This is a genomic window from Patescibacteria group bacterium (assembly GCA_018817715.1).
Taxonomy (GTDB): Bacteria; Patescibacteriota; Patescibacteriia; order Veblenbacterales; family UBA10138; genus JAHITT01.
Window position 1 is genome coordinate 1 of record JAHITT010000002.1, and the last position, 46,330, is coordinate 46,330.

Genomic DNA, 46,330 nt, shown 5'->3' on the forward strand with positions numbered 1-46,330 from the left:
CTGGCCAGTGTCAGAACGTTAAAGCGAGAGGTCATTTTAGTCGCAAGACTAAAGGCAGCCTTGAACTGAAGCGCTGATGAACGCCGGCGGTAACTATAACCGTCCTAAGGTAGCGAAATTCCTTGTCGGGTAAGTTCCGACCTGCACGAATGGCATAACGAGTTGACGACTGTCTCAACGAGGGACTCAGTGAAATTGCAAGACCTGTGAAGATGCGGGTTACCCACGGCTAGACGAAAAGACCCCGTGAAGCTTTACTACAGCTTGGTATTGAATATTAGGCCCGTTTGCTCAGTATAGGTGGGAGGCTTTGAAGCTGCGACTCTGGTTGCGGTGAAGCCGGCAAGTGAGATACCACCCTGATGTTTCTAATGTTCTAACTTTATGCCGTTATCCGGCTAAAGGACAGTATCTGGCAGGTAGTTTGACTGGGGCGGTCGCCTCCTAAAATGTAACGGAGGCGTTTACTAAGGTTGGCTAGCTCCCGATGGAAACGGGAGTGATAGGGCAAACCCATAAGCCAGCTTTACTGCAAGGGCTACAACCCGAGCAGTTGCGAAAGCAGAAGTTAGTGATCCGACGATCCAATATAGGATGGTCGAAGCTCAACGGATAAAAGTTACTCCGGGGATAACAGGCTGATCGGGTCCAAGAGTCCACATCGACGACCCGGTTTGGCACCTTAACATATCGGGGTGCACAAACAGTGATGTTTTTCCCAATCTTTTCGTTTAAATTACAATAAAATTAGATAGGACAAGAAATGACCAAATATTCGGCTTATAACGGTGAACCCGTCAGCTCGTCTAACGAGCCCGGCAATACCGTGGGAAGTCGCTCTACTTTAGAGTGGAGTTGACCCCGTAACGACTGACCCGAAAGGGGAGATTTTCAGTCCCTTCGCCAGCTGGCGAAAGGTGACTGGAGATAACACGCCGACTCTTGTTACAAAAAACTGAAGATTATGCGGATCACGTTCCATCAAAAATGGAATCCGCTACGATCCAGTACAAGATGAAGATATAGTCTGCGCCATATGAAAGTATGGAATTAAGTACGATGTCGGCTCATCGCATCCTGGGGCTGAAGAAGGTCCCAATGGTTAGGCTGTTCGCCTATTAAAGCGGTACGCGAGCTGGGTTCAGAACGTCGTGAGACAGTTCGGTCTCCTGTCTGTCGTGGGCGTGCGAAACTTGAGAAGGCTCTTCCCTAGTACGAGAGGACCGGGAAGGACGAACCTCTAGTGTGCCAGTTGGTTCACCAGAACCATCGCTGGGTAGCTACGTTCGGCACGGATAAGCGCTGAAAGCATCTAAGCGCGAAGCCGTCTTCAAGATTAGGTTTCGATATTAAGCACCAGGGAGAATACCTGGTTGATAGGTGGTAGGTGTAAGATCCGCAAGGATTTTAGCCGAGCCATACTAATCGGCTGAGTGGTTTAACCGCAAGAACGAGTAGATAAATTACTCTAAAAAATGCTTAACAAAATACCAGAAGGCGCGCGTTTAATAATCGCCGTTTTCGTTATCACAGTTTTTATCGGTTTAATATTTTATTTTACGCCACCCGTTTTATCGGTTGGCTATTAAATAAAAATTTCGATAGAAAATTTTGTGGGGTATAGAATTCTCGTGCTTCAAGCCGAGGGGCCACACCTCTTCCCATCCCGAACAGAGCCGTTAAGCCCTTGAGCGCCGATGATACTGGGACATTAGTCCTTGGGAAAGTAGGCCAGCGCGAGAGTCCTGTATCCCACTTTTTGTTTAATCAGATATTTATAAAACAAACCTTCCTAATTTTAATTATTGGGAAGGTTTGTTGGTTTGGTGGTTTATTGTTATTATTTATAACGTGTTATTGAAATTTTTATGAAAGTAATCGTTGTAAAAAATTATCAAGAAATGTCTAAAAAAGCCTTAGGTTTGGTTATGGCCCAATTATGGGAAAAACCAGATTCAGTTTTAGGTTTGGCAACAGGTAGTACGCCATTGGGGCTTTATAAAAAATTAGTTCAAGCTTATCGGCTGGGTAATGCTGATTTTTCTAAAGTAGTCACTTTTAATCTAGATGAATATTATGGCTTAGGCCCCAATGATAAGCAGAGTTATCATTATTATATGTGGGCTAATTTTTTTAGCCAGATTAATATTAGACCGGAAAATATTCATATTCCAGATGGTTTAGCAAGCAATAAAGAAGTTAAAAAGTATGTTCGCAATTATGAAAAAGCTATTTTTGAAGCTGGTGGAATTGATTTACAAATTTTAGGCTTGGGACGTAACGGACATTTAGGTTTTAATGAGCCGGGTAGTAATTTTTCCAGTCCAACTCGTTTAGTTAAATTGTCTGCTTCAACCCTTAAGGCTAATGCCAGATTTTTTTCTTCTATAAAACAGGTGCCTAAACAAGCCTTAACCATGGGTCTTGGTACTATAGCTAAGGCTAATAAGATTATATTGTTAGCTGTCGGTGCTGATAAGGCCGTGGCCGTAGCAGCAACTGTGGAGGGTAGAGTTAGTAAAAAAGTTCCAGCCACAATTTTACAAAAATTAAACAATGTTACTTTTATAATAGATGAAGCGGCCGCCAGTAAATTAAAAAAGAATTATAAGTCGTCTTTGTCTTTAGTAGATAAGCGTTTTAATGTTTTAACCGAAGATAATTTACCAAAAGATAAAAAAATTATTGTTATTTCCCCACATCCGGACGATGCTTCTATTAGTTTAGGTGGTACGATTAGTGCTTTAGCTAAGTATAATAAAGTTTATACTTTTATAATGACAACTGGATATCGCTCTTTCATGAATGGTAAAGATAAATTAGAGAGAATTAAAATACGAGAGAAAGAAGTTAGGCGGGAAGGTAAAATATTAGGCGCCGAGCCGATTTTTCTTCATTTGAGTTGTTATGACGCCAAAGATATTAAACAGGCTATTAAGAACGATGTTAATAAAGTAAAACATTTATTTAATCAGATTAAGCCGGATATTATTTTTTTACCACACAAGAAGGATGGTCACCCTACACATATTGCCAGCCGTAAAGTTACTTTATTGTCTTTACCAAAGGTTAGGCAACCCTATGGCCAAGAATTAGAATTATGGCAGTTTGAAGGTCCGTGGGCTATTTTTAGCGAAGGGGATTTTGATACTATTTTTGCTTTTTCTAAAAAGGCTATGTTTAAAAAAATGCAGGCTATTAGAGCTCAAACTTCGCAGATTAGTCGAACCCGTTTTGATGTAGCTGCTGAATCTTTAGCCAGATTAAGAGCTGCTTTAATACCAGAACAAGCTTTGTTTGGTTTTGGCCAAAAGAAAAGTAAAAAATTGGGCGACTATTTTGAGCTTTTTAAAGTAACCAGGAAATAGTTTTTAAAAAAGATTAAAAGTTTCTATGTCAAAAAAAATTTGACATTTTTTTTATTTAAGGTAGGCTTATATTGGTTAATTTTGATAAGAATTGTAGAAAAAAATCGGACAAGATTTTATGTCAAAAATAAGGGAAATATTAATAAAATTTGGTCTAGCAGATAAGGAAATAGCTGTTTACTTATCTTTGCTTAAATTAGGGCCTTCACCTGTTAGAAAGGTGGCCTTGGAGGCTGGGGTTAACAGGGGTACGACTTATGATATTTTAAAAAGCCTGCAAGAACAGGGTTTAGTTAGTTATTTTCACGAAGAAAAACGGCAGTACTTTATTGCTGAAGACCCTAAGGCGTTAGTTGATTGTTTAGACAACAAAAAAATAAAAATGGATAATTTGCGAACGGATTTAGTGGCTTTGTTACCCGAGCTTAAATCTATTCAGTATGTTATGGAGGAAAGGCCAGTGGTTAAATTTTACGAAGGCAGTCAAGGAGTTAGAACTATTTTACAGGATGTTTTGGATGTTATGTCTACTAGCCAAATAGCAGAGTATTATGTTTTTTCTTCGGCTGATGTTAAAAAGTATATTTATCAAGCTTACCCCACTTTTACCGAAGAAAGAATTCATTTAGGTATTAAAGTGCAGGCAATTTCTTTAGGTTCAGGGGGTGAAGAAACAGAATTATCTAAACGTAAATGGTTGCCTACTAACAATAGCGCGCCGACTTACACTTTAATTTATGCCGGCAAGGTAGCGATGATTTCCATTAATAACGAAAAAAAACAGCCGCACGGCGTTATTATAGAAGACAAAAGTTTGTATCAAACACAGCAAATGATTTTTGATAGTTTGTGGAATAAAATTTAAGAACAGTTGTTTTGTTAGGTTAGAATTTTAAAGAATTTTGTCCTAACAAAATAAATCATAAAAAGGTTCTTTAAAAAACGAGGTAAGTATGGATTCGCAAAAAGAAAGGGTAATTTTAACCCCAGGTTTTCATGTTCTTGAACCACTTTTGACGACTGATGAATTTGGTCGTCAGATAGTTGTGAAGACTATTGGTCAAGCAGATAAGGACATTCTTAACAAAGAAATGGCCGAACAATTAGTTAAGGATATTAAGTATTATCACAGTATTTTAAAAAATAATGGAGTAGCTGTTCCAGAGCAAATATCTGTTGAAATGATTAATCATGACAATGGACGTTGGGGAATAGTTGAAAAATCGTTGTTTAGTGGTATAGATTTAGAGAAATTATTACTTAAAGGTACTGAGAATGATTGTGTTAGATTGGTTAAGGGAATATTAATGAATTTGAATAAAATATTTCTATTGAGAAATTTAGATAGTTATGATATTGAAGTAACAGTTGATCCTAAACCCGCTAATTGGGTCTGTGATTTTTCTGGAGTAGTTTATTATGTCGATTTAATTCCTCCAAGATTTAGAAATGGACGAGGTGAAATTTTATTAGAATTTCCCAGAGCAACTCCATTGGCAGAGGATGATTGGAAGTTCTTATATCGCCGGTATTTTGACAGGAGAGGAATAATTCACATACTATTTGTTCAACTTTGTCGATTAAGGCCGGAGCTAAGACCTATTTTCAGTAATTTAATAATCGATTTTTTGACAGATCTAGAAGATGTTTTAGTTTTAGAATTTTTTAATTCCTTACCAGCCCAAAGATTGGCCGTCATTATAGAGAGTGGTATTTCACCAGGTGAAGCGATTAACGAAATAATTGATACCATTGGTTTGGAATCAGCTGATAATATTCGCGACATCGCTTTGCAATTGCTTCAAAAAAAATCAACTTTTTTGGCTGAAATATTTAATTTATCACATGTTGATATGTCCGGCAGGCTTCATTCGGAAAATGTTGAAAAATTAAAAAAACTGTTGGTCAAATTGGCTAACGGGAATCATTAAAATAAAAACGGGTGATTATATAATTAATTGCCCGTTCTTTTTATTAGCTCTTTTTTGAATAAGACCCATTCTTTGTTAGTTAAACCTTTCATACCAAGATATCTTTCTGGATGATGGAACGGCCCATGCCAGTCAGAGCTGCCAATACCTAATAAATTATTCTTAATTATTATTTTTTTATATAAACGTTCTTGTTCTGTAGTATGGTTAGGGTGCCGGAATTCTATGCCGTCTATACCTGCTTTAATTAGTTCCTTAGTCAATTTATTAATTATTTTTATAGTTTCTTTCTTACTTAATTTTGATCTGTTAATTAATTCTCCGGGATGAGCAAATATAGCAACAGCATTACTGTCTTTAATCCTTTTAATTAATCCTATTGGATTTTTTGCCCAACTGCCGTAGGGTACATGATATTTACCCTTAGTGTTCAGAAGTTTTCCTATTTCCCCAGGTTGGATCCCACTTATTTGAGCAGTTTTTTTTTGTATATGATATTTAGTAACGCAGGTACCCGCTGGTCTTTCTTTTAGAAGTTCTTGAAAATTTAATTTTAGACCTAATTTTTTTTCTAGTATTTTGGTTATTTTCTTTGATCTTTCATTATAACCTGTAATTATAGGTTTAAGTATCTTATTAATTTTTTTTATATCAAAGGCTATTGAATAGGCTAATATATGTACTTCAATACCTTTATATTTAGTGGATATTTCTACACCTTGTATTGTTTCTATAGAGTTGTTATCTGCTGCTTGTTTAAATTCTGAATAACCGGACAAGGTATTATGATCGGTTAATATTAAACCTTTTAATTTATTTTTTTGGGCCTTAATTATTATTTCTGACGGAGAGCAGTCTCCATCAGAGAGGGTTGAATGACATTGAAAATCATAGTTGTAGTCGGCCATGGATTTTATGTTACACTGTTAATAAGTACTAGGCAATATTATGAAAATTTACGCTGATTTACATATTCATTCCAAATACTCTCGGGCTTGTTCTAAAGAGCTTACACCCGAGAACATAGATTTATGGTGTCGGATTAAAGGTTTGGGGCTCGTGGCTACTGGCGATTTTACTCATCCTAAATGGTTTAGCGAACTTAAGGAAAAGTTGGAACCAGCTGAGGAGGGTTTGTATAAACTTAAATCTAGTTATCAAAAAACCGAGCCATTATTTAAAGAAAAACAAATTCAACCAGTCAGATTTATGGTGGGTACGGAATTGTCTTGTATTTATAAACATAATGACAAGGTGCGCCGGGTACATCATTGTGTATTTACACCAAGTTTAGAAATTGCCAGTCAAATAAGCCAAGCTTTGGTAGACAGGGGTTGTAATATAAAGTCTGACGGCCGGCCGATTTTGGGTTTAGCCAGTAAAGAGCTGTTAAAAATTATTTTAGATATAGATAAACGTAATGTTTTAGTGCCGGCACATATTTGGACACCTTGGTTTGCTGTGTTTGGTTCTAAATCTGGTTATGATAGTTTAGAAGAATGTTTTGAAGAATTAGCTGACAAGATATTTGCCGTGGAAACCGGGTTATCATCCGATCCTAAAATGAATTGGCGGGTGCCTAAATTAGACAAAGTAGCACTTATTTCCAATTCGGATGCGCATTCTTTGCCAAACTTAGGTCGGGAGGCCAATGTTTTTTCTGGAAATAGTTTATCCTACGATAATATTTGGCAAGCAGTTAAAGAAGTGGCTGTCAAAAATAAAACAGCCAGTTTAGTTTTGGAAAAAACCATAGAATTTTTTCCGGATGAAGGTCGGTATCATTTTGATGGGCATAAAGACTGTCAAATATGTTTATCACCCCAGGAAACAAAAAAACAGCAAGGTCTTTGCCCTAAATGTTTAAGACCTTTGACCATTGGCGTGCTAAATAGAGTAGAGGAGCTGGCTAGTCGTCCAGAGGGTTATCAAACTAATCAACGCTTACCTTATATAAGTTTAGTGGAGTTGGATAAATTAATAGCTGAAGTTTTGGGGGTTAAGGGTCGACAAAGCAAGAAAGTTGGGGAAATTTATTGGCCTTTAGTGTCGGCTTTTGGCAGTGAGTTAGCTGTTTTATTAAGCAGTTCTGTAGGCGATTTAAAAAAGATAGCGGGGCCTAATTTAGCTAAGGGGATACAAAATTTACGACAAGGTCGAGTTAGTTTAAGCCCGGGCTATGATGGTGAATATGGTCAGGTAAGGGTGTTAAGCCAAGCAAAAAAACTTATTAATCAAACCAGTTTGTTTTGAGTTTTTTTGTTTAAATTTTTTAAAAGCAAAAACCCTGCCCTTTATAAAAAAGTTGGCAGGATTTTTGTTGTGTTAGAAAACTTTAGAGAAAGAATTACTTCTTACCCTTTTTAGCCTTCTTGGTGGTCTTCTTGGCCTTCTTAGCTACCTTCTTGGTCTTTTTTACAACCTTCTTAGCCACCTTCTTTGTTTTCTTGACAGCCTTCTTGGCTTTTTTCTTCATAGCCATTTGTATCACCTCCTCCCTTTATTAGAGGTAAGTTAGTCTACTTCTAGTATATATTATTTTTGTTTTTGATAATAGTCTAACTTTTTAATTACTAGAAGAAAAGTTTTTCAACTGATTATATTATAAGAATTATTTTCTAAAGCCGCAAGGGGTAGTTGGTTTTTAAGTTTTTAATTTCTATTTTTATAAAAATAAAACCCCATCGGTTAAGAATGGAGAATTTTATAAATGGTGGAGATGAGAGGATTCGAACCCCTGACCCCCGCCTGCCATAGCCTTTGGACCTAGGGAGAATCGAACTCCCACCTGTCGGATGCAAACCGACTGCACTACCATTATGCTATAGGCCCATAGGTCATGGCGGGCAGGTCTAGCCTCAGCCAGAGGCTGATCTCGGCCAAAGGCTGACCAGCCTCTGGCTGGCGGAAACTTAAGCTACATCCCCTAAGGTTTTTGATTTATTATTTTAAGCTACCGAATAAAGGAGAGAGTAAGCCTAATAGTAAAGGTTCAAATAATCCGGTGATAGTGGCAAAACCTATAATAATCAAGATAAAGCCGATTAATTTGTAAAATAATCTAGAGCCACCATCGCTACCTAAATGCTGTTCAGCCCAGGCTACTCCACCGAAGTTTCTAATAAGCCATTCGGTTCCCCAAATTAAACCAGCGCCAAGGGCAGTTATTATAGAACCAATAATAATAGGCATAGAATATTTGAGAAAATGGTGCGCGCTTAGGGATTCGAACCCCAGACCTCTTCGGTGTAAACGAAGCGCTCTAACCAACTGAGCTAAGCGCGCTGAATTATTAAACAAGAACCTTTGGTGCCCAGGAGAGGATTCGAACCTCCATGGGATTGCTCCCGCTACCACCTCAAGGTAGTGCGTATACCAGTTCCGCCACCTGGGCTAAATAAGACTATCTTTTAGGATACTATATTATTTTAAAACACCAAAACGAAAATGAGTTGGTGCTTTAAGAGACTTCTTATTAGATAATCAAAAGACTTTTAGGAAACTTCTTTTAGCTTTTTTTTGTAATCTCTTAAGTAAAATAATTTCGCCCGGTTGGTTTTAAAAGTTTTTAGAACTTCAATATCAGCGATAGTTGGTAGATGTAGGGGAAAAATTCTTTCCACACCAACACCGTGGGAAACTTTTCGAACAGTGATAGTAGAATTAGTGCCCAAACCCCCGCGACGACTAAGAACCAAACCTTCAAATACCTGAATACGTTCTTTTTCTTCGCCTTTGGTGTTAGTTTCCTTTATTTTTTGGTGCACTTTAACCAATTGGCCGGACTTAATATGGGAGAAATCTTTTTTCTCTGTCGGGGCAACAGCCTCAGCTGGGACGGTTTTTTGTTCAGACATAGCAAAATTAATTAAAATATATTGAGTTTAAGCTTAATAAAAATAGCAATTTTTACGGCTACTGTCAAGGCCTAGGAGGTATGGTTTAAGATGATGTTTTTAACTTGCCTGACTGTTTTATTCAAATAGCCCAAGCGGTTGATGATTGTATATTGGTACATAGGTTTTTTCTTTAATTCTTGCTGGGCTTCCAACCAGCGTGAGTTTTTTTGTTCAGCAGTCATTTTAGTAGAAGCGAAGATTCGACGTTTTATTTCTTGTTTAGATTCAGCTGTAATAAATATTAGAATTGTTTCGGGTAATTTATTTTTTATTTGAGCGGCCCCCTGAACATCGATTTGCAAAATAACGTTTTTACCTTTTTTAAGAGCCTGCTCTACGGGTTGTTTAGGTGTACCAAAATAAGCTTGTCTAACCGTAGCCCATTCTAAAAATTTTTCTTGGGTAATCATTTTTTCAAAAATACTTGGTGGCACGAAATTATAAGCCTGGCCGTTTTTTTCACCTGGCCGCTTGTTTCGGGTGGTGTAAGTTATAATATGAACCAAATTTAAAGAACTGTTTTTCCATAAGGAACGAACCACTGAATCTTTGCCGACCTGAGAAGGGCCGGAAATAATAAAAAGTTTACCTGGCTTCATGAAAGTTGTTTAAGGAAGTCTTGTAGTTCTAAAGGTAGCGGACTAACAAACTCTTGCCAATTATTTAAGAGGTCAAAAAAGCCTAGTTTGGTAGCGTGTAAAAAAAGCCTACCAGGATTGTTTTTAAAACTCAAGTTTTTGGGGCGATAAATTGGATCGCCAACTAAAGGATGGCCATAAGAATTAAGATGGGTTCTTATTTGGTGGGTTCGACCAGTGGCAATGGTAACACTTATTAAGCAGACTGCTTGGTATTGTTTAACAACAGTAAAGTGGGTAACTGCTTCTTTACCACCAGTTTGGTTAGCGGCTTGAGCAGCCATTTTTGTGCGATTGTTTTTGGAACGGCTGATAGAAAAATTTATAGTGCCCGATGGTTGGTGCATTTGACCAATAACCAGAGCTGAATATTCTTTAGCTACTTTTCTTTCTTGAAAAGCATTTTTTAGATGTTCAAACATAGCTTGGTTTTTAGCCACAACCATTAGCCCCGAAGCTTCTTTGTCTAGCCTATGCACAATACCTGGTCGTAAAGCATCTTCGCCTACGGTTTTGAGGTCTGGATATTTAGCCACCACCCCTTCAATCAAAGTAGGTTCGGTAACGCCTGATGCTGGATGGGTTGTTAAGCCGGACGGTTTATTGATAATTAAATAATCTACCGTGTCCTTTATTAGTTCCCATTTAACATTAGGGTTAGGTTGTAGGGTAGTTTTAGGTTTATTAACAAGCAGAGGATAGTTTATGACATCATCTTTTTTTAACCAATGGTGAGGAGTAGCTTTTTTGTTATTAACGGTTATGAGCCCCTGTTTAATATTTTGTTGTAGCAAGTGTCGGGAAAGTGTTGGTAATTGGCTAACTAGAAATTTATCCAGACGGGTTGGTTGGGTAAGTGGGGGCACAGTTATGGTTTGAGACATAAAAATTAACAAACAAGATGATTAATAATCAAAAACAAAATATCATGTTTTTACAATTTATTGTTTTTGCTTTGGTGATTTTTTAGATAACTAAGCGCTTCTTTTTTATTTTTAATAAGGCCGTTTACCTGGGCTTCTTCTAGTATTTTTAGTAGTTGGCCGACCTGGCGACCAGGTTTAATTTTAAACTTAGTCATAATATCTTGGCCGTTTAGTAGTAGTTTAAGTTGTCCAGAGGGTAAGGATAATCTAACTTGTTTAATTTTTTTCAAAAGTTCATCAAAACCATCTAGTAATCGTAAGTTATTGGTCGGTCGGGTGGCCCAAGTATCGGCAAAGATTAACTGGAGTAATAATTGGCCTTGGTCAGGGTTTTTTAGAAAATATTTATAAAGGGTAGTTGGTTTAAAGTCCTGAGGGCGACCGTGTGCCAGTAGTAGATGATTAGCTGTTAGCCAAGTTACAACAGTAGTTTCTATTTGACCAGCTAAGGGATCTTGGTAGCTGGTTAATTTTAGGCGTTCAATTAGGCCGGGTATCATTTTGGCTCCAACTATGTCGTGATTGTGGTTGCGTATGCGGTCAGTGCCGTGGCTTTGTGGGGTTTGTAAGGTTAATGGTTTACCAAGATCATGCAGTAAAATAGCTAAGAGAAGATTAAGACTAGGAGATTGTTTGGGCCAATATTTGGTCCAAGCGGGACTGGTTAAAGAAGCAAAAGCTAATAAAGTGTGGGTTAGTACGTCGCCTTCGCTGTGAAATTGTGGCGGTTGGGGGCAGGCGCGCAAATTTTGGACTTCGGGTAATAGTAGTTTTAAATAGCCATTTTTTTCATAAAGATTAATTGTCTCGATTGGGTTGGCCAAAAGGGATTTTAAAAATTCTTTGGCTATGGTTTCTCGTGGCACCAAGTAAGTTTTGTTAATTTGTTTATTAGCCACGGAGCGGGCTATTTTTTTTATGGCCTGTAAAGTGGTTTGTTCAATAGTAAAATTTAATTGGCAAGCCAACCGCAATCCTCGCAATCCTCGCGATAAATCTTCTTGTAAGCGGTCATTGGCTCGGCCGACTGTTTTAATTATTTTGTTGTTTAAATCACTTTGGCCGTTGTAAGGGTCGATAATTTTTCCGGTTGATAAATTTAAAGCTAGGGCATTTAGGGTAAAATCGCGTCTGGCCAAATCTTGTTCAACTGTTAAGTTGGCATCGCTTTGTACGCTAAAATCGCGGTAGTGGCCGCTGAAATTTAAACTGTGTTCGGTGCGTGGTAAGGCTACATCAATTAATTCGCCAGACCAATTTTTAGGCAGCCACTTAAAAACACCAAAATTTTTACCCACTAAATTGGTGGTCCCAAGTTTTTTTAAGTTCTTTTCCAGTGGATCGGCTGGTATATTTTTAACTAGCAGGTCGTAATCTTTGGTTGGCCTTTTTAACAATAAGTTACGAACCGCTCCGCCCACTAGATAAATTTCCGCTGTGGGGAGCAGTTTTTTTAATTGCTTAATTACTTTTATTAGCTCTTGTGGAAGTTTGGGTGGTAAGGAGGACATAATTTATTATTCTTAAACCAGATTTTTATTCTGGTTAAACTTTAACAAAAAAACCCCTTTTTAGACAGGGTTTTTTATTCCCATTCAATTGTGCCCGGGGGCTTATTGGTTAAATCGTAGAAGATGTAATCAACCAGTTTTAATTTTTTTATTTGCTTAACTATTTGGCTTAATGTTTTAGCTGGTAGGCGATAAGCCTGGCCAGTCATAGCTTCTTTGGAAGCAAAAGGCCTTAAAACTAGGCTGTCTTTATATTGCTGGCCAAAGGGTATAAGGATAACTGGACATTGCCAGATTTTATAATAAACATTAGCTTGTTTTAAAATTTTGCTGATTAGATGGTCGAGAATTTGTAGTTTTTTGATACGGTTGGCTGAGAGATAAGCTTCGTAAGGTTGGCCTAAGTTTATAGTGGGGCCAAAAATTTTTAAAATAACCCGATTTATTTCCGGATGTTGGTTAGCTAGTTTGGTAGCTTGTTTAGTGTAGTTAATAAAATTTTTATAAGTTCCTTCTAGGGCCAAAGGGTGAGCATAACTTCTTTCGTCGCCTTGTACGCCGACGCTTTTAATGGGTAGTAAGCGGTGCTTAAGTTTAAGTTTTGTTAATTGGAAATTATTAACAGCGGAATTTTTAAGTTCTTTTTTATTTAAGCAAAGAATTCTGACAGCTAGTCCCGGACCAGGAAAAGGGTGAGTCCAAATTAGCTCGGGTGGCAGTTTTAAATCATTACCCAGCTGCCTAACCTCATCTTTATATAGTTTACGTAAAGGTTCCACCAGCAAACCTTTAGCTGCTAAGTCGGCTAATAAACCAATTCTGTTGTGGTGGGTTTTTATTTTATCAGCGTGTTTGGTGCCGCCAGATTCAATAGTATCGGGATAAATAGTGCCCTGACCTAAGAGCCAGTCTTTTTTATTAAGTTTTAAGTTTTTAATACCCAAATTAACGCATTGTAAAAAGGTTTGGCCGATAATCTGCCGTTTGGTTTCCGGTTCAGATATTTTTTTAAGTTTGTTTAGAAATAAATTTTTAGCTTGAATAATATGTAAATTATTAAAGCCAATTTTATTTAGAGCCCGTTTAACTAAAAGGCTTTCGTTTTGCCTCATAAAGCCAGTGTCCACATGCAAGGCTTGGACCCGGTTATTACCCAAAGCTTTACTCATGATAGCTAAAGCTACAGTAGAATCAATTCCGCCGGAAGCTAGCAGGAAAACTTTTTTATTTTTAGCTTGTTTAATAGTTTCTTGTAGAATTTCTTGTACTAAAGAGGTTTGTTGATTAGTTTTAGTTTTACAAATATCAAAAACAAAGCGGGTTAAAATATCTAAGCCGTAGGCGGTATGGTGAACCTCGGGATGAAATTGCAAGCCGAAAATAGGTTTAGTTTTATGAACAATGGCCGCTTGTTTTAGAGAGGTGGTGCTGGCTAAGGTAGTAAAGTCTTTAGGAAGTTTAGTGACGCTGTCGCCGTGGCTCATCCAAACTACGCTGACTTTTGGTAGGTCTTTTAGTAGGAGATTGTTTTTTTTAATCACCAATTTGGCTAAGCCATATTCTCGAATTTTGCTAGGAGTTATTTGTCCGCCAAAAATTTGAGAGATTAGTTGGTGACCATAACATAAACCTAAAATTGGTAGATTTAGTTTAAAAATTTGGTCATTATATTTAATTGGATTGGTTATAACGCTGTTAGGTCCGCCAGATAGAATTAGTCCTTGGGCCTTAGTTAGTTGATTACTTGAAACAGTTGGTGGAAATATTTTATAGGCCACGCTTAAATCTTTTAAACGTCGGCTAATAAGATGCGTATATTGGGAGCCAAAATCGATAATAGCTATAAATTTATTAGTAGTCATGAATTGATTGTAGCTTGTAAAGCTGATAGTATCAAAGCATACTTTTAGAGTTAGGAATTATGAATTAAGGGTAAGCATCTTAATGCTTAAGTTATTATTTTAATTTTATTTTATGTCTCTACCTTTATATTTAACTTATGACGATGTTTTATTAGAACCGGGTTATTCGGATTTACGGCGTTCGGCTATAGATTTATCCACAATTTTAGGAAAAATTAAGCTAACAGCGCCAATATTATCAGCGCCAATGGATACGGTAACAGAAAGCGCTTTAGCTATAGCTTTAGCTAGATTGGGTGGGCTGGGCGTAATTCATATGAATATGCCAATTACTGCTCAGGTTAAGGAAGTTAGTAAAGTTAAAAAAGAAAAATTATTAGTAGGAGCCGCTATAGCTTATGGCGACGGAGCTTTTGAACGGGCCGAGGCTTTGCTTAAGTCGGATGTGGACTTGTTAGTAATAGATACGGCTCATGGTCATTCTAAAGGTGTTATAGAGATGACTAAGCAGATTAAAAAGGATAAAAGATTTAATAAAGTAACTTTGGTAGCTGGTAATGTGGCTACGGTCGAAGGGGTTAGGGTTTTAGTAAAAGCTGGCGCGGACGTGGTAAAGGTGGGGATTGGGCCAGGTTCCATTTGTACCACCAGAGTAGTGGCTGGTATAGGCGTGCCTCAACTATCTGCTGTGATGCTGGCGGTTAAAGAAGCTAATAAGTTTAAAAAACCGATTATTGCCGACGGTGGTATAAATTATTCAGGGGATATGGTAAAGGCTTTGGCTGGTGGAGCTGGGGCTATTATGTTGGGTAGATTGTTGGCTGGTACTAAAGAATCGCCAGGAAAATTAGTTAAGGCTAAGCAAGGTTGGTTTAAGGCTTATCGGGGCATGGGATCGTTTGAAGCTATGCAAAAAGGCAGTAAGAATAGATACGGTCAAGCTGATTTTAAAACTAAATATTTGGTGCCGGAAGGGGTTTCGGCTAGGGTACCTTATGTTGGTAGTTTATCTGATTATTTACAGCAAATGGTTGGTGGTATAAAATCCGGTTTTGTTTATATAGGTGCTAAAAATTTAAAAGAAGTTAAAAAGAAAGCTAAATTTATTAGGATAACCGAAGCTTCTCTTAAAGAAAGTCACCCGCATGATTTGTGGGCTATGCAAGTAACGTCTAATTATAATAAGTAAACTAAAACATCCCCCGCCTTAGCGGGGGATGTTTTTAAGAGTTAGGTAGTAGTCTTTTCGCGGCTGTTAGTAAAACTACTAGCCCCAAGAAGATAGAGGATTTATTTTGCGAGCAATCCTCTAAACTCTTAATTTGGCATTAAGCAGGTTTATCGTAATTATTTGTTGGATACCTGTTCCCCGGCGATCTTGTAGAAGAATTGACTTGAGTTTCAAGGCGCCTATATGCCTAACTTGTTATCGCTAAATTTCCGCCCAGAAAAGTAGCTACACACAAGTTTATTAATAATAGCAAAAAATGGCGGTTTAATCAAGGGTTTTTGTTAAATAAGGGCTAATATTAGGTAATTTTTAGCTGCTAGTGATTGGTTGATAATTACCAACTTTTAAATCAAAAATTCCCCGGGGTTTAGGCTGGGGAATTTTAAGTAAGGGGCAATTAAAGGCTTAATTAAGATATGGTGGGCGGGACCCCGCCGTGGCGTGGTGTGATGTTTATTTACACACTGGTGGGCACGCCCAGACTCGAACTGGGGACCTCGTCGATGTCAACGACGCACTCTAACCAACTGAGCTACGTGCCCAATAGTGTGTAAATAATTTATTAATGTTCTGCTCTAACCTCAGCCAGAGGCTGATTAATCTTTGACGGAAGCTGAGCTAGCCGCTTGTAAAGTTTTTAAAATAGGATCCAAGTATATATCATGCCGAAGTTCAGAAATTTTTTCAAGTGAGCACCAAACAAAGTCAGTGTGTTCTTGAGGATTAAGTTTTATTTCTCCAACAGTTTGTACTAGATAGGTTAAACGGACAACATGTTTGTCAGAATTTCTTAGAATATCTTGAGCCTGAATTATTCGTGGTTCATTAGTTATGGTTAAACCGGTTTCTTCAGTTATTTCTCTTTGTAAAGCTTGTTCAATAGGTTCGCCAATATTTATTCGTCCGCCTGGTATGTCCCACCTGGGTTCGCTTTCTTCGGGGTATGGTTCAGTCCTTTTGAGCAGTAGATAATTACCAGATTCGTTTTTTATTAAAGCTTTGACGCCGACTTGTAATTCCATAGCTTACTTAATAGAGGATAAAACTTTTTAGCCCTCCTTAACCAAGGCTTTTTAAGGGCAACTTTTTTTATTAATTAAGGTGTAATAATTATAACAATTGAAACCTTGATGAAAATGGTGGGTGTGGATGGACTCGAACCATCGACCTGGCGCTTATAAGACGCCTGCTCTAACCAGCTGAGCTACACACCCATAATATTTATTAAAATTTAAATCCTTTGGTTTTTATATTTATTATAATGTCTAACCTCAGCCAGAGGCTGATCCGTCTTTGGCGGAAGCTTAAGCTACACACCCATAAAATTGGTTAATAGCTAGTAGTTAATAGTAACAATAGCCTTAGCTATAAGCTTACATCATTAACTAGTAGCTATTTATTAATAGCATTGGCTATTTTAGCATTAGTTAAACTAGCTCTCAAGGGGTTTAAGAACAGATTTAATATGTTCAATGATTTTTTTTTCCGCAGTCACTACGGTTTCATTAATAAAAGCGGTAGCCCGATGCCGGTCACCTTGGGGATTAAAAGGTTTGAGTAAATCTAAAGCATAATGACCACTGCCACCGTAGAGGAATATTTCTGTTTTGTTAGGTGTCATTTCATAAAGCAAAATAACAGTGCCAGCTTCTGGTGAATTAATTAATAGTTCTTCTATAACACTGGGTAAGTCTTGGCTTCCGGCACCGGCTTTAACAAAATCATCCGGTTGCAAAAGCGACCAAACGAGCTTGCGTTGAGGGTCATTTTTTAATCTAGCCAAAACCCGTCCCCAGAGTTTAAGAGTATTAAGTTGTTTGGTGCGGTAAAGGTGAGTAACCACTTCTTCTCGCCTGGCACCCAGATTGATTAATTGCGCGGCGGCACCTAGGGAAGTCGGTGTTACTTTGGGTGAGGAGAAACTTTTGGTCGCGGCTGTTAAACCGGTAAACAAGCAGGTGGCTATATCATTGTCCAACAATGTGGAATCTATTTTTTGTATTATTTCAAAAATTATCTCGGCCGTGGAAGAAGCATTGAAATTAACCAGATTTATTTGGCCGTATTGTTCGTTAGCTGGATTGTGATCAAAATTTATTATATTAGTATTAAAAAAGAAATCGGTATTTTGTAAATAAAGTTCACCCAAACTATTTAAGTCTGGGGTATTTAAAGTAATAATTAAATCATACAAAAAATCAGATGAGCGGGTGGTAACTTGGCGAATATTAAAACTGCCTTGTTTGGGTGTTAAATAAATATTAAGTTTATCCTTATCCACACTGTAACTGACATTGTTTAGTTGATTTTGGCTAATATCTACAGAAACAATAAATTTTCTTAAGCTGTTTATTTGATTGTTTATTACTTTAGCTTGAGGTAAAAAACGGAAAGTTCCTGGTAAAGTAAAATCGGTTGATACTATATCAACGCGTTTATTCTTTTTTTGTAGCATTAAATATAAAGCCAAGGCGGTCGCTATAGCATCGCCGTCTTGTCGATTAGGGAAGGTTATTAAAATGTGGTTGCTACGGTTAAGAATGTCCCGTATTTGTTCGTATTCAGTTAAGGCCATATATTAAAAATAATCGTCTTACCTTACCTAGAAAGGCATTTTTTGTCAAGATTCTTTAATAACTGATTGACAAAAGCCTTAAAAATCGGTAAATTTAATAAAGTCTTGTTGTTGTTTAATTATATAAAATACTGCTAAACATGAATATTACTGAGCTGGCTAGAAGGTTAAAAGTGCCGACCCAACAGTTAAAAGACGAGTTGCCTCGTTTAGGTTTTGATATTGGACAACGGGCTATAAAAATAGATGACGCGGTAGCTGGGAAGGTAATTAAGTTATGGCAAAATCGACGGCAGGCTGTTCAAGAGGATAAATATGTAGTAATAGAAAAGCGATTAAATAAAACTGAAGATGATTCTAAAAAAAGAGAAGTACTAATTCCCTCTAGAATAAGCCCGCGGGATTTTGCCGCTCTTTTAAAACTGCCGGTCACTTCGGTGATGGCGGAACTTTTTAAGAATGGTGTAATGGCTTCTATTAATGAAGTTATAGATTTTGAGACAGCTTCAATTATTGCTCAGGACTTGGGCTATGTTACTACGCAGGCTACAGAACAAGAAACCACAGGACAAGAAGAAACAGAATCAGCCAATTTAAAAGAGCTTATTAAAGATGACAAGGAGACTGATTTAGAGCCTCGGCCACCAGTAGTGGTAGTAATGGGGCATGTTGATCATGGTAAGACTACTTTATTAGATGCTATTCGTTCGGCCAATGTGGCGGCCTACGAAAGCGGTGCGATTACTCAACATATTGGTGCTTATCAAGTAGAGGCTAAAGGAAGGAAGATTACTTTTCTGGATACACCAGGTCATGAAGCTTTTTCTTCTATGCGCGCCCGCGGTGGTCGTTTAGCGGATGTGGCTATTATTGTAGTGGCGGCTGATGATGGTTTACAGCCACAAACTTTGGAGGCCATTGAAATAGCTCAGAAGGAGAAGCTGCCTTTTTTGGTAGCCATAAATAAAATTGATCGAGAAACAGCTGATATAGAAAGAGTTAAAAAATCTTTGTCGGAAGTTAATTTATTGCCTGAAGATTGGGGTGGTAAAACTATTTGTGTGCCAATTTCCGCTAAAAAGAATGAGGGTATTACCGAAGTATTGGATATGGTTTTGCTTTTGGCTGATTTAGAAAAACTACAAGCTAATCCCAATCGTTTGGCTGTTGGTACGGTTATTGAGGCTAAATTAGATAAAGGTGAAGGACCAGTGGCGACTGTTTTAGTTAGGACCGGTACTTTAAAAATTGGCGATTTATTGATAGTCGGAGCTATTGGGGGCAAGGTGAAAGGCATGAGAGATTTTACCGGACAGGTGGTAAAAATAGCTACTCCAGCTATGCCAGTACGTATTTTGGGTTTAAAACAAACACCTCAGGCTGGTGATATATTTAAGGTAGTGGATAATGAGGAGGAAGTACGAGCAGTTCTTCGTAAAGCACCTCGTTTTCAGCGAAGTCCCCAGGTCAATGATAAACAGGCAGTGGTTGTGACGGAAGAGGAAAAAGAAGCGGACCAAAGTATTAGTGTGAATATTATACTAAAAACCGATGTTTTAGGTTCACGGGAAGCTTTACTTGGTTCCTTGTCAGAGTTATCTAATGATGAAGTTAAGGTTAAGGTAATAAAGACAGCTTTAGGTAGTATTAGTGAAGCCGATATTATACAAGCGGAAGGTAGTCGGGCTATTGTGATGGGTTTTAATGTGCCCTTACAGCCAGCTGCTCAAAATTTAGCCCGGACAAAAAAAGTTTTTGTTCAGACCTATAAGGTTATTTATGATTTATTGGATGAGGTTAAAAAACAATTGAATGCTTTATTAAAACCAGAATTGGTTAGGCATCAATTGGGAGTGGTTGAAGTAATTAAAATTTTTAGGCAAACTAAATCGGAACAAATTATTGGCGTGCGGGTAGTGGAAGGTACGGTTAGGGCTAAAACTAAAATTCATCTTTTACGTAATAGTCAGCCAGTTGTTGGTACTTGGGATTTGCAAGAAGTTAGATTAGGTAAAGAAATGGTTGGTGAAGTTGGCCAGGGAGGGGAATGTGGTTTAAGTTTGAAAGGCAGAGTACCTTTGTTGGTTAATGATCGTTTGGAAATATATCATGAAGAAATTAGACAGCGCGTTATTGGGCGCCAAACAAGTTAAAACACCTAACCGGCGTTTGTTGCGTTTAGCTAGTGTTATTAGACAGCATTTAGCTAACATTATCAGTCGGGAATTGGAAATTCCCCGGCGAACTTTGTTAACCATTTCTACAGTAGAAGTTTTAGCCGATTATAGCGCGGTAAAAATTGGTTTAGTTGTTTGGCCAACGGATCAGCAGGAAGTTGTTATGGTTATTTTAAATAATAATCTTAAACGACTGCAGATGTTATTGGCGCAAAAACTGACGATGTATCGGGTGCCTCGTTTACAGGTTAGTTTGGATGAGTCGGCTAACAAAGCCGCTCGCTTAGAGGGCTTGCTTGACAGTTTGGAGTAATAAGTAATAGTATGCCAAGTCCTTCTTAAGTTTAAGGGCTTGATTTATGATAGATGAAAATTTATTAAACCGTTTAACTGCTTTGGTAACTAGCGCCGATCGGATACTGGTAGCTGGCCATAAAAATTGTGGTGATGCTTCTGGTGCTGTGACAGCCTGCCAAACAATTTTAGAAGAGCAAGGTAAAAAAGTTACAACCTTTTTGCCGGCTGTTGTGCCGAAAGTTTTTGCTTATTTAAAAAATAGTGAACGAGTTATGACGGATCCCAATAAAATTAATTGGCAGGACTATGATTTATTTTTATGTTTGGATTCGGCTGAGCCTAATTTAACTGGTTTGGGTGACCGCTGGGCGGATAAACCGGAAGAATTATTGGTGGTAAATTTTGACCACCATTTAACTAATCCAGAATATGGTGATGTGAATATAGTAGATAAATCGGCGGCCGCCACCTGTTCCATGTTGGTGGAATGGTTTTTATTAGCTGGTTATCGAATAAGTCCGGCGGTAGCCACGTCTTTATTAAATGGTATTTTGACTGATACGGGTTCTTTTTGTAATCCAGCTACCAATCAATCATCTTTAAGCCAAGCTGGTGAGTTATTGAGACTGGGAGCTAATGTTAACAGATTTTTTTCTGAAGTTATTAGAAGTAAAACTTTATCAGAATTAAAAATTTGGGGTAAAGCCTTGGAAAGGCTGCAGACCAATGATCAGTTAGGTTTGGTAACTACCATAATTACTCAGCAGGATTTAATTGAAACCGGTTTGACTGGTGAGGCAGTTGAGGGTTTGGCTAATTTTTTAAATGATTTATCGGGTGTTAAGATAGTTTTAGTCTTAAAAGAACAGTCTGAGGGTACGATTAAGGGGAGTTTTAGAACAACTCGTGATGACATAGACGTTTCTTTATTAGCTAGAGCTTTGGGTGGAGGTGGGCATAAAAAAGCTGCTGGTTTTACAGTGGCAGGTCAATTAATTCAGGGTTTAGGTAATTGGCAGATTAAATAATTTGTAGTTTTGTTTTTGAAAGATTTTTAAAAAATGTTATAATCTTAATATATGTCCAATAAAAATATGAATTTAATACCTATGGTTGTGGAAAAATCGCAGTTTGGCGAACGGGCTTATGATATTTACTCTAGGCTCCTTAAGGAGAGAATAATTTTTATTGGTGATCCGATTACTGACGATTTAGCCAATGCTATTATTGCTCAGCTGCTTTTTTTAGATAGCCAAGACCAGAAAGCTGATATTAAGCTTTACATTAATACACCAGGCGGTTTGGTGACCAGCGGTTTGGCCATTTACGACACTATGCAACATGTTAAATGTGAAGTAACGACTATTTGTGTTGGTATGGCTGCTTCCATGGGCGCAGTGTTATTATCGGCCGGTAACAAAGGTAAGAGATTTATTCTACCCAATGCTGAAGTGATGATTCACCAAATTATGGGTGGGGCGGAAGGTCAGGCTACTGATATTAAAATTAGGGCAGAGCATATTTTACGCTTAAAGGATCGTTTAAACAAAATTTTAGCCAAACATACAGGTCAAGATTTGGGAAAAATAGAAAAAGATTCTGATCGTGATTATTTTATGACCGCCGAAGAGGCTTTGAAGTACGGTATCGTGGATAAGGTTATTAAACCAGCTCGTTAATTGTAAGTAGTTATTTTTTAAAACCCCAAATTAAGGGGTTTTTTTGGACTTGATTTTGACTTTAATTTAGGGTATAGTGAAAAAGCTGATATTTAACTTACAAGTCTTTTCAGAATTGATTAGCAAGGAGTTTTGGTGGCCTTATTGTGGAATGTTATAAGAATGAAGTTATAGCTATCGGTTTTAGTAGTACATTTATTAAACCAATGGTAATTAAACCAGTAGTTATTAAGAGTGATCTAATAAAGTAAACCGGTCTATAAAATATAGACGGGTGCTGGTTTAAGGTAACTTCAATTTAATATTAGTAAGGCCGGATTATCCTTGGTAGTCGCCAATCGGAAGCGATTTGTGATATAAGGATTTTTTATGTCTAGTTTAGTTTATTTATTTATTTTGCTGGCTTTAGCCGCCGGTTTGTTTTTGGGTTATTTGTTAAGGCGTTTATTGTCGGTCCGTTCTAAAGATGCGGCCGAGGTAGAGGTTAACAATATTATTAGTAGTGCCAAGAATCAAGAAAAAGATATATTACTGCAAGCTAAAGAGAAGGCTATTAAAGTTATTGAGGATGCCAAACAGGAAGAGTCGGCCCGTCGGCGGGAGATTCAGCATTTGCAGGACAGATTGGAAAAAAGAGAGGCAACTTTTGATAGCAAGTTTTTGGAATTAGAGAATCAAAAACAAAAAACCGAAGAAGAGAGGTTAAAATTCGAGGCAGCTCGTGAGGAAATAAAAAAAGTTAGAGAAGAACAGTTTCAAAAATTAGAAAAAATAGCTACCTTAACCAGGGAAGAGGCGCAAAAAGTTTTATTTGATAATGTCGAGGAAAGAATAAAGGATGAATTAGCGGTTCGGATCCGTAAGTTAGAGGATGTTTCTAATCACGAAGTAGAAAAAAAGGCTAAGTCGATTATTGCCACAGCCATGGAAAGAGTAGCTTCTTCTCATGTGGTAGAAACAACTACCACGGTGGTGGATTTACCTAATGATGATATGAAGGGGCGAATTATTGGTAAGGAAGGTCGCAATATTAAAGCTATTGAACAGTTAACCGGTGTGGAAATAATAGTTGATGAAACGCCGGGTACTATTGTTTTGTCTGGTTTTAATCCGATTAGACGGCACGTGGCTTGTAAGGCTTTGCAGGCTTTAATTGCTGATGGTCGTATTCATCCAGGAAGAATAGAGGAATCAATTGATAAGGCTAAGAGGGAAATTAGCGAAGATATAAGACGGGCCGGTGAAGAGGCGGCTTATGAGGTTGGCGTGGCTGGTTTGGATCCCAAATTAATTCAATTGCTTGGTCGCTTGAAATTTAGAACTAGTTATGGACAAAATGTTTTACAGCATTCCAAAGAGGTAGCTCTTTTATCTAAATTATTGGCTGAAGAATTAGGGGCTAACGTAACGGTGGCCACTAAAGGTGGTTTACTGCACGACATTGGTAAAGCAGTTGATCATGAAATTCAAGGTTCTCATCCAGAAATTGGTTATGACATAATGAAGAAATTTGGTTTGCCGGAGGAGGTTTCTTATTTAGCTATTGCTCATCATGAAGATTCGCCACACACTTTGGAAGGTATTATTACTAAGGTGGCGGACGCCATTTCGGGAGCTAGGCCGGGAGCCAGAAAAGATACTTATGAAAATTATTTACAACGTTTACAGGAATTAGAAAACGTGGCTACTGGGTTTTCCGGTGTCGATAAGGCTTATGCCATTCAGGCTGGTCGAGAAGTCAGGGTATTTGTTCAGCCAGAAGCTTTGGATGATTATGCCGCTATTAAGTTAGCTCGAGATATTGCTGATAAAATAGAACAGGAACTTAAATATCCAGGGGAAATAAAAGTCAATGTTATTAGGGAAACTCGAGTAGTGGAATACGCTAGATAAGTTTTTGGATCTTGGTTTTATGAAATTACTTTTTATTGGTGATATTGTTGGTCGAGCTGGTCGGCAAGCTTTAGCCAAAGTTTTACCTGATTGGCGCAGGGAATATCAACCGGATTTAATAATAGCTAATGTTGATAATTTGGCTCATGGTCGAGGGGTAACTAAGAAGACTTTGGCTGAGTTAGCTTCTTTATCGATAGATGTTTTTACGGGAGGTGATCATGTTTTTGATACACCCGAGGCTATTGAGTTACTGCAAAATAGTAACAATTTTTTATTACGTCCTTTAAATTACCATCCAGATCAACCAGGCCGGGGAGCTATGAGAGTCAAAGTAGGTAGTCGAGAAATTTTAATTGTTCATTTGTTAGGGCAGGTTTTTATGGACGATCAAGTGGCTTCGCCCTTTAAAACAATTGATGAGTTTTTAAAAAAAGAATTATTACAAGCTCCAGTTAATGGTATCGTGATTGATTTTCATGCGGAAGCCACTAGCGAGAAAGTAGCTTTAGGGTGGTATTTGGCTGGACAAGTTACAGCCGTGTTAGGTAGTCATACTCATGTTATGACAGCTGATGAAAGAATTTTACCAGGCGGTACGGCTTATTTAACTGATATTGGTATGACTGGCGCTATAGATGGGGTAATTGGAGTTAAGAAAGAAGGTAGTTTACAAAGATTTTTAACTGCTTTGCCCCACCGATTGGAGCCTTTAGAAAATGGCCAGACTCAAGTAGCAGCTGTTTTGGTTACTTTTTCCCCACTTAACGGTCAGGCTGAGGCTATTAGTCGTTTGAGTAAAATAGTGGCTATTGATTAGCTTTTGTGGTAAAATTACTATAGTTAGCGGTTTTAAGCTAAATCTACGCTAAAGTTTTAAAGGAAAGGGGGTGACACCATGAATAAAGCGGAACTAGCCGAGAAAATAGCAGCTAAGGTTCAGCTTAGTAAAAAGCAAGCTGAAGAAACTTTGGAGGCTATGGTGGAGATTATTATCAATACCTTAAAATCCGGCAGCGAAGTGACGATTACGGGTTTTGGCAGTTTTTCTGCTCGGCAGCGTGCCGCCCGCATGGGCGTCAATCCTCAGAATCCGGGAGAAAAGATGCATATTCCAGCTGTTATTGTGCCTAAGTTTAAGGCCGGTAAAAGCCTGAAGGATGCGCTAAAATCGTAAATCATTTTGTTCTAAAAATACCCTACTTTTTGGTAGGGTATTTTTATTTATTGACTTTAAGTTTGATTGGATTAAGATAAAGGTACAAGTTAATAAAAACCTTAGGGTGAATTAATGTCCTCACTCAATCTAGGTTAAGAGAAGAAAACTTTGTTTAACTAAAGTTAGTAGAACTCTTCGGGGTACGCCCGTTATAGTGTGAGAATTAAGAGATTTTGAGAATAGCTAGGGTATAAATTCTGTAGCTAGGCTCGGAATAAATAAGGTGGTACCATCCCGTTTATTCGCTATCTGCCAATTGGCCGAAGCCTAAACAGGGTCCTTATCCCAAGTCAGTTAGGCTGTGGGATTTTTTATTTGATTTATTTATATCCAGTTAATTTTATGGCCAATCAAGAACTACCTAAAGCATATGAACCGCAAAAATATGAAAGCGATATTTATAAAAAATGGGAAGACAATGATTTTTTTAATCCGGATATTTTAAGAAAGTCTGCCGAGTCTTTTACTATTAGTTTGCCGCCACCTAATGCCACTGGAACTTTGCATTTGGGGCACGCTACTATGTTGGCCATTCAAGATTTAATAATTCGTTTTCATCGTCTAGCTGGCAAAAAGACTTTATGGTTGCCTGGTACTGATCACGCCGCCATTGCCACGCAAAACGTTGTAGAGAAGAAATTATATAAAGAGGAAGGTAAAACTAGGTTTGATTATGGACGTCCAGAATTACTTAAGAAAATTGATGAGTTTGTTGCCAGTTCTAAAAGTACTATTCGTCAGCAAATGAGGGCTATGGGGGCTTCTTGTGATTGGTCCAGAGAAAGGTACACTTTGGATGAGGGATTATCGCGAGCGGTTAAAGAGGTGTTCGTTAGAATGTATAAGGATGGTTTAATTTATCGTGGCAAAAGAATTGTTAATTGGTGTACGCGCTGTGGTACTACTTTATCTGATGATGAGGTTGAATATAAAAACAGTCGGAATAAATTTTATTATTTAAAATATGGCCCGATTGTTATAGGAACGGCTCGACCAGAAACTAAAGTTTTGGATAAGGTAATTATTGTTCATCCTGATGACGAACGTTACCAAAAGTATCTAGGTAAAGAGTTTGATGTGCCTTGGATAGATGGTACGGTGCGGGCCAAAGTAGTGGCTGACCAAACAGCGGAAAAAGATCTTGGTACCGGCGCCATGACTATTACGCCGGCCCATAGTTTTGTGGATTTTGAGTTAGCGCAAAAATATGGTTTTGACATAGTGGATATAATTGGTCCCGATGGCAAGATGACCAAAGCGGCTGGTAAGTTTGCTGGTTTGCCGGTTAAAGAAGCTCGGAAAGCTATAGTAGAGGAATTACAGTCTAAAGGTTTAGTGGAAAAGATTGATGAAGATTATGAACATAATTTATCCATTTGTTATCGTTGTGGTTGGGCTATTGAGCCTATGCCCCAAGAGCAATGGTTTGTGGCTGTGGATAAAGAATTTACTGCTTTAGACGGACAGCCAACGACTTTAAAGAAATTAGCTTTACAAGCCGTGGCTAGTGGACAAATTGAGATTATCCCCGAACGATTCGGTAAGATTTATTCTCAGTGGTTGAATAATTTAAAAGACTGGTGTATTAGTAGGCAAATTTGGTTTGGCCATCGGGTTCCGGTTTGGTACTGCGGTGTCCAGACAGGCGCCAATAAAAGAATGGGTTGGGCAGATGATGTGGTGCCTCAAGTTAAGGATGGAAAAACTTGTACCTATAGATTACGTGATCATGGTTTTTTAGTAGGCGATAGAGTAATTTTTGAGGATAGCTTTAAGCATCAGGTTTTTGGTTATGGTCGTATAACAGAGATTAATAGAGCTAGAGTTAAGGATTTAAATTTACAGGATAAGAGACACTATACATTATATGATAGTACTGAACAGTTAATAGGAGTTTTTAAAAAAAGAAATTCAAATAAATTAGTTGATGAGGAAACAGCGGTTTGGTCCTATGTTTATGAATTTGATAGTCAGCTACCTGACAAAGATTGTGGTTGTAGAATTATTTCCTCGGTAGAGCCTTTAGTTTGCCCTACTTGTGGTGGCCAAGAATTACACCAGGATCCTGATACTTTGGATACTTGGTTTTCTTCTGGACTTTGGACTTTTTCTACTTTGTTGGCTAAAGACCATGATAAATATAAAACTTGGCAGGAGTGGCTTGATAACAGTCCAGATTTAAAAAATTATCATCCCACCAATTTAATGGAAACCGGTTATGATATTTTGTTTTTTTGGGTGGTCAGAATGGTTATAATGACTAAGTATTCTTTAAACCAAATACCTTTTAAAAAGGTTTATTTGCATGGTTTGGTTAGGGATAAGCAAGGTAAAAAAATGTCCAAATCTTTGGGCAATGGTATTGATCCTTTGGCTATGATAGATAAATATGGCGCCGATGCTTTGCGTTTATCGATGATAGTTGGTACTACGCCGGGTAATGATTTTAGATTATACGAAGAAAAAATTGCCGGTTATCGGAATTTTATTAACAAGTTATGGAATATCAGTCGGTATATTCTAATGAATTTGTCTAAGCCGCAAAGGGTGGAAGATGTTCCCGCAGCAAAAACCTTGGCTGATAAATGGATATTATCTCGTTTATCCCGAATAATAACTTTGGTTACGGAAAAATTGGAAAATTATGAATTATCCCAGGCAGCTGAATCTTTGTATGATTTTACTTGGCACGAGCTGGCTGATTGGTATTTGGAAGTAGCTAAAGCGGAAGAAGATAAGGAGGAAATATTTAATTATTTATTGACCCAGCTTTTAAAATTGTGGCATCCTTTAGCGCCGTTTATTACTGAAGTGTTGTGGCAAGAAGCTTTTGGTGACAAAACTGATAAAATGTTAATAGTGCAAAGTTGGCCCCAGCAGTTAAAAAAGATTGACGAAGAAGCAGAAGCGGCCTTTAAGAAAATTCAAGATATTGTGACGGTTATTAGAAATTATCGGGCGGTTAATAAAATGGTTTCTAGTCAGCAGTTAAAAATTTTTGTTAAACAAGGGGAATTAACTAAAGAAGCTAAGCTATCAATAAAAAATTTAAGAACAAAAATTGATTGGTTTGATAACTTAGATAGTTATCAAGAAGAAATCGTCGTGGCGGATATAGTGTTAGGTGTTGACATAACCGGGAATAAGGATTAAATTTAATAATTAATATTTGTTGTGTTTAATATGTTTGAGAATATAAATTACAAAGAAATATTTGCTCATAATGAAAAAGTTAATCAGGACAATATAGAAATTGCTCATAAGTTAATTGAAGAAGTTTCAGTTAATCATATAGAGTTGGGGCAAGGTGACGAAGCTCGGGTTTATTTTTCTCATGATGTAAACAAGCAGGATTTTTGCGTCAAGGAGTTACATCTGCCGCCTAGAATTTTCGTGGTTAATACCATTCAACAGGAAATGTCTTTGCAAGAACAAGCTATTCAGTCTGGTGTTAGGTCGCCCAAGCCAGTATTATGTTTAGAAACAGATAAAGGTGAATCATTTTTGGTTATGGAAACAATTAAAGGCCATAATCTTCTGGAGATTATAGAAAAAGGTTTGGCTTTGCCAGAAAATTTTAAACAAGAATTTTTTTGGGATGAACTAAAAAATATGTTAGATAAATTGCACGCCGAGCAAATTTATCATCGAGATATTAAGTTGGCTAACATTATGATGGATTACACAGACGGTTCGCCGATAATAATTGATTATGGTCGGGCGGCTCGGGTCGTGGGAGAAGACAATCCTTATATTGATATTGACTATGGTAAAAACGAGCAGATTAATTATAAAGATGATTTAAAAGCTTTAAATTCTGTTAAGTCTCAATTCACCTCTTACTTGACAAATAGATTAAAATAGATTATTATATGATATTAAAAAATATAGGAGAACAAATGGAAAAAATAAAAATCTCTGAAGAGATTTTGTCTAAAGCTAAAGCAGTTCTTGAAGAAATGATTGCTGGGGATTTAGAAAAAAAATCTTTAGGGGATGATAGTTTCCCCAATTTTTATATTGTTCGTGGTGAACCGCAAGAAGGTATAAAAATTGCTCGTCTGGAATCTTCAGACGAAAAAAAGGCTTACATAATCAGCCTTTAAAAAAATTGTAAGAGCTACCCTTAAGGTAAGCTCTTATTTTTATTCAGCTACTAAAAAGACTTCTTGAACAGTGGTAATTCCTTCGGCAGCTTTAAGTAGACCGTCTTGAATCATAAGTACCATACCGTTTTTTATAGCGACTTCCTGAATGGCGTATTCAGAAATTTGGCCAGATAAGAGTATTTTTTCTATATCTTCGTTAAGGATTAGTATTTCATAGATGCCAATTCGTCCTTGATAACCTAAATGATTGCATTTATCACAGCCCTGACCACGGAAGAATTTGGTTTCAGCTAGATTAATTTGCCGGCCACTGTTTTTAGGTAGAGCGGTTAGTTGTTTTTTAATTCGGTCTAGTATTTCTTGGTCCAAAGGGTCTTCTTCTCGACAATGGGCACAAATTTTTCTAACTAATCTTTGTCCGATAATACAATTTAAGGCGGGTGCTAAGAGGAAGGGTTTAACTCCCATAGCCAAAAAGCGCGGAATGGCTCCAGCAGCGCTGTTAGTGTGGATAGTGGATAAAACCAAATGCCCGGTTAAGGCGGCATTAACGGCGATATCAGCTGTTTCAAAATCTCTAATTTCACCAATCATTACCACGTCTGGGTCTTGTCGTAGAATAGCTTTTAGGCCGCCAGCAAAATTATAGCCGGCTTTATGGTCAATTTGGCTTTGATTAATACCTTTTAGTTTGTATTCAATTGGATCTTCTAAGGTGATTATTTTGGTGGCTGGATCGTTAAGTTGGTTGAGGATAGCATAAAGAGTGGTTGTTTTACCGCTACCAGTAGGACCGGTAGTAATGACCATACCATTAGGACGAACGATTTCTTTTTTTAAATCATTATAGGAGTTGCCTTTGAGACCCAATTGATCAAAATTAAGCCCAGTAGCCGAAGAACGTAATAATCTCATAACAACTGATTCGCCGTAAGCAGTGGGGATAGTGGAGACACGAACATCAACTTGATCTTGTTTTAGATTAATAGTAAAACGACCGTCTTGTGGTTGGTTGATAATATTTATTTTGAGCTTGGCTAATAATTTAAGGCGGGAAATTATTTTAGACCAAACCTCGGCTTTTAACTCAGCTACTGTATAGAGTGTGCCATCAATACGATAGCGGATGATTATTTCATGTTCATTAGTTTCTAAGTGAATGTCTGAAGCTTTCATAGCTAAAGCACCGGCTACAGTAACTGTAACGAGTTCAGTGGCGTTAGCTTGGTTAAGTAGATTATTGAGTTCTTTTAAGTTACTGCTGGTGGCCAAATATTTATTAATATCTGCTTCATTAACCGTTAAACCGCTGGTTACTAGACGTTTTTTGGGCAGATTAGCATATTGTTTAAGTCCAATAGTTAAACTATGTTCAGAAATTAGATAGATCAGAACTGTTTTTTTAAGTTGGTTAGTTAAGTCGGTTAAGAAATTTTTAAAAGCTGAACCTACCGGCTTTAAACAAGCTAAGTGGATTTCTTTATCAGACAGCAATATAGGTACTACTTGTAAGGCGAGAGCTTGCTGTTCTGGTACAGCTGATAGGGCCTCCGGAGTAATGGGGAAATTCTGGAGGTTAACATATTTTAAATTTGATTGACTAGCTCGTTGTTTAACTTCTTGTTCCAACTCTTTTAATTTGAGGTCGGTTATTTTGGTTGTTAACTTTTGATTCGCTTGGTTGAAAGTTGAAGGAGATTGTTGGGTAATTCGTGGCATAGTTTGTAGGGGGTAATATGGTAACTTTAGCAAGTGGTTAATTTAAAAACAACCCCCGCTACTGGCGGAGGTTGTAGGAAGATGATTTAATTTTTTTTAAACCACTTAGGTAGTTTGATTGGTAAATCCTGTCGCCAACGGGTAAGCTTAGCTGTAACACTGCCAGCTCTAAGCCGGCGGAAGAGTAGGGTCCAAGTAACATATTGGAAAACAGCGAACCACATGCCAGCTACTATAAAGAGTAGGAAAATCGGTAGGAGTCTGAATAAAGTTAAGAAGTTAAAATTAGTTAACAGGACATAAACTTCTAAAGCAATAGTATTGGGGGTTACTAAGAATAGACTAAAGCCCAGTGCCAAATTAATAAAGAAAAGTATGGCGGCTGTTTCTAGGGAGATAAGCCAATTTTTAAAGAATAAGTTCAAACCTTTTTCCAGAGCCGACCACCAAGATTCGTTTTCTAATACAATATATATGGCGGCGTAACGTAGAATGAAAGACAGAATGATTGTTAAGGGTATGGAAATGAGGTAGGAAATTACTAAGAGAGCATTAAAATTCCAGTTGTTATTGGGGTTGGCTAAGAAAGAAATTAAGAAGGGTAAATAGGCTACTATTAATAATAGGGCGGTTATAAAACGGGTTAAGGCATTTAACCAAAAGATCGGCCAAAACTTTTTTATACCTGTTTCGCTGGCTGTAACTAAACTGATTGGTTGTTCGGCATCGATATTACCAGCCGCTTTAATAAGAGCGGCTTGGGAAACGGTAATTATCCAAATAGCTAATAAAAGTACAGCTAAAATAACAACAATTAACCAAACGCTGGCAATCGGTGAAGCAGAAAAGTTGGCCATTAAGTTTTGGCTAATTTCTTTTAGTTGGTCGGCACGTAAGGTTTGTTTTAAAGCAGTTAAAGCACTAGCTTGATTATTTATTTGTTCTCGGCTTAAAGACAGTATGTTATATTCACCGCCATTACCAGCTAAAGCTGTTAACAATCCCAAAGGCCACAGCCAGTAAAAACGCCAGAGAATTTGCCAAGAACGTTTAAGTATATCGCGGTATATTTTCATAAAATGACTGTTAATTAATAGTTATAACTAAACACCTTCTTTACATAAAGAAGTATACAACATTTTGACAAATAAGTTCTAGCGCTTAGAAAATCCAAATTTTAATCATTTTGAGACATTAGTTGCTCAAAGGCTTCTTTTTCTAGGACTTCCTGGCTTATTAGGGTATTGGCTAATTTATCTAGTTTGGCCTTATTTTTTTTGATTAAGGAGTGGGCGGTTTGGTAAGCGGTTTTTAAAAATCGGCCGACTTCGTCGTCGATGGCTTCAGCAACTTTTTCACTATAATCGCGTTGTTCTGATATTTCACGACCTAAAAAGATCATTTCTTCTTTTAGGCCAAATGTTCTGGGGCCGAGTTTATCTGACATACCATACTCGGTTACTAATTTTCTGGCTAGTTTAGTGGCTTGCTGAAGATCATTTTGAGCACCAGTAGTTACTTCGCCGAAGATTTCTTTTTCTGTGGCATGGCCAGCTAACATAACTGCTAAATCAGCTTCAAATTCTGAACGTTGGTGCATGTATTTATCTTCACTCGGCAATTTTAAGGTATAACCAGCTGCTTGTCCTCGAGCAATAATAGACACCTTGTGAACTGGATCAGCCTTGGGTAGCAGGTGGGCAATTAAGGCATGACCAGCCTCATGATAAGCGGTTATTTTCTTTTCTTTGGTGGATAAGATATGGCTTTTTCTTTCCGGTCCGAGCATAACTTTTTCAATAGCCTCTAAACAATCACTTAAGCTGATTTGTTTTTTATTGTGGCGGGCCGCTGAAATAGCCGCTTCATTTAATAAATTACTAAGATCGGCACCAGAAAAACCAGGTGTTCTTTCAGCTATTAATCTTAAATTCACCTCCGTAGCTAAAGGTTTAGTTTGGACATGAACTTTTAGTATGGCTTCGCGGTCATTAATATCTGGTGGGTCTAAGGCTACTCGGCGGTCAAATCGCCCCGGTCTTAATAAAGCCGGATCTAAAACGTCTGGACGGTTAGTAGCAGCCATGACAATGACATTAGCTGTTGGTTCAAAACCGTCCATTTCTACTAATATTTGGTTAAGGGTTTGTTCTCGTTCATCATGACTACCACCTAAACCAGTGCCACGTTGTCGGCCGACGGCATCAATTTCATCTACAAAAACAATGCAAGGTGAATTTTTTTTGGCTCGGGTAAATAAGTCTCGGACCCTGGAAGCACCGACACCGACAAACATTTCTACAAATTCTGAGCCGGAAATATGAAAAAAGGCAACATTAGCTTCGCCAGCTACCGCCCGGGCCAATAGAGTTTTACCAGTGCCTGGTCGGCCGACTAGCAAGACACCTTTAGGTATGCGTGCCCCTAAATCCAGGAATTTCTTGGGACTTTTTAAAAATTCCACCACTTCTAAAAGCTCTTGCTTGGCTTCTTTAACGCCAGCGACGTCTTTGAAAGTTACCTTGCTTTTATTGTTTTTAAAGTTACTTTCTCGGGCTTTGGATTGTCCAAAAGATAAAGCGCGATTATTAGCCCCTTGAATTTGGCGGGACATAAAAATTATGAAACCAACCAATAAAAGCAAAGGCAATAAGAAAGGTAATAAGGTGGCTAACCAATAACCCAGGCCAGTTGGTTGTTCAACTGTAATAGTTAATTTTTTTAGTTTTTCCGGAGCTATTTGATAGTTGCTGATAAGGGTGGATAAAGAATCACTGGATTCCTTTTCTGTTTTTATAATTTTACCGTCTTGCAGAGTTAAGGACAGTTCATTACCAGCGATGTTTATACTTTGAGCTGTTTCATTATCTATGGCGGTGATTATTTGGTCCAGACTTACACTGGTGGCTGGTTGTTGGCTATTTTCATACCAAGAAAAAATTGCTGCCAGTAAAAGAAATGCTAAAAAGAAAATCCCGAAATTTTTTATCATGTTGGACATAAGGTTAACTTAGTTTATTTATGGGTAATTTATAAAATTTAGTAACTTGAGTATACCTTGATTAGGCTAAGGTCAGCAAGTGATTTTATTAATAAAAATACTCCATTTACCGACGGATAAATAGAGTATTTGATTAGCTAGTAGAGCTTTATAGTTAGTCAGTTTTTTTGTCAGTTTCTTCTGGTTTACCAGGCTCGTTAACGGACTCTTTTTCTACTTTGTCGTCGGTATTAGATTTATCTAAAGCTTTAATAGATAAACCTAAGCGGTGTTCTTTAGGGTCCATGGAAATTATTTTGAATTCCCTAGTTTCGCCAATAGTAACTATTTCGCTAGGGTCTTTGATATTTTTGGCTGAGACTTCGGAAACGTGACAGAGCCCGTGTATTTCTGGATCAAGTTCCACAAAAACACCAAAAGGATTTAATTTAATAACTTTACCCTGAACAATATTTTCTACTTTGTATTTTTCGGCTACTGATTTCCAAGGATCATCCATTAAGCGCCTAAAGGATAGAGATATTTTAGAGCCGTCAATATTTATTATTTTGGCTTTGACTTCCTGGCTTACTTTTACAACTTCTCTGGGGTCATCGATTCTTTGCCAGGCTAATTCGGAAATATGAACCAAACCTTCTAAGCCTTGGCCGAATTCCACAAAGCAACCAAAATCAACCACGCCAGAAATTTTTCCTTCTATAATATCGCCGACTTGGTATTTATCCAGCTTGTCCTTTTGTTTTTCCTCCCAAGCTGCTCTTTCAGAAACGATGAGTTTATCATTTTCTTCATTAACTGTAATTACTTTGGCTTCTAGCATCTCGCCAATGAATTTTTTTAACAATTCTAAAATTCGAGATTTGTCGCCACCTTCTACTCTAGGATAGTGTTCAACAGCTAGTTGAGAAACTGGTAAAAAACCATCAATCTGTCCCAATTTGACCATTAGGCCACCTTTATTAGCGTCGATTACCTTAACTTCTATAACTTCACCGGATTTTTTTAAGTCTTCCAGGTTACCCCAGGCTTTTTGGTGACCAGCCTGTCTAAAAGAAAGTTCCATTTCACCAGTTTCGTTTTCTAATTCTAAAACTGTGGCTGTAACTTGATCATGTATTTTTAAATCGGAGTAATCGCCAGATTCGTCAAATAGTTCCCGGCCACGTATTACACCAGTGGTAAAACCTGGTAAGTCCAGTTTAACTTCTCTTTTTCCTAAAGTGATAATTTGACCTTGAACTAAGTCGCCGACTTTTGGTACAGTGGCACCTTCTGGACTGTTTAGGAGCGCTTGCATGGCTGAATTCGGCGCTTCATTTAATTTAGTTTCTTTCATAAGTAACAAAAAAATAACCTAACCCATCCCGCAATAATTTTACGCGACAGGCCCTTTAAAGCAGTTTAAGCCACCAATAAATTTTGGTTGGCCGTTGCTTAAGGACAAATAAATAAATAAAATTTTAAGCTTAGGCTATTTAAAATAACTTAAGCTTCAATACTATAGGTTAAAATATCTATTTTGGCAAGACTGACCCTTGTCCTAGGGGTAAAATTATGCTATGATTAGGCTGTTATATGGTTATACAGTGGTTTGGACAATCTTGTTTTAAAATTCAAGCCAAACCGGGACCAGGGCAAGAGGTCACGGTTATTTTTGATCCTTTTGATCCCAAAAGGGTTGGTTTAAAATTACCTAAATTAGTCGGAGATATTGTTGTGGTAACACACGATCATTTTGATCACAATTATACGGAGGGGGTTACGGGGCAACCTTTTTTGATAAACGGTCCTGGGGAATATGAATTTAAGGGAGCCTTTTTGTATGGTTTACCCGCTTGGCATGATGATCAAGAAGGTAGGGAACGAGGAGCTATTACCATGTGTTTTTTGGAAGTAGAAGGTTTATCCGTGGCCCATTTAGGTGATTTAGGGCAATCGGAACTAACTAGTCAGCAAATGGAACTTTTGGAAGGGGTGGATATTTTACTTTTGCCGGTGGGTGGAAATTATACAATTGATGGAAAGAAAGCGGCTAGTATAGTTAATCAAATTGAACCAAGGATTATTATCCCGATGCATTATAAATTACCTGGTTTAAAAGTAGAGATTGAGGGAGTAGATAAATTTGTTAAGGAAGTTGGTTTTAAGCCGTCAACAATGGATAAGCTTAAAATAGTCAAAAAAGATTTACCGCAAGAAGATTCCCAATTGATTTTATTAACGGTTTAGGTTTAATGTTTTATGCCTTTGAAAATAGGCAGAGCTCAAAATCGGTTTTCTGATAAGAAGAAAGTAGTTTTGTTTTTTTTGTTATTATTTTTAATAAGTTGTTTGGCTTTTTTTTCCATTAGTTATAGTTGGCGTTTAGCCGACAAGAAGCCTAGTGTAGATTTATTTCAATCTATTAAAGAACGTTTAACTAATATATCACCGTCTTCAGTTCGTTAGTTTAATTTTATGACTAGTAAAAAAGATAATTTAGCTCTAATAGAAAATCCACCGGAGGTTAATAGAGTAATCAACCAATCAATCGAAGAAGAGATGAAACAATCCTATTTGGATTATGCTATGTCGGTTATTGTGGCGCGAGCTTTGCCAGATGTTCGGGATGGTTTGAAGCCGGTTCACCGTCGGATACTTTATGCCATGTGGGATATTGGTTTAAAACCTAACGCCAAATTTAGAAAAAGCGCGACAGTGGTTGGTGAAGTTTTGGGTAAATATCATCCGCACGGTGATGCGGCGGTTTATGATTCTTTAGTTCGTTTGGCTCAACCTTTTGCCATGCGCCAGGTATTGGTAAAAGGTCAGGGCAATTTTGGTTCGATTGATGGTGATTCCGCTGCCGCTATGCGTTATACCGAAACTAAACTAGCCCAAATATCTGAAGAATTACTAACAGATATAGAAAAGGATACGGTTAATTTTTTACCTAATTATGATGGTTCGCATCAGGAGCCTCAGGTCTTACCAGCTCGCCTACCTAATTTGTTGCTTAATGGCACCATGGGTATTGCTGTTGGTATGGCTACCTCTATTCCACCTCATAACTTGGGGGAGTTAATTGAAGCTATTCAGTATTTAATAAGTGATCCAGAAGCCACAGTGGATGATTTAATGAAATTTGTTCAAGGCCCAGATTTTCCCACGGCCGGTGCTATTTTTAATAAAGAAGATATTAAGCAGGCTTACGCTACAGGCAAAGGTTCAGTGGTTATGCGCGCTAAAGCTGAAATAGAAGAATTTAAAGGTGGTTTTGCCATAATTGTTACGGAATTGCCTTATCAGGTTAATAAGGCTGAGTTAGTAATGAAAATAGCTGAGTTAGTTAAAGAAAAAAAGATTGAGGGTATAAAAGATTTGCGAGACGAATCGGATAAGGATGGTATTCGGGTAGTTATTGAACTTAAAAAAGATGCTTATCCTAAGAAGGTTCTAAATCAGCTTTATAAGCACACGGCTTTGCAAACTAGTTTTCATTTTAATATGTTGGCTTTGGTGGATGGTTTGCAACCTCGAGTTTTGACTTTAAAGAGTATTTTGGAAGAATATCTAAAGCATCGTCAGGAAGTAGTTAAACGTCGAGCAGAGTTTGATTTAAAAAAAGCTGAGGATCGAGCCCATATTTTGGAAGGTTTGGTAATGGCCTTGGAAGATATTGATAAAATAATTACCACTATTAAAAAATCTAAAGATAAAGAAGATGCTAAAAAGAATTTAATAGCCAGATTTAAATTATCCGATCGTCAGGCCGAAGCTATTTTGGAAATGAAGTTACAGCAGTTGGCCAATTTGGAAAAATTAAGATTAGAGGAAGAGTTGAAAGATAAACGGAAATTAATTAAGGAGTTGAAAGAGTTATTAGCTAACCAAAAAAAGATTTTAGGTGTTATTAAAGAGGAGTTAATTCATATAAAGGATAAGTATGCTACCAATCGATTAACTAAGGTTTATGCCGGGGCGGTTGATAAGTTTACTCAGGAAGACTTAATTCCTAATGAGGCGACGGTGGTTATAATCACCAAAGACGGTTATTTAAAACGTTTAGCGCCGGATACTTTTAAGGCTCAGGGTCGGGGCGGTAAGGGTGTGATAGGTTTAACTGCTAAAGAAGAAGATTCAGTGGAGCAATTGTTTTCCACCACTACGCACGCTGATTTATTATTCTTTACTAGTCGTGGCAGGGTGTTTGAGCTTAAGGCTTATGATGTGCCTCAAGGTTCTAGAACTTCTAAAGGCCAGGCAGTAGTGAATTTTTTGCAGTTATCACCTGAAGAAAAAGTGTCGGAGGTTCTGTCTTTGACAGAGTGGGAAGGTTATAAGTATTTGATTATGGTAACCAAGCAGGGTGTTATTAAAAAAGTAACTATCGATGCTTTTAGTAATGTTCGGCGGTCTGGTTTAATTGCTATTAATTTAAAAAATGGAGACTCTTTGTTATGGGTAAAACCATCAACCAGTGAAGATGATGTAATAATGGTAACAGCTAAGGGGCAGTCTATCCGTTTTAAAGAAAAAGGTGTTCGACCCATGGGTCGAACGGCCGCGGGGGTTCGAGCCATACGTTTAAAGAGTGGCGATGAGGTAACTGGCGTGGATTTAATAAATGAAGGTCGACCAGGTCCAGATGAACAATTATTGGTAGTTATGGCTCATGGTTATGGTAAACGAACTAAACTTCGGGAGTATAAGGTGCAGGGTCGCGGCGGTAGTGGTATTAAAACAGCTAATATTACAACTAAAACCGGTCAGATAGTTTATGCTTTGGTGGTTAATGCCAAACGAGAACAGGAAGATTTAATTGTCATGTCTGATAACGGTCAAGTTATTCGTTTGGCTCTTAAAGCTGTGTCGGTTTTAGGTCGCGCTACTCAAGGTGTTAGAATAATGAGATTTAAAGCAGAAAAGGATCAAGTGGCTAGTGTGACTTTTGTTTAGGGTTATTGGGGATTTCATTTTGGTGGCCGGGTATAAACTAATACTTAAATAAAACTACCGTTTATATTGACGGTAGTTTTTAGGGTAGAAATATTTATTATTTTCAGTTTATTTATTTGACTTATAAGTAAAAACCAGTATAATCAGTAGAGCATTAACTAAATGTTTTAATTGTTTTAACATTATATATTATGGGTTTACCTGGTCATAGACGGACATCTTCTCACAAGCGTAGGCGGGCTTCTCATTTTGCACTTAAACCGGCTCATCTTACCAAGTGTACTAATTGCCAACAACCGGTGGTTACCCATCAGGCTTGTGCCAATTGTGGTTATTATAAGGGGCGTCAGGTTTTGGAAGTTAAATTGAAGAGTAAGGCTCTGAAAGCCAAGGTCGCTGAGGTGAAACAAGATAAAAAAGATAAAAAAGAAGCCAAATAATTTTTAATAATGTCTTCTCGCCATCTTATTAGGACTGCTGTTTTACAAACCATGTTTCAATGGGATTTTTTGGATAAGGCGGGGAATTTGTCAGCTATGGTGGAAACTAATCTAGAGGAATTAGCACCGGGTGCGCTAGATGATGGATTTGCCCAGAGGTTAAGTCAGGGTATAGTCAATAACTTAAAAGATATCGATAGTACTTTAAAGCGTTTGGCTCCAGAATGGCCTCTTGATCAAATTACTGGTGTTGATCGTAATATATTACGTTTGGGAGTTTACGAACTTAAGTATGGTAAGGAGATTCCACCTAAAGTAGCCATAAATGAATCTATTGAGTTGGCTAAAGCTTTTGGTTCGGATGCTTCTAGTAAGTTTATTAATGGTGTCTTAGGTAGTTTATATAAAGAAATGGCTGGTGCGGGTGAAGTACCGATTGAGGATTTTAAACAGGTTTTTGAGCAAACTCTGGCGGCCGAACCTGGTTTACCAAAAAGTAAGGATAATGTAGATGTGGTGAGCGAGGGTTAGTTTGTGATAGAATTAAATAATCATTATTAATAAATCTTAAATTTTAAATTTAAACTCTAAATAATTACCAATACCTAAAACATAATAAGTTGTGATTTGGTTATTGTGATTTATTTTTTTTGACCAGTGAGTAATAACGCTTTTAAAAAAAGAGAATAAATTAAGATTTAGATTAAGAGGGAAACCTATTGTTATGCGGGATTTTAGTGAGTTAGAGAAAATAATTGGTTATAAATTTAAAGAGATTGATTTGTTGCGTCAGTCTTTGGTTCATCGGTCTTATCTTAATGAAAATCCGGGTTTTAATTTGCCACATAATGAGCGTTTGGAATTTTTGGGGGACGCTGTTTTGGAATTAGTGGTTACGGAATATCTTTATAAAAATTATCCTAATCCCGAGGGGGAGTTAACTAATTGGCGAGCGGCCTTGGTTAATGCTAATTTTTTGGGAGAAATTGCCGGTTTTTTAAATTTAGGTGATTATTTGTATTTATCACGCGGTGAAGCCAAAGATAGTAATAGTAAAGCTCGGCTTTATATTTTAGCTAATGCTATTGAGGCGGTTATCGGGGCTATTTATTTGGATGCTGGTTGGGAGCAGGCTAGTCAGTTTATTAATAAAAGTATTTTAAGTCATTTGCCGGAAGTTTTGGCTAAGGCTTTATATTTGGATCCCAAGAGTCGCTTTCAGGAAATTGCTCAAGACAAGGTTGGAATTACTCCTCGTTATGATGTTTTGTCTGAAGTGGGTCCTGATCATGCTAAAATTTTTCGAGTTGGTTTATATTTAGATTCGGAGTTAATAGCTGAAGGGCAAGGCAGTTCTAAACAGGAGGCTCAAGTATCGGCTGCCCAAGCTGGTTTAGTAGCCAAGGGTTGGGAATAATTTAAATTTTGTTTTTTTATATAATGTTTTTACAAAAAGTTGAAATTCAAGGTTTTAAATCATTTGCTCGTAAAACGGTCTTAGAATTCAATCGGCAGTTCACAGCAATTGTTGGTCCTAATGGTTCTGGTAAATCAAATGTGGCTGATGCTATTAGGTGGGTTTTAGGTGAGCAATCTCTTAAGACATTACGCGGCAAAAAAGCTGAGGATGTTATATTCGCCGGCAGCGATAAAAAAAGTCGTTTGGGTATGGCTGAAGTGTCTTTGTACTTGAATAATGAAAATGGTTTGGTGCCTATTGAATTTGGCGAGTTGGTTATTACTAGGCGTATTTTTCGCGATGGTCAAAGTGAATATTTGTTGAACAATTCTCAAGTTCGTTTGCAGGACATTCAGTTATTATTGGCTCGAGCTAATATTGGTCAAAGAACTTATAGTGTGATTGGTCAGGGTATGATTGATTCTATTTTGTCTTCTTCGCCAGCTGAGCGGAAGGAGTTTTTTGAGGATGCTACTGGCGTGAAACAGTATCAGCTTAAGAGGGATCAGGCTATAAATAAACTAACAGCTACTTATGTAAATTTAGAGCAGGCCAGTTTATTATTGCAGGAAATAGAGCCTAGACTTAGGGTTTTAACTAGGCAAGTAAAAAGATTGGAGCATCGAGAGGAGTTAACGGTAAGTTTAAGGCAACAGCAAAAAGATTATTATCGTTATCGTTATTGGTATTTAGAAAGGAGCCGTTTAGTTATCGGTAAAACTTGTTCGGAAATGGAAGTAGCTTTACTTAGTCAGCAAAATTTAATAAAAGATTTGAGAGCTAAATTAAACGCTAAAGAAAAATCAGTTACTGTGTCTTCGGCTTGGCAAAAATTGCAAAGCCAGCAGGCTGAACTACGCGTTAAAATTGGCCAATTAACTAAAGATTTAGCCGTTGCCCAGGCTGCTGAGGAAATAGGACATTTTAAAAAAGGTGAAGGAGAAATTGCTTGGCTTAAGCAAAGATTGGCCGAAGTAGAAAGGGAATTAAATGAAGCCGAAGCTAAAGAGACTGATTTACAAAATGACCTGTTGAGTAAACGGCGACTATTGGCTTTAAAAACTAAAGAACGGACTCAAGTAGCTGTTTTGTTTGATGCTTTAGATAAAGAAGAAAAACCTGATTGGCTTAATAAAGATTTAGAAATCTGGCTAGCGCAAGCAACTAATTTATCCAGTCGTTTTGATCAGGCAGTTGATTTATCTGCAGTGGCTGTTTTAGCTGAAGAGCTAAAAAAGGTTATAAAAAAGATAGCCATTATTTTAGAACGTTTAAAAAAGCCAGCTGGTTCTTCTAAGGCCGATTTTACTAAAACCTTGGAACATCATGAAGGTTTAATTAATGAATTAGCTTCTTTAACAGCTGAAATAGCTAGTTTGGAAAAGTCGGTGGTTAGTTTAAAGGAAATAGCTAATCGATTACGAGATACTAAGATTAAAGTAGAAAAATCTTTGCAAGTTAAACCAACCAAGGTTAGTGATGTTAATCAAACAAATGAAATTAAAAAGTCTTTAATTAATTTGGAAAACCAAATAAATCAGATTGAAGTTAATTTGGCTCAGTTTCATACTAGGCAAGAGGCTAAGGAGGCAGAGTTATTTAACCTGCAAAGGGAATTAGAAACAGCTACTAGCCAGGAATTAATTTTGGAAAGAAAATATCATGAGAGTAAAGTAGAACAAGCTAGGATAGAAACCCGCTTAGAAGATTTAGAGCATGAATTAGCCCAAGAAACTACTGTGGAGTTGGTTAGAGAAATAAAAGAAGTTGGAGAGGTTAAATTAATTGATGAGGGAATAGTTGCTTTAGAATTACAAAAGTTAAAAAGGCAATTGGAATTAACTGGTGGTATTGAGCCGGAAGTAGTTACTGAATACCAGCAGACTAAAACTCGATTTGATTTTTTAACTAGCCAAACAGGTGATTTAGAGCAAGCGGCCAAATCTTTAGAATCAATTATTCAGGATTTAGATAAGACTATCGAAAAGAAATTTACTGTTGATTTTAACAGAATAAATGATAAGTTTACTGAATATTTTAAGGTTTTATTTTCCGGCGGCCGGGCTCAGCTTAATTTACAAAAAAATGAGCCAGTTACCGAACAAACAACCGGGGAATCTGTTTTGTCTGATCAGGTTGATTCAACTAATCAGGAGCCTGTTGGTCCCAAGCAAAAGTTTCTATTAAATGAAAAAATTAGAGCTTCTTTATTTTCTGGGGTTGATATTCAAGCTACTCCGCCGGGTAAAAAATTATCTTCTATAACCGCTTTATCGGGTGGTGAAAAAGCTTTAACCTCCATTGCTTTAATTAGCGCTATTATTTCTTGCAATCCATCGCCCTTTGTGGTTTTGGATGAAGTAGACGCGGCTTTGGACGAATCTAACTCAGAAAGATTTGCCGCTATTTTGGAAAAATTAAATAAACAAACTCAATTTATTACTATTACTCATAATCGGGCGACTATGCGTCAGGCTGATATATTATATGGTGTAACAATGGATGAGGATGGTGTTTCTAAATTGTTATCAGTTAAATTAGAAGAAGCTAAACAAATAGCTGAGTAGTTTTTTAATAAAAAAGTAACTTTAGTCCAAGTTAAGATTGGTAGTTTTGTTTATAGGGTTTTCTTGACAGTCGTTTGGTTTATTGTTATTATCATCTGGCATTAATCTTAAGTTAGTTTATAGAAAAAATATGTTAGCAATCCGTTTGGCGCGAATAGGTAAGAAGCAAAAGGCTTATTTTCGTTTAATAGTTTCGGAAAAAACCAAAGACACTCATGGTGATTATTTGGAAATTTTGGGTAATCTTAATCCTCATACTAATCCCAGCACTGTGGTTTTGAAAGAGGATAGAATTATTTATTGGTTAAGTAAGGGTGCCCAACCTTCGGCTGTTGTTCATAATATGTTAGTAGATAAAGGTTTGCTTAAGGTCGCTAAAGTAAAAGCTTGGCGAGCTAAACCAAAGACAACGAGTGAATTAGAAGCGGCCAAGACTGTTAAGGAAGAGTCAGCCAAGGAAGTAAAAGTAGAATCGGTTGCTCCGCCAGCTGCTTAATTATAAATATTTTAAAACCTCCCCAAATAAGTTGACTTCGGGGAGGTTTTTGTTTTACCATAAGTCTTGTTGTTTGTTCTTTGATAATTTAAACGACTATATTATAAGGTTGGCCGAAAGTCTGACAAAAGGTCGAAATATTTATCAGTTTTAGGTCCGGACCAAAGATTGGTTGTTTTTTTAAAGAATGAATGGCAGTTTTATCTTTAGTGTTATGAATATGTCACAAGATATACCGAAAGACCAGGAATTCATTGACTACGTTGTGAAAGCGTTGGTTGATCATCCTGAGGGAGTTAAGACCGAAAGAACGGTTGATGAAATGGGTGTTCTTATTACCCTACACGTCAGCCCTGAAGATATGGGACAGGTTATTGGCCGTAGTGGTCAAACTGCCCGCAGCTTACGCACCCTTTTGCGGGTGGTAGGCGCTAAGAATAATGCTCGAGTGAATCTTAAGATTTACGAGCCAGAAGGATCCAAGGGTCCTAGGTACAGCCGAGAAGAGCGCGCCCCGATGTCGGGTGAAGGTGATTCCGCTGCTACCGATACATCGATGGTTGATGATTTGAAGATATAAAATTGTTTTTAAACAGCCCTCCGCTACCAGTGGAGGGCTGTTTAATGGCCAAGATTTATTTAGCAAGGAATTTGGGTGATTTTCGATTTTTTTTGGACTTTTTTAAATAATTCAAATAATATGGTAGTTATGAAAAAGTTTGAAATAGTTTCCATTTTCCCCCAGGCTTTAAACTCTTATTTTGAGGTTAGTATTTTAAAACGGGCGCAGGAAAAAAAATTAATTAAGATTACCAGCCATAATTTACGTGATTTTACTACGGATAAGCATCGCAAGGTGGATGATAAGCCTTACGGCGGGGGAGCCGGTATGGTTATGATGGCTGAGCCGATTTTAAAAGCTTTAAAATTTTTAAAAGCTTTGCCTAACAAAACCAGTGCCCGAAAAAAAGTTAGAACTATTTTATTGGCCGCCAACGGCCAATTGTTTAATCAAGCAACGGCTAAAAAGTTAGCTAAGTATGATAAGTTAGTTTTAATTTGTGGTCGCTATGAAGGGGTGGATGCCAGGGTAGAAAAATTTATTGATGAAAAAATTTCTGTCGGACCTTACGTAGTAACAGGCGGTGAATTGCCGGCGGCTATAATTATTGATGCCGTATCAAGAATGGTACCTAAGGTAGTTGGTAAGGAAGAGTCTATAAACAATGAATCGTTTTCTAATACTAGTAGTGAGGTACAAGGAACGAGTGGTGAAAAGTATTTAGAGCATCCTCATTATACGCGTCCGGAAAAATTAGTTATTCATAAAAAGAATTATAAAGTCCCTAAGGTATTGCTGAAGGGCAATCATAAATTAATTATTGATTGGCGCTCTAAAAATTCATTTAAAGTAATCAAAAAATCACCAGGCTAATAAGTTGCTTAATTGTCTTATCGTTAGTCTTGACAAAAACAGCACTCTTTTCTATACTAAACAAGCATTAATAACTAACCTTTAAAACAACCGCCTAGAAACCCCTTAAAATTTAAGGAGATTTTAGAAAAAACAGTGGTACTTAATCAATTAGGATTTTGAGTATCTCTGTTTTTTCTACGCTTTAAAAAGCCTAGGGAAAATCTTCTTAAATTAGGAAGAGAAATTTGTTCTTTAATAAAGTGATAGGAAAAGCCATAATAAGTCAATTTCCGATTTATCAGCCTTAGGCTGGTAGATCAACTGGTCAGCTTAAGTTTTGTATCTTTCCAACATAAAAGATACGTTAGAAACTAAGGTTCATCGCCAGTCTAAATAAGTGTGAACTCATAAAGAGCTAATTCAAACATCTTGAATTTTTATTGAGAGTTTGATCCTGGCTCAGGATGAACGCTGGCGGCGTGTTTTAGGCATGCAAGTCGAACGGTTTATTTTGTTCCGCAAGGAATGGAATAAGTAGTGGCAAACGGGTGCGTAACACCTTGGTAACCTACCCCGAAGTTCAGAATAACCTCGCGAAAGCGAGGCTAATACTGGATGTGGTTCTAAATCTTATGATTTAGAAAGAAAGCAGCAATGCTCTTTGGGAGGGGCCTAGGTTCCATCAGCTTGTTGGTGAGGTAACGGCTCACCAAGGCTACGACGGATAGGGGGCGTGAGAGCGCGACCCCCCTCACTGGGACTGCGACACTGCCCAGACTCCTACGGGAGGCTGCAGTCGAGAATCTTCCCCAATGGACGAAAGTCTGAGGGAGCGACGCCGCGTGCAGGAAGAAGCCCTTCGGGGTGTAAACTGCTTTTTTATGGGAAGAAATTTGACGGTACCATAAGAATAAGGGGCTGCTAACTCTGTGCCAGCAGCAGCGGTAATACAGAGACCCCGAGCGTTGACCGGATTTA

38 protein-coding genes, 5 tRNA genes and 3 rRNA genes are annotated in these 46,330 nt (G+C 37.6%); 28 read left to right on the forward strand and 18 right to left on the reverse strand.

Annotated elements, in window-relative coordinates; genetic code table 11:
• The 5 genes from KKC17_01265 to KKC17_01285 form a co-directional block, all read left to right on the forward strand.
• Positions 1-1,446: ribosomal RNA gene (locus tag KKC17_01265) — 23S ribosomal RNA — on the forward strand; the annotation flags it as partial.
• A gap of 181 nt (positions 1,447-1,627) precedes the next feature.
• Positions 1,628-1,743: ribosomal RNA gene (gene rrf / locus KKC17_01270) — 5S ribosomal RNA — on the forward strand.
• A 125-nt stretch (positions 1,744-1,868) separates the two neighbouring features.
• The gene (gene nagB, locus KKC17_01275; GenBank protein ID MBU1038854.1) at positions 1,869-3,368 is read left to right on the forward strand and encodes a glucosamine-6-phosphate deaminase; all 1,500 of its coding nucleotides are present in this window, start codon (positions 1,869-1,871) and stop codon (positions 3,366-3,368) included.
• A gap of 118 nt (positions 3,369-3,486) precedes the next feature.
• A complete protein-coding gene (locus KKC17_01280) occupies positions 3,487-4,233 on the forward strand; it encodes a TrmB family transcriptional regulator (protein ID MBU1038855.1) in 747 nt (248 codons plus the stop codon).
• Between the two features lie 88 nt (positions 4,234-4,321).
• A complete protein-coding gene (locus KKC17_01285; protein MBU1038856.1) occupies positions 4,322-5,299 on the forward strand; it encodes a hypothetical protein in 978 nt (325 codons plus the stop codon).
• Between the two features lie 23 nt (positions 5,300-5,322).
• On the opposite strand, the gene KKC17_01290 is transcribed toward KKC17_01285, so the two are convergent.
• Complete coding sequence (locus KKC17_01290) at positions 5,323-6,207, reverse strand: PHP domain-containing protein (GenBank protein ID MBU1038857.1); 885 nt, start codon at positions 6,205-6,207, stop codon at positions 5,323-5,325.
• 40 nt (positions 6,208-6,247) lie between these two features.
• On the opposite strand from KKC17_01290, the gene KKC17_01295 reads away from it, so the two are divergent.
• Positions 6,248-7,552, forward strand: a complete 1,305-nt coding sequence (locus tag KKC17_01295; protein MBU1038858.1) for an endonuclease Q family protein — start codon at positions 6,248-6,250, stop codon at positions 7,550-7,552.
• 508 nt (positions 7,553-8,060) lie between these two features.
• On the opposite strand, the gene KKC17_01300 is transcribed toward KKC17_01295, so the two are convergent.
• The 9 genes from KKC17_01300 to guaA form a co-directional block, all read right to left on the reverse strand.
• A tRNA-Ala gene (locus tag KKC17_01300) sits at positions 8,061-8,131 on the reverse strand.
• A gap of 111 nt (positions 8,132-8,242) precedes the next feature.
• Entirely contained in the window at positions 8,243-8,491 is a 249-nt protein-coding gene (locus tag KKC17_01305; protein MBU1038859.1) for a hypothetical protein, read from the reverse strand.
• 16 nt (positions 8,492-8,507) lie between these two features.
• Positions 8,508-8,584: transfer RNA gene (locus tag KKC17_01310), tRNA-Val, on the reverse strand.
• A gap of 22 nt (positions 8,585-8,606) precedes the next feature.
• Positions 8,607-8,693, reverse strand: a tRNA-Leu gene (locus KKC17_01315).
• Between the two features lie 100 nt (positions 8,694-8,793).
• A complete protein-coding gene (rplS, locus tag KKC17_01320; protein ID MBU1038860.1) occupies positions 8,794-9,156 on the reverse strand; it encodes a 50S ribosomal protein L19 in 363 nt (120 codons plus the stop codon).
• A 71-nt stretch (positions 9,157-9,227) separates the two neighbouring features.
• Positions 9,228-9,797: a guanylate kinase gene (gmk, locus tag KKC17_01325; protein MBU1038861.1), complete on the reverse strand. Its 570-nt coding sequence runs from the start codon at positions 9,795-9,797 to the stop codon at positions 9,228-9,230.
• Positions 9,794-10,720 carry an RluA family pseudouridine synthase gene (locus KKC17_01330; protein ID MBU1038862.1) on the reverse strand — a complete coding sequence of 309 codons (927 nt, stop codon included), beginning with the start codon at positions 10,718-10,720 and terminating at the stop codon, positions 9,794-9,796. The genes gmk and KKC17_01330 overlap by 4 nt, the downstream gene beginning before the upstream one ends.
• Before the next feature lie 50 nt (positions 10,721-10,770).
• Positions 10,771-12,273, reverse strand: coding sequence for a hypothetical protein (locus tag KKC17_01335; GenBank protein ID MBU1038863.1), 1,503 nt, complete (start codon positions 12,271-12,273; stop codon positions 10,771-10,773).
• Positions 12,274-12,347: 74 nt separating this feature from the next.
• On the reverse strand, positions 12,348-14,135 hold the full coding sequence (gene guaA / locus KKC17_01340) for a glutamine-hydrolyzing GMP synthase (GenBank protein ID MBU1038864.1): 1,788 nt from the start codon (positions 14,133-14,135) through the stop codon (positions 12,348-12,350).
• Between the two features lie 112 nt (positions 14,136-14,247).
• Between guaA and KKC17_01345 the strand changes: the two genes are divergently transcribed.
• A complete protein-coding gene (locus tag KKC17_01345; protein MBU1038865.1) occupies positions 14,248-15,324 on the forward strand; it encodes an IMP dehydrogenase in 1,077 nt (358 codons plus the stop codon).
• A gap of 507 nt (positions 15,325-15,831) precedes the next feature.
• Here KKC17_01345 and KKC17_01350 read toward each other — a convergent pair.
• From KKC17_01350 to KKC17_01365, 4 genes are all read right to left on the reverse strand, one after another.
• A tRNA-Val gene (locus tag KKC17_01350) sits at positions 15,832-15,908 on the reverse strand.
• Positions 15,909-15,962: 54 nt separating this feature from the next.
• Positions 15,963-16,388, reverse strand: a complete 426-nt coding sequence (locus KKC17_01355; protein MBU1038866.1) for an NUDIX hydrolase — start codon at positions 16,386-16,388, stop codon at positions 15,963-15,965.
• Between the two features lie 115 nt (positions 16,389-16,503).
• Positions 16,504-16,580 (reverse strand) — tRNA-Ile (locus KKC17_01360).
• A gap of 218 nt (positions 16,581-16,798) precedes the next feature.
• Positions 16,799-17,941 (reverse strand): hypothetical protein, encoded by a 1,143-nt coding sequence (locus KKC17_01365; GenBank protein ID MBU1038867.1) that lies wholly within the window; start codon positions 17,939-17,941, stop codon positions 16,799-16,801.
• Between the two features lie 140 nt (positions 17,942-18,081).
• Here KKC17_01365 and infB point away from each other — a divergent pair, with 140 nt between their 5' ends.
• The 10 genes from infB (at position 18,082) to KKC17_01415 (ending at position 29,312) form a co-directional block, all read left to right on the forward strand.
• Positions 18,082-20,094 carry a translation initiation factor IF-2 gene (gene infB, locus KKC17_01370; protein ID MBU1038868.1) on the forward strand — a complete coding sequence of 671 codons (2,013 nt, stop codon included), beginning with the start codon at positions 18,082-18,084 and terminating at the stop codon, positions 20,092-20,094.
• The gene (locus tag KKC17_01375; GenBank protein MBU1038869.1) at positions 20,051-20,431 is read left to right on the forward strand and encodes a ribosome-binding factor A; all 381 of its coding nucleotides are present in this window, start codon (positions 20,051-20,053) and stop codon (positions 20,429-20,431) included. The genes infB and KKC17_01375 overlap by 44 nt, the downstream gene beginning before the upstream one ends.
• A gap of 46 nt (positions 20,432-20,477) precedes the next feature.
• Positions 20,478-21,443, forward strand: coding sequence for a hypothetical protein (locus KKC17_01380; protein MBU1038870.1), 966 nt, complete (start codon positions 20,478-20,480; stop codon positions 21,441-21,443).
• Positions 21,444-21,509: 66 nt separating this feature from the next.
• Positions 21,510-22,094 (forward strand): ATP-dependent Clp endopeptidase proteolytic subunit ClpP, encoded by a 585-nt coding sequence (clpP, locus tag KKC17_01385; protein ID MBU1038871.1) that lies wholly within the window; start codon positions 21,510-21,512, stop codon positions 22,092-22,094.
• Between the two features lie 369 nt (positions 22,095-22,463).
• Positions 22,464-23,987: a ribonuclease Y gene (gene rny / locus KKC17_01390; protein MBU1038872.1), complete on the forward strand. Its 1,524-nt coding sequence runs from the start codon at positions 22,464-22,466 to the stop codon at positions 23,985-23,987.
• Between the two features lie 19 nt (positions 23,988-24,006).
• On the forward strand, positions 24,007-24,807 hold the full coding sequence (locus tag KKC17_01395; GenBank protein MBU1038873.1) for a YmdB family metallophosphoesterase: 801 nt from the start codon (positions 24,007-24,009) through the stop codon (positions 24,805-24,807).
• Positions 24,808-24,885: 78 nt separating this feature from the next.
• Positions 24,886-25,164 (forward strand): HU family DNA-binding protein, encoded by a 279-nt coding sequence (locus KKC17_01400; GenBank protein MBU1038874.1) that lies wholly within the window; start codon positions 24,886-24,888, stop codon positions 25,162-25,164.
• A 384-nt stretch (positions 25,165-25,548) separates the two neighbouring features.
• A complete protein-coding gene (locus tag KKC17_01405) occupies positions 25,549-28,359 on the forward strand; it encodes a valine--tRNA ligase (protein ID MBU1038875.1) in 2,811 nt (936 codons plus the stop codon).
• Between the two features lie 30 nt (positions 28,360-28,389).
• Positions 28,390-29,070: a phosphotransferase gene (locus KKC17_01410; protein MBU1038876.1), complete on the forward strand. Its 681-nt coding sequence runs from the start codon at positions 28,390-28,392 to the stop codon at positions 29,068-29,070.
• 8 nt (positions 29,071-29,078) lie between these two features.
• Positions 29,079-29,312, forward strand: a complete 234-nt coding sequence (locus KKC17_01415) for a hypothetical protein (protein MBU1038877.1) — start codon at positions 29,079-29,081, stop codon at positions 29,310-29,312.
• A gap of 39 nt (positions 29,313-29,351) precedes the next feature.
• Here the strand turns inward: KKC17_01415 and KKC17_01420 are convergent, their stop codons facing one another.
• The 4 genes from KKC17_01420 to KKC17_01435 form a co-directional block, all read right to left on the reverse strand.
• Positions 29,352-31,034 (reverse strand): GspE/PulE family protein, encoded by a 1,683-nt coding sequence (locus tag KKC17_01420; protein MBU1038878.1) that lies wholly within the window; start codon positions 31,032-31,034, stop codon positions 29,352-29,354.
• Between the two features lie 86 nt (positions 31,035-31,120).
• Entirely contained in the window at positions 31,121-32,110 is a 990-nt protein-coding gene (locus tag KKC17_01425; protein MBU1038879.1) for a hypothetical protein, read from the reverse strand.
• A gap of 101 nt (positions 32,111-32,211) precedes the next feature.
• Positions 32,212-34,026 (reverse strand): ATP-dependent zinc metalloprotease FtsH, encoded by a 1,815-nt coding sequence (ftsH, locus tag KKC17_01430; protein ID MBU1038880.1) that lies wholly within the window; start codon positions 34,024-34,026, stop codon positions 32,212-32,214.
• A gap of 163 nt (positions 34,027-34,189) precedes the next feature.
• Entirely contained in the window at positions 34,190-35,371 is a 1,182-nt protein-coding gene (locus KKC17_01435) for a S1 RNA-binding domain-containing protein (protein ID MBU1038881.1), read from the reverse strand.
• A 239-nt stretch (positions 35,372-35,610) separates the two neighbouring features.
• Between KKC17_01435 and KKC17_01440 the strand changes: the two genes are divergently transcribed.
• The 11 genes from KKC17_01440 to KKC17_01490 form a co-directional block, all read left to right on the forward strand.
• On the forward strand, positions 35,611-36,264 hold the full coding sequence (locus KKC17_01440; GenBank protein ID MBU1038882.1) for an MBL fold metallo-hydrolase: 654 nt from the start codon (positions 35,611-35,613) through the stop codon (positions 36,262-36,264).
• A 12-nt stretch (positions 36,265-36,276) separates the two neighbouring features.
• Positions 36,277-36,483 carry a hypothetical protein gene (locus KKC17_01445; GenBank protein MBU1038883.1) on the forward strand — a complete coding sequence of 69 codons (207 nt, stop codon included), beginning with the start codon at positions 36,277-36,279 and terminating at the stop codon, positions 36,481-36,483.
• Between the two features lie 9 nt (positions 36,484-36,492).
• Positions 36,493-38,973, forward strand: a complete 2,481-nt coding sequence (gene gyrA, locus KKC17_01450) for a DNA gyrase subunit A (GenBank protein ID MBU1038884.1) — start codon at positions 36,493-36,495, stop codon at positions 38,971-38,973.
• Positions 38,974-39,164: 191 nt separating this feature from the next.
• Complete coding sequence (rpmF, locus tag KKC17_01455; protein ID MBU1038885.1) at positions 39,165-39,413, forward strand: 50S ribosomal protein L32; 249 nt, start codon at positions 39,165-39,167, stop codon at positions 39,411-39,413.
• 9 nt (positions 39,414-39,422) lie between these two features.
• Entirely contained in the window at positions 39,423-39,944 is a 522-nt protein-coding gene (gene nusB, locus KKC17_01460) for a transcription antitermination factor NusB (protein MBU1038886.1), read from the forward strand.
• A gap of 193 nt (positions 39,945-40,137) precedes the next feature.
• A complete protein-coding gene (gene rnc, locus KKC17_01465; GenBank protein MBU1038887.1) occupies positions 40,138-40,830 on the forward strand; it encodes a ribonuclease III in 693 nt (230 codons plus the stop codon).
• A 23-nt stretch (positions 40,831-40,853) separates the two neighbouring features.
• Positions 40,854-43,439 carry an AAA family ATPase gene (locus tag KKC17_01470; protein ID MBU1038888.1) on the forward strand — a complete coding sequence of 862 codons (2,586 nt, stop codon included), beginning with the start codon at positions 40,854-40,856 and terminating at the stop codon, positions 43,437-43,439.
• 130 nt (positions 43,440-43,569) lie between these two features.
• The gene (rpsP, locus tag KKC17_01475; protein ID MBU1038889.1) at positions 43,570-43,935 is read left to right on the forward strand and encodes a 30S ribosomal protein S16; all 366 of its coding nucleotides are present in this window, start codon (positions 43,570-43,572) and stop codon (positions 43,933-43,935) included.
• A 220-nt stretch (positions 43,936-44,155) separates the two neighbouring features.
• The gene (locus tag KKC17_01480; GenBank protein MBU1038890.1) at positions 44,156-44,515 is read left to right on the forward strand and encodes a KH domain-containing protein; all 360 of its coding nucleotides are present in this window, start codon (positions 44,156-44,158) and stop codon (positions 44,513-44,515) included.
• Between the two features lie 129 nt (positions 44,516-44,644).
• Positions 44,645-45,370: a tRNA (guanosine(37)-N1)-methyltransferase TrmD gene (gene trmD / locus KKC17_01485; protein MBU1038891.1), complete on the forward strand. Its 726-nt coding sequence runs from the start codon at positions 44,645-44,647 to the stop codon at positions 45,368-45,370.
• Between the two features lie 418 nt (positions 45,371-45,788).
• A 16S ribosomal RNA gene (locus tag KKC17_01490) occupies positions 45,789-46,330 on the forward strand; the annotation flags it as partial.

Coding starts and splice junctions, on each gene's coding strand:
- nagB (MBU1038854.1), top strand. CDS start 1,869: ATGAAAGTAATCGTTGTAAAAAATTATCAAGAAATGTCTAAAAAAGCC.
- KKC17_01280 (MBU1038855.1), top strand. CDS start 3,487: ATGTCAAAAATAAGGGAAATATTAATAAAATTTGGTCTAGCAGATAAG.
- KKC17_01285 (MBU1038856.1), top strand. CDS start 4,322: ATGGATTCGCAAAAAGAAAGGGTAATTTTAACCCCAGGTTTTCATGTT.
- KKC17_01290 (MBU1038857.1), bottom strand. CDS start 6,207: ATGGCCGACTACAACTATGATTTTCAATGTCATTCAACCCTCTCTGAT.
- KKC17_01295 (MBU1038858.1), top strand. CDS start 6,248: ATGAAAATTTACGCTGATTTACATATTCATTCCAAATACTCTCGGGCT.
- KKC17_01305 (MBU1038859.1), bottom strand. CDS start 8,491: ATGCCTATTATTATTGGTTCTATAATAACTGCCCTTGGCGCTGGTTTA.
- rplS (MBU1038860.1), bottom strand. CDS start 9,156: ATGTCTGAACAAAAAACCGTCCCAGCTGAGGCTGTTGCCCCGACAGAG.
- gmk (MBU1038861.1), bottom strand. CDS start 9,797: ATGAAGCCAGGTAAACTTTTTATTATTTCCGGCCCTTCTCAGGTCGGC.
- KKC17_01330 (MBU1038862.1), bottom strand. CDS start 10,720: ATGTCTCAAACCATAACTGTGCCCCCACTTACCCAACCAACCCGTCTG.
- KKC17_01335 (MBU1038863.1), bottom strand. CDS start 12,273: ATGTCCTCCTTACCACCCAAACTTCCACAAGAGCTAATAAAAGTAATT.
- guaA (MBU1038864.1), bottom strand. CDS start 14,135: ATGACTACTAATAAATTTATAGCTATTATCGATTTTGGCTCCCAATAT.
- KKC17_01345 (MBU1038865.1), top strand. CDS start 14,248: ATGTCTCTACCTTTATATTTAACTTATGACGATGTTTTATTAGAACCG.
- KKC17_01355 (MBU1038866.1), bottom strand. CDS start 16,388: ATGGAATTACAAGTCGGCGTCAAAGCTTTAATAAAAAACGAATCTGGT.
- KKC17_01365 (MBU1038867.1), bottom strand. CDS start 17,941: ATGGCCTTAACTGAATACGAACAAATACGGGACATTCTTAACCGTAGC.
- infB (MBU1038868.1), top strand. CDS start 18,082: ATGAATATTACTGAGCTGGCTAGAAGGTTAAAAGTGCCGACCCAACAG.
- KKC17_01375 (MBU1038869.1), top strand. CDS start 20,051: ATGAAGAAATTAGACAGCGCGTTATTGGGCGCCAAACAAGTTAAAACA.
- KKC17_01380 (MBU1038870.1), top strand. CDS start 20,478: ATGATAGATGAAAATTTATTAAACCGTTTAACTGCTTTGGTAACTAGC.
- clpP (MBU1038871.1), top strand. CDS start 21,510: ATGAATTTAATACCTATGGTTGTGGAAAAATCGCAGTTTGGCGAACGG.
- rny (MBU1038872.1), top strand. CDS start 22,464: ATGTCTAGTTTAGTTTATTTATTTATTTTGCTGGCTTTAGCCGCCGGT.
- KKC17_01395 (MBU1038873.1), top strand. CDS start 24,007: ATGAAATTACTTTTTATTGGTGATATTGTTGGTCGAGCTGGTCGGCAA.
- KKC17_01400 (MBU1038874.1), top strand. CDS start 24,886: ATGAATAAAGCGGAACTAGCCGAGAAAATAGCAGCTAAGGTTCAGCTT.
- KKC17_01405 (MBU1038875.1), top strand. CDS start 25,549: ATGGCCAATCAAGAACTACCTAAAGCATATGAACCGCAAAAATATGAA.
- KKC17_01410 (MBU1038876.1), top strand. CDS start 28,390: ATGTTTGAGAATATAAATTACAAAGAAATATTTGCTCATAATGAAAAA.
- KKC17_01415 (MBU1038877.1), top strand. CDS start 29,079: ATGATATTAAAAAATATAGGAGAACAAATGGAAAAAATAAAAATCTCT.
- KKC17_01420 (MBU1038878.1), bottom strand. CDS start 31,034: ATGCCACGAATTACCCAACAATCTCCTTCAACTTTCAACCAAGCGAAT.
- KKC17_01425 (MBU1038879.1), bottom strand. CDS start 32,110: ATGAAAATATACCGCGATATACTTAAACGTTCTTGGCAAATTCTCTGG.
- ftsH (MBU1038880.1), bottom strand. CDS start 34,026: ATGATAAAAAATTTCGGGATTTTCTTTTTAGCATTTCTTTTACTGGCA.
- KKC17_01435 (MBU1038881.1), bottom strand. CDS start 35,371: ATGAAAGAAACTAAATTAAATGAAGCGCCGAATTCAGCCATGCAAGCG.
- KKC17_01440 (MBU1038882.1), top strand. CDS start 35,611: ATGGTTATACAGTGGTTTGGACAATCTTGTTTTAAAATTCAAGCCAAA.
- KKC17_01445 (MBU1038883.1), top strand. CDS start 36,277: ATGCCTTTGAAAATAGGCAGAGCTCAAAATCGGTTTTCTGATAAGAAG.
- gyrA (MBU1038884.1), top strand. CDS start 36,493: ATGACTAGTAAAAAAGATAATTTAGCTCTAATAGAAAATCCACCGGAG.
- rpmF (MBU1038885.1), top strand. CDS start 39,165: ATGGGTTTACCTGGTCATAGACGGACATCTTCTCACAAGCGTAGGCGG.
- nusB (MBU1038886.1), top strand. CDS start 39,423: ATGTCTTCTCGCCATCTTATTAGGACTGCTGTTTTACAAACCATGTTT.
- rnc (MBU1038887.1), top strand. CDS start 40,138: ATGCGGGATTTTAGTGAGTTAGAGAAAATAATTGGTTATAAATTTAAA.
- KKC17_01470 (MBU1038888.1), top strand. CDS start 40,854: ATGTTTTTACAAAAAGTTGAAATTCAAGGTTTTAAATCATTTGCTCGT.
- rpsP (MBU1038889.1), top strand. CDS start 43,570: ATGTTAGCAATCCGTTTGGCGCGAATAGGTAAGAAGCAAAAGGCTTAT.
- KKC17_01480 (MBU1038890.1), top strand. CDS start 44,156: ATGTCACAAGATATACCGAAAGACCAGGAATTCATTGACTACGTTGTG.
- trmD (MBU1038891.1), top strand. CDS start 44,645: ATGAAAAAGTTTGAAATAGTTTCCATTTTCCCCCAGGCTTTAAACTCT.